Genomic DNA, 57,671 nt, shown 5'->3' with positions numbered 1-57,671 from the left:
CGGTTATACTATTTCAATGGCTCGAGAGTAATATGAAAAATGTATTTGTAGCAGGTCATCGGGGAATGGTGGGGTCTGCTTTGTGTCGTCAGTTACAGCATCAATCAGATATCAACTTGATCACCCGAAGCCGCACTGAGCTTGATTTGCTGAATCAGGCTCAGGTTTCTGATTTTTTTGCTGAAACGCAAATTGATGAAGTGTACTTAGCTGCTGCCAAAGTAGGGGGAATTTATGCAAACAATACCTATCCCGCCGATTTCATATACGAGAATCTGATGATTCAGTCTAATGTTATTAGTAATGCTCATATTCATGATGTACCTAAACTGCTTTTTCTGGGTTCTTCATGCATCTACCCCAAATATGCAGAGCAACCGATAACTGAGGAAGCTTTACTAAATGGTAATCTTGAACCTACCAATGAGCCCTATGCTGTGGCTAAAATTGCTGGTATCAAATTATGCGAAAGCTATCATCGACAATATGGCAGAGACTACCGGTCGGTAATGCCAACGAACCTGTATGGTTCCAACGATAATTTTCACCCCGAAAATTCTCATGTTGTTCCTGCGCTGCTGCATAAGTTTCACTTAGCTGCGCAACAAAAAAAACGCTCGGTAACATTATGGGGCAGTGGTAAAGCATATCGGGAGTTTATGTATGTCGAGGATATGGCCGCGGCTTGCTTGTTTGTAATGGGGATAAGTGACAAAGTATTTTATCAGTCGGTTACCCCACAGTGCAGCCATATCAATGTCGGCACCGGCATAGATTGCAGTATTCAGGAATTAGCAAATACTATTGCGCAAATAACAAAGTTTGATGGCGAGATAATATGGGATACCAGTAAACCCGATGGGGCGCCCCGAAAGCTTCTTAATGTAGCACGGCTTAAACAGCTAGGGTTTACTGCTTCTGAGACACTAGAAACCGGACTTACCAAAACCTATCAATGGTTTTTAGATAACGACCAACAATTACGCAGCTGAAAGCCTACCTATTTGGCGAAGATGTTAATCACAGCTTATCCATGTTTGTTGCCCACATTCTGATAACCCGTTGCAGGTCGGTGGCGGTAAAAGGTTTTGAGATGTAGTCAGACATGCCGGCAGCCACACATGCCTCGCGGTCGCCTTTCATAGCGTTGGCGGTTAACGCGACAATCGGTACATTGGTGTAGCGTTCGCCTGCATCGCCGTGGCGAATGCGGCGAGTGGCTTCAAAGCCATCCATTTCGGGCATGTGGCAGTCCATCAGTATCATATCGAACTGAAGTTTCATTTGATTTAGTGCGTTAATCGCCTCTTTACCATTGCTGGCGGTCATAACCTTATGCCCATTTAAATTTTCACGTGCAATTAACTGATTTATTTCGTTGTCTTCTACTAATAAAATTTTCGCCGCTGGAAGCTTTTCAGCGGGTTTCAGGTCATCTGCGTGGTTATTGTCTGTCAGCTCTTGATAGGCTTTCGCCAGCTGAATAGTGAAGTTGAAAGTACTGCCCTGACCCTTTTCGCTGTTTACCGTAATATCGCCCCCGCACAGCTGACAAAGCTGACGGGTAATGGCCAGCCCTAAGCCGGTGCCACCAAAACGACGGGTGGTGGTATTGTCTTCCTGGGTGAAGACTTCAAAAATATTGTTAATTTTATCTTTGGCGATACCAATACCGCTATCGCGCACAACGCCCCGTAGTTGCCATTGATGACGCTGATCAACCAGTTCGACCAACACCGATACCGCGCCTTCTGAAGTAAATTTAACCGCGTTGCTTAACAAATTGCCCATGATTTGTCTTAACCGCACCGCATCCCCGGTGACATAGTTTGTCTCTTTCAGATTAAGCTGAACATTAAGCTCAATACCTTTATTGTTGCAGTTGATGTAGTACTGCTCGAAAATGGTTTCCATTAACAAGGAAAGATTAAACGGAACATGTTCAATATTAAGCTGACCGGCCTCAATTTTTGAAAAGTCGAGAATATCATTAACAATATGTTGCAGGTTATGCATGCTTTGCAGCGCCAAAGACAGATATTTACGCTGCTTTTGGTCAAGCTTTGATGCGTCAAGCAATTGCAGGGTGCCTGAGATACCATGAAGTGGGGTGCGAACTTCGTGGCTCATACTGGCTAAGAAGCTAGACTTCAGGCGGGCAGATTCTTCGGCTTTAGCCTTAGCCTCTTCAAGGTATTCCCGGGTTTTTTCCTGTTCGGTGACATCCTGGAAAAACACCACATAGTGAGTCACCACGGTGTCTACCCGGACTGGAGTCATGGCCAGACGCCCATAAAAAGTTTGGCCATTTTTTTTGTACAGTAAAAGGGTTTCTTCAAAAGGCTGGCCTACTTTTACCTTTTCAAACATTCGCTTTAAAGTAGGGCGTTCTGTTTTAGGCCCTACCAGTATAGTAGCCGGTTCACCCAATGCTTCTGAGGCCTCAAAACCACTTAACTTACTAAAGTACTCATTTACGTACACAATTGGCATTTGAGTGCGGGTAATATCGGCAATCGCAATAGAAACGGTTGCGCTTTCCATTGCATGGGTCATTAACCGGTTGCGGCTTTCTAAGTCGCGCTGGTGGCTAACATCATTACCCACCAAAATGGTTCCAATCACTTCTTTTTTATCATTTACAAAGGGTAACAGCGCCCATTTAATTGTAATTTTTCTGGGCACGGCAACATCGGTATAAGTGGCATCCAGCGTTTTACTGGTTTGAGCTAAGTAACCACTGATGCGCTGTAATTCAGTCGCACCCAAATTAAACTGTTCAGCAACCCGCGCATAGCGCTGATTACAGGTCACCATTGTATTGTGGTTATCAAGCACCACCAATAGCTCTTCAAGCGAGTCAATAACATTGGCAAATTGCTTATTAGACAAGGTGATGGTCATTAAATTAGCAGCCAAATTGTCAAATGCCGAACGAATTTGAGCCAGTTCGGCAGGCTCATCTTTTGGTGAGCCTGAATGAATGACCGTGGTTTGCTGCATACGAACCAAAATAGACTTATATAGCGCGTCAAGGGTATTGGCGGTAAGACGCGCAGCCCGGTTAACACTGTGCAAACTAACCGCCAACGTTGCAATAATGCTAAGCAACAGCACGGCAATAAGCCACAATACTGCCCCATAGGCTTGGGGAATCGGCGACAGGCTGTAAAGCGTCAAATTTTGCCACTGACTTGAATGCACGGTTGAGTAGGGGTATTGGTCTGGTAAAAAGACACTTAGTGGCGCAACCTCATCAGGTTGCGTGCTGTAAAGAACCTTATTGCCGGGGCCGACGATAATTTGGGTGGCGCTGTTCTCTCGCTTATTTAAAAGCTGGCCTATATCTTTTACGTAAAATACCAAAGCACCTTCTATTGACGCGCTGATATGTACCGGTACGGCCATCACCATGCCATATTCGTACATCTGCCAAAACTGCTGACCTTGTTGAAGGGTAGGCGCATGCCAAAGAGTGTTTATTTCTGGTGGGACCGTATTTTGCCAGTTTTTACTGATAATGGGTTGACCCGAAAAATCGAATAATGCCAGGCTTACATCGGTGGCGCGCGACAGTCTTAATGTTCTGAAAAAAAGCGGCAGGTAATTATCTCGCTGCTCTAAGTCTATAAAGCTGTTAACTACCAAATCGTTACCGGCAATGCTTTCTAATAATAACAGGGTATCGCGAACACTGAAGTTAATATCAGTACGCAGGTTATCGATGTATTGCTGCTGACTGGACGACACTTGTTGATGTGCAAAGTACACCACGGCTGTGCAAATGAGCAGGCTGAAAGCAAAAATCGCCGCCAGCAGTTTTGGTAACAATATCCTTTGTAGAGTACTTGCCAGCGAGGGTCTTGCAGACATCTTTACCTCATTATAGGAATTAGATTTCCGTTGGCGTTAAAGCGCGCCATAAAATAATCATCTGCCCACAAGGCATCGTGCCGTTTGCGGGTAAACGCTGGGTGATACACTTTTACTGTACCCTGGGTTTTTGGCAAATTTTCCATGGCCTGGCGAATATCGGCTATCTGAATGCTATCGGCCTGTTTAACCGCTTGGGCCAGTAATAACACTAAATCGTATGCATGAGCCACGCCCACCACGGCCGGTACTGCGTCAGGCGCCGCTTTACCATAAGCTGCCTGATAGTCTTTATAGAGTCTAGCAGCTGCCGGGTTGTTCTGGTAAAGAAAACTAAAAGTCTGGATAACCGATATATCAAGCTCGGATAAAATCTTTGGCCCCACAGTGGTAACAAAGTTACCACTAGCAATGCCCCAATGCGAAATAACAGGCATTTTGCCGCCCATGGTGCGGTGCAAGGCTTTGCTGACCACCGCGCCTTCTGGTGCGTTGGCAACCATAATAACAGCGTCTACCCCAGCAGCATCAATGCTGATTGCTGCGTCGTCAAAATCTTTTTGTTGCCAGTTTATCCAGGTGACTTTCTCAACTGAAATATCGTTGGCCTGAGCTGCGTTTTTGATTGACTCCAGGTTAGAGCGACCCCAGCCTGTGCGCTCTAATGCTAATGCCACACGTTTGAAACCCCGCGCCTTTGCGTGCTTAATTAATACCGACGCAGCTTCGCTGTCGCGTATTGAAATACGAAAAACATTACCAGGTTCAAAGTTGTTGTCTACCACTGCGGTCCCTGCAGCCCAGGGGCCAAGGTACAACAAATTGTGTTTGTGTAACAATGGCAGCTCAGCAATAGCGACTGGAGTATGAATGCCACCCACTATCGCCAATAAGTCTTTTGTTTGTGCTAACTGACGGATATTTGCCACGCCCCGGGCCGGATTACCCCGGTGGTCTTTATGAATAATGCGCAAAGGCCGTCCCAACACCCCCCCTTCCTGGTTTATTCTTGCCACCGCCAAAGCTACGCCTCGGGCAATTGCGTTGCCACCCTCTACCGCGACTGTGCTAAAATCTGCATCTATAGCGATAAACAACGGCTCTTCATCTGGCTCGGTCGCAAATGCAGTACCTACAAATAATAAAATAAACAGCAAAATACAGTTTAACGTTCGCACTCGCACAACCATTAAATTTTCATTAAATCTTAATCAATGTATCAATCGTAGAGCTTTTCTGTTGTTTATCAATTAGACAAACGGCGATGTTAGGTAATACAAGGCTGTAAGTAGCGCATAAGTAAGCCGTTTAAAAAGGGAATAAAGGCGGCAAAACGAACGAAAAATACACTCATGCGGTATAAATCGTGTTTAGCCCCGCGTTGCCTGATGCGTTGCACCAGGTTCCTGGCCTTTATCGCTACACACTTAATCAGTCAGTAATCATAAGGAGTCTTATCGCGGTATGAATAAACAGCCACCCTCATTCATAGATGTCGAAGCGTCTGGGTTCGGTTCGGCCAGCTACCCTATAGAAGTTGGAGTAAAGCGTGCAGACGGCGCTCGCTTTTGTCGGCTTATTTATCCTTTAGAAGACTGGACTCACTGGGACGCTCAGGCCGAAAGTCTGCACGGTATCAGTCAGCAGGATTTGTATGAGCATGGTTATCCTATTCGACAGGTTTGCAACGAGCTTAACCAATTTTTGGAAGGGCAAACGGTGTATACCGACGGCTGGGTGGTTGATTACCCCTGGTTAATCAAGCTGTTTGATGCGGTACGTTTAACGATGGCTTTTAAAGTAACCGCGTTAGATTATATATTGAACGAACAACAGATGGAAAACTGGCATCTAACCAAAGAGTCATTGCAACACCGTTTTGACGGCCAGCGCCACCGGGCCAGCGCCGATGCTGAATTAATTCAATTGACATTTTTGCACTCTCAAGCGCAAGGTAGGTCAAAACACATCTTGGATTAGTACTATGCAACAGTTACAACAGCGGGTGGGCATTATTGGCGGTATGAGCTGGCAGTCTACGGCGTTGTATTATGCGCTGCTAAACAAACAGATACATGCCCGACTAGGCAGCTTGCATAGCGCTGATGTGCTTCTTCATAGTGTCGATTTTCAGCACATCAGCAGTTTACAACATAATCAGCAATGGGGAGATCTGGCCGACTTAATGGTGCACAGCGCCCAGGCACTCGAAAATGCCGGAGCAACAGCCATCGCAATAGCCACCAACACCATGCACAAGGTGGCACCCCAGGTAGCACAAGCTATTTCTATCCCATTGCTAAATGTCATCAATGCCACCGCAGATCATTGTCGGGCCGACAAGCTCCAGCATGTGGCCTTGTTGGGTACGCGTTTTACCATGCAGGATGACTTTTACCGTGACGGCTTAAATAATTACGGGCTTAAGGTGTCCACACCTGACCCTGATGCTCAGGACCTCATTCATCGCATTATTTATGATGAACTGTGTCAGGGAGTGGTGACCGATACCGCGCAGCAGCAGTTTTTGGCGATTATGAAAGATATGTCAGAGCAGGGCGTGCAGGGGTTTATTCTGGGATGTACTGAAATTGGGCTGTTGATCAATTCGCATATTACCCGGCATACATTAGTTGATACGACCGAAGTACATACCCGCCAGATAGTCAATCATTTGTTAGGGCATTAAAAGTAATACTGCACACCTAATAATACACTGTTGATGTCTTGTTCGGCCACTTCGCGGTATTCGTATTCGACCGCCATATTGAACCGCTGGTACTCGCCAAGTTGCCAACCTACGCTGGCTGCCATGCCGGTAGCCGAGATATGATAAAGCTCAACCGGAAGACGCACAGCCTGTACGTTGCTGGTTTGAAACGCAGCAAACAAGCGTTGCGACCGATCGTACGGTAGGGTTCGGCTGGCGCTAAAGCGTAAGGTATCAGGCAGACCAAACGAGTGTAACTGAGAAGCCCAGGCCGGGTGATGCAAAAAAGCTTTGTCGTATTTGATATCAAACGACCATTTAGGCATAGCTTGTGAGCGATACAACCATAACTGATAATTTGATGCACTCAAAAGCTCGGCTGGGGCAGCGGTTGGTTTTGCAGATTCAAAATCATTGGCTAATGCAGACGCGCTGGTAATCGTATTAAACGTTGCGATAAGTACACAAATTAAAAATATACGCTTCATTTGGCCAGCATCCATAGTTGAAAAATCACACAAGCATCTGCGCGCTACCCTTTTTAATACTGATAAGTATAGGCAGGTCTTTTGCTCTTTGTCGTTTAATTGTGACAACGTAGTTATGTATTACAATATGTTTAAAGATTAAGTTTGCCTGACATGCCCTATTTTTTAGAGCGTGAATCTTGCTAAACCCATCTTTACAGTGCCTATTAAAACAAAAAAGCGCTGATAGCCCAAGCCGGACTATCAGCGCTTTTGTCAAAACCTGCTAATTATTGCGCTAAGTAGTTGCTATACCGACGCTTTTAGTGCTTCGGCCCGGTCGGTACGCTCCCATGGGAAATGTTCACGACCAAAGTGACCATAAGCCGCAGTTGCGCGGTAAATCGGACGCTCGAGATCCAGCATTTTAATCAGCCCATAGGGACGTAAGTCAAAATGTTCACGCACCAGTGCAACTAGAGCTTTTTCGTCTACTGTTGCTGTGCCAAAGGTTTCAATACTAATTGAGGTGGGTTCAGCCACGCCAATAGCATAGGAGATTTGAATCTCGCAGCGCCGTGCCAGACCGGCTGCCACAATGTTTTTGGCAACATACCGACCCGCATAGGCCGCAGAACGATCTACCTTAGACGGATCTTTACCCGAAAACGCACCGCCACCATGACGTGCCATGCCGCCATAAGTATCCACGATAATTTTACGGCCAGTAAGACCACAATCGCCCACCGGGCCACCAATGACAAAACGACCCGTCGGGTTAATGTGAAATTTTGTGTTGCCGGTTAACCATTGTTCAGGCAGTACCGGCTTGATAATTTCTTCCATCACCGCTTCACGGACCTGCTCGGTGGTAACACTGTCACAATGTTGGGTTGATAACACCACAGCATCAACGCCTACCGGCTTGTTGTTTTCGTATACAAACGTTACCTGACTTTTGGCGTCTGGGCGTAAAAAGTCAAGTTTACCCGATTTACGTATTTCGGCTTGTTTTTGTACCAAACGATGCGCGTAAGTGATTGGAGCCGGCATAAGGACGTCGGTCTCGTCACTGGCATAGCCAAACATCAGGCCCTGGTCTCCGGCGCCTTGTTCTTCAGGGCTGGTACGATCTACCCCCTGGTTAATATCCGGCGACTGCTTACCAATAGCGTTAAGCACCGCACACGAGTCAGCATCAAAACCCATGTCTGAATGAGTATAGCCAATCTCTTTAACGGTTTGCCGGGTTAACTCTTCGATATCAACCCAGGCTGAGGTGGTAATTTCGCCGCCAACCAGTACCATGCCGGTTTTAACGTAGGTTTCGCATGCCACCCGAGCTTTGGGATCCTGTTCCAAAATAGCATCCAGTACCGCATCAGAAATTTGATCGGCAATTTTGTCTGGATGACCTTCTGATACTGACTCGGATGTAAATAACTGCGTAGCCATAAATTCTCCGTTAGGTTTTGACCTCAATAAAGGGGTAATTGTACTGGATATACTTAAAAACACCAGTCTTTACATCTGGACGTCTAAAAGTCTATTTGTTACGTTTGGTTGACAGCAAGCGCGTTACTGTCAGCCAAAATGATAAACAGATGGTGACATTTTTTTACAGGGGCGTCTGCTATTCCAGTAAAACACATTGCAGTAGTGGGGCGCTTAGGTAAGAATAGTTGCTATTTTCACGTATAACAGACCAAACCCTACGTGTAAGCGTAAAACAACCATGCTTGCGTATACCCTTGGCTGTAGAAACACAATAACCAGGAGACATCATGCCCACTCGTCGTGAACTTGCCAATGCTGTCCGTGCTTTAAGCATGGATGCAGTTCAAAAAGCCAAATCGGGCCACCCGGGTGCGCCCATGGGAATGGCCGACATTGCTCAGGTACTGTGGTGCGATTTTTTATCGCACAACCCGACTAACCCCGACTGGGCTAACCGCGACCGCTTTGTTCTGTCAAACGGCCACGGCTCAATGCTGCTTTATTCGTTATTGCACCTTACCGGTTATGACCTGCCCATTGAAGAGCTGAAAAATTTTCGTCAGCTGCATTCAAAAACCCCGGGTCATCCCGAATACGGTTATGCCCCCGGCGTAGAAACGACCACCGGCCCGTTGGGTCAGGGTGTCAGTAACGCGGTAGGTATGGCACTGGCCGAAAAAGTAATGGCCGCACAGTTTAACAAGCCAGATCACGAGATTGTTGATCACCACACCTATGCCTTTTTGGGGGACGGTTGTTTAATGGAAGGTATCTCGCACGAGGTATGTTCATTAGCGGGTACGCTGGGTCTGGGTAAACTGATTGCGTTTTACGATGACAATGGCATCTCGATTGACGGTGAAGTAGAAGGCTGGTTTACCGACGACACCGCGGCTCGCTTCAAAGCTTACGGCTGGCAGGTAATCGAACATGTCGACGGTCACGATGCCGATGAGGTTCGCAAAGCCATTGAAGAAGGTCGTAGCAATACGTCTGCACCTACCTTAATTATTTGTAAAACCATTATTGGTTTTGGTTCGCCTAACAAGCAAGGGTCTGAGTCTTCTCATGGCGCGGCGCTAGGCGAAGATGAAATTGAAGCCACTCGCGAAGAACTTGGCTGGACCGCTGCCCCCTTTGAAATTCCGGCAGACGTTGCAGCAGAATGGACCGCTAAAGATAAAGGCCAACAGGCGCAACAAGCGTGGGAAGACAAATTTGCCCAGTACCAAAAGGCATTTCCTGAAGAAGCGGCAGAGTTTTCGCGCCGTATTAAAGGTGATTTGCCCGGCAACTTTGTTGAAAAAGCCGACGAGTACATTGCTAAATTACAAGCCAATCCAGAAAAACTGGCTACCCGTAAAGCCTCGCAAAATGCATTAAATGCGTATGGTCCGCTATTACCAGAAATGGTTGGCGGTTCAGCCGACCTTGCAGGCTCTAACCTGACCATCTGGGAAGGCAGTAAAGGGGTAATAAATGACGATGCCAGCGGCAACTATATTTATTACGGCGTACGCGAATTTGGTATGTCAGGTATTATGAATGGCATGGTGCTACACGGTGGTTTAAAAGCCTACGGTGCCACCTTCCTGATGTTTATGGAATATGCCCGTAATGCGGTACGCATGGCTGCATTGATGAAAGCCCCCTCTATTTTTGTGTACACCCACGATTCGATTGGTTTAGGTGAAGATGGTCCTACGCATCAACCGGTAGAACAGCTGGTGGCCTTGCGTTCAACACCTAACCTGGATAACTGGCGTCCGTGCGATCAGGTTGAGTCGGCGGTAGCCTGGAAACAAGCGATTGTGCGTAATGATGGTCCTACCTCGCTTATTTTTACCCGTCAGGGTGTTGCCCAGCAAGAGCGCAGCAAAGACCAGGTCGCGGCTATTGAAAAAGGCGGTTATATTTTAAAAGATTGTGACGGCACACCTGATGTTATTTTAATTGGCACAGGTTCAGAGGTTCAGCTTGCGGTTGAAGCCGCCGAGCAGCTTGCCGGGCAGGGTACCAAGGCGCGTGTGGTTTCTATGCCTTGCACTGATGTGTTTGATCGTCAAAGCAGCGAGTATCGTGACAGCGTATTACCCTTGGCGGTAACTCGCCGCGTAGCGGTAGAGGCGTTGTCTAAAGACAGCTGGTACAAGTATGTTGGCTTTACCGGCGCCGTTGTAGGCATGGACACCTTTGGGGAGTCAGGCCCGGCAGACGATCTGTTTAAACATTTTAATATTACCACCGAGGCGGTTGTCGAGGCAGCTAAATCACTGCTTTAAACGCTAAATACAGGCGGTAAATATGGTCAGAGTTGCCATTAACGGCTTTGGTCGAATTGGCCGCAATGTGCTTCGCGCCCTGTACGAGACAGGGCGCAATCAGCATATCCGCGTTGTCGCCATTAACGAAATAGCCAAGCCACAGGGCATTGCCCATTTATTAAAATACGATACCGCCCATGGGCGGTTTCCCTTTGAGGTGACACTAAAAGACCGTCACCTTGAAGTGGCGGGCGATAATATTCAACTGTTTGCCCAACACGATATAACAGGTTTGCCCTGGCGCGAGCTTGGGGTAGATATTGTGCTTGAATGTACCGGAGTGCATCAGGATCGCGCCGCCGGACAAGCTCACCTGGATGCCGGTGCGGGTAAGGTGCTGTATTCTCAGCCAGGCAGTCACGATTTAGACAATACCGTTATCTTTGGCTGTAACGAAGAAACTCTCAAGCCTCATCATCAACTGGTGTCTAACGGCTCGTGTACCACCAATTGTATTGTGCCGGTTATTCAGATACTAGATGAAGCTTTTGGCGTACAAAGTGGCACCATCACTACTATCCATTCTTCAATGCACGATCAAATGGTGATTGATGCGTATCATGACGACCTGCGCCGCACCCGCGCCGCCAGTCATTCAATAATACCGGTTGATACCCGCCTGGCTCGGGGTATTGAACGTATTTTGCCAAAGTTTGCGGGTAAGTTTGAGGCCATTGCGGTGCGTGTGCCTACTATCAATGTCACCGCCATGGACTTAAGTGTGACCCTGGCCGAAAAAGTATGCATAAATAAGGTCAACACCGTATTGAAAAAAGCCCGGGAAGGGCGGCTATCGGGTATTGTTGATTACACCGAAGAGCCTCTGGTATCGATTGATTTTAATCATGATCCTCATTCAAGTATTGTAGATGGCACCCAGACCCGGGTCAGTCACAATCAATTGGTGAAAACATTAATCTGGTGTGACAACGAGTGGGGGTTTGCCAATCGCATGATTGACACCGCCCAGGCGATGTATCATGCCGGACAAGCTAAATAAACCGTATACGTATGGCAGTATTGCGCTACACACAGTTCATTATTAGGGAGACGCTATGACAATTCCAACTATGCAAGATTTTTCGTTAGACGGCCAGCGGGTATTGATTCGCCAGGATTTGAACGTACCGGTTAAAAACGGCAAAGTAACGTCAGACGCCCGTATTAAAGCGTCAATTCCTACCCTTAAAACGGCGCTTGAAAAGGGCGCTGCGGTAATGGTGATGTCGCACCTGGGACGACCCACCGAAGGTCAGCCAGAAGACGAGTATTCTTTGCAGCCCGTGGTTGATTATCTTAACGATGCGCTGTCGGTAAAGGTGCGTCTGGTTAAAGATTATCTGGACGGCGTTGACGTTAAGCCGGGCGAGCTGGTTATTTTAGAAAATGTTCGCTTTAATACAGGCGAGAAAAAAGACGACGAAACCCTGGCCAAACAGTATGCTGCTTTATGCGACATTTTTGTAATGGATGCGTTTGGTACTGCTCACCGGGCGCAGGCGTCTACCCATGGCGTAGCCAAATTTGCTCCTAAAGCGTGTGCCGGCCCGTTATTAGCCGCCGAACTTGATGCATTAGGCAAAGCACTGGATAACCCTGCGCGCCCCATGGTGGCTATTGTGGGTGGCTCAAAAGTATCTACCAAACTTACGGTACTTAAATCACTGGCTGAAAAAGTAGACCAGCTAATTGTCGGTGGGGGTATTGCCAATACGTTTATTGCGGCTCAGGGGCATAATGTGGGCAATTCTTTGGTTGAAATGGATCTTGTCGATGACGCCAAGGCATTAATTAGCGGTGCGCAGGCAAACGGTGGGGATATTCCGGTACCTACTGATGTGGTGGTAGGCAAGGAGTTTTCAGAGTCAGCCGAAGCTACCCTTAAAGCGGTAGACAAAATAGATGCAGATGACATGGTTTTTGATATTGGTCCCGAGTCCACAAAAGCGCTGGCGTCAATTTTAAAAAATGCCGGTACTATTGTATGGAACGGGCCGGTAGGCGTATTCGAATTTGACCAGTTTGAAGCAGGCACTAAAGGCATTGCTGAGGCTATTGCCAACAGTGATGCATTCTCAATTGCTGGTGGTGGTGATACATTAGCAGCGGTAGATAAATACGGTATTGCTGATAAAGTATCGTATATTTCAACCGGCGGTGGCGCGTTTCTTGAATTTCTTGAAGGCAAAACGTTACCGGCAGTTGCCGTGCTGGAACAAAAAAAACAATAATCCAGCAGCAACGCTATACAGTTTCAGATTAGCTGTTTAGACAACCGGTGTACCTTTCAGGTGCACCGGACAATAAATATAAACCCTACACCTGCCGTCACTGGCAGTAACAAAAAGGAATGTTGCTCATGACATCACAAGCTCAAAACGCGATGTTGGAAAAAGTAAAAACCGCGGATGGTTTTATCGCTGCATTAGATCAAAGTGGTGGTAGTACTCCTAAAGCTCTGCGTTTATACGGCGTAGAAGAGTCGCAGTATAGCAACGACGATGAAATGTTTTCTTTGGTCCACGAAATGCGTACCCGCATTATAACTTGCACCCCCTTTAATGGTGAAAGAGTGTTAGGTGCTATTTTGTTTGAAAATACACTGGACCGTGAAATTGAAGGCAAGCCCAGCGCCCGCTATCTGTGGGAAGACAAGCAAGTTGTGCCCTTTTTAAAAGTCGACAAAGGGTTAAATGATGAGGCCGACGGCGTGCAAACGATGAAGCCTATGCCTGAGTTGGATGCACTGCTTGAAAAAGCCAACCGTCAAAATGTATTTGGCACCAAAATGCGCTCGGTTATTAAACTGGCTAATGAAGCCGGTATAAAGTCAGTGGTTGAGCAGCAGTTTGAAGTTGGCCGCCAAATATTGTCAGCGGGCCTGGTTCCTATTATCGAACCTGAAGTAGACATCAACAGCACTGAAAAAGCACAAGCCGAGACGTTACTTAAAGCGGCTATTGTTAACGAGCTGGATAAACTCAGTGACGACCAGCAGGTTATGCTCAAACTTACCCTGCCTGAAGAAGATAACTTTTACACTGAATTGGTAAAACACCCAAAAGTATTAAAAGTGGTCGCGTTATCGGGAGGCTACAGTCGCGAGCAGGCCAATGAAAAACTGCGTTGCAATTCTGGCATGATCGCCAGTTTTTCACGTGCACTGACCGAAGGCATTAATGCAGCACAAAGCAACAAAGACTTCGATAGTGTGATAGATGAAACGATAGAATCAATTTATCAGGCCTCCAAAGCCTGATAGCCTTTCAGGGCCGCCGCACCGGCGGCCTTTTTATTATTACTTTTCTGCCGTTAGGTTTGCCATGCTATACGCAGGTAAACATTCGGATGTACCGATTTTGACGTCACCCTATACAATTGCTAACTTATTAAGTAAGGCTGACCGTTTTTAGCGGCAACCTATTTTATTACAAACATTCCGGGTTTAATTTTAATCCGACCGTGGTGATAAGTGCATATAAACGAACTACTCTTCTTGCAGGTGGCGGTGCTGGGCGTAATTGCTACAGTCGGCATGATGTTCACTTATGCCTTGCCCGCTCCCTCATTAAAACGAAACCATAAATCCAGTACAGGTTTGTTTGCCCGTTTATTCCTGTTCTTTTTATGGTTAAGTTACGGGTTTTCTAATCTGCTGTACGTTGAAACCACCCTGTTTTATGGATTGGGCCAGAATCTATGCGCCACGTTGGCCGCCTACATGGTCTATCTAACGGTATTAAAACGCTTCGGGCGTCCTTTGCCCACCCCCCATCGTTTATTTATTTTAGTGCACCTGGTTACGTTAGAAACCTTAACGGTACTGGTACACAATGCCGGCGATAATTTCTTTCTTTGCCAAATGTTATTTTTAATCAGCACACTGATACCCATATTCGCAGCAGCGCTTAAAATGAGGCAACTGATGGACCAGCGCAGCGTAGGCGATAAGGTACTGTTTTGTATTTTAAGCGGGGCAGTGGCGGTTCTGGTATTGGGTGGGCCGCTTTATATGTTTGTTATTTCAGTAACGTCGCAGTACAAAAGCTTTATAACCTTTGGGTTAGCGGTTATTGCCATGATTATCTTTATGCTAGGCTTTGTTATCTCGTTTATGCACTCTTTGGTTATTCGCTTGCGTAAGCAAATTTACCGAGACCCACTGACGGCCTGCAAAAATCGTAATTACTTTTATGATGTTGCGCCGGCTTTGGTTAAACGTGCCGAATCGCAAGATTTGCAAGTGTGTATGCTGGTCTGTGACATTGACCACTTTAAACAAATTAATGACAAACACGGACATTTGGCAGGCGACAAAGCCCTGAACCATTTTAGTCAGTTATTGCGCAGTCAGCTGTGCGGCGATGATGTGCTTATTCGGATGGGGGGCGAAGAATTTTTGATATTGCTGATAGGTTACGACATCGATAAAGCCGCTCACTGGGCTAATGCGTTGTGCCGCTATGTAGCCGCACATCCGCTAAATTACAAAGCCCACGATATTCAGCTTACCGCGTCGTTTGGTTTGCTGGCCATGCCGCCTAAGGCCGATTTGTTTGAAATTATTGGCGAGGCAGACCAGGCGTTATATCAGGCCAAAAATCAGGGTAGAAACCAGGTCGTAATGTTTCAGTCGGACACTACTCAAACACTAGCTGCATGTCCATTGCTTTCCAGTAACGCTGCTCCTGCATCAGGTCAGCATGTAGAATTGGCCGGTGTTCCAGCCAGTCTGCAGGAAAAGTAAGCACAAGTTTGGCTCTTTTTGCCTGAACAATAAACTTTGGTAAAAAACCTTCCTGACGCTTTTTATTTAACAATACTCCCAGTCGCAATAACCCTACAAGTCTGCGTACACTGTTTTGGTCGTAAAGATGAAACGCCGGAATTTGATTAGGCTTTATTTTCTTTCGGTGAAAACGCACCAGTGAAGCCAGTAAGCCCTGTTGTTCCTGGGTGAAGCCTGGCATTTCAACATTGCCAAGAATGTAGGCTGAATGACGCTGTACGCCTCTTGAGTTAATCTGTAGGCCAACTTCATGCAATGTAGCAGCCCAACCTAATAAATTACGAAAATCATGGTCTTTGAGCTTCCATGGTTTAGTGCACTGATCGTACAAATACCGGCAGGTATTTAATACCAGGTTAGCCTGCGTAATATCAACATCGTAGCGGGTTGCCAGACTTGACGCTGTGCGACTTTTAATATCGGCATTGTGTAGCTCATCTTCCATCTGATACAGCACACCTTCACGCAGCGCTGCCGGTGAGTAAACCAGCCCATCAATTTTTAAAGACCGAAAGATACCAATTAATATTGCCAGTCCGCCCGCAATTACGTGGCGTCGGTCCTCACTAATTTCAGGCATTATTAACTTGTCTATGTGCCCGGCAGTAATAAATTGTTTTTTCAGATTTTTTAAGCACTTAAGGGTGATGGGTACGGTGTGGCCATTATTGCGCTCGCGCTGAGCCAGGTTAAATAAGGTTTTAATGGTGCCTGAAGTACCCAGACACTGTGCCCAGCCTAGTTTGCGATAGCGCTGTACAATATCTTCAAGATCTTGTCCGACACTGGTTATGGCTTTATCAAATGCCTTACTGGTAAGCTCGCCGGTGGCAAAAAATCGCTCGGTATAACTAACGCAACCCATTTGCTGACTACTACACACCAATGGTGTAAAGCCGTCGCCAATAATAAATTCGGTTGAACCGCCGCCAATATCAACCACAAGACGGCGCCCCTCGGTGTGATTGGTATGGGCTACGCCTGAATAAATAAGCCGGGCTTCTTCGTGACCGGGTATTATCTCGATAGGATAAGGCATAATTTCACGGGCAGCTTCGATAAAATCGCCTGCATTTTTAGCCTTTCGAAGTGTATGTGTGGCGACAATACGTACCGAGTCGGGAGCAAAACCGGCCAGACTTTGCGCAACAATACGCAAAGTATCCAGACCCCGGTTTATGGCTTCTTCAGAAAGCATATTATGCTCATCAAGACCTGCCGCCATACGTACTTTTTGTTTTACCCGGTGCAGTATTTGTACTGAGCCAGCATTGATGCGGGCCACCACAAGGTGAAAGCTATTGGAGCCAATATCCAGCGCGGCTACCTTGGCGGTCTCACGGCTAGCGACACTGCCTAATGCGGATTCTTGTTGAGTCATTGGGGTTATTCGTTCTCTAGCTGGTTAAGGTAGTCGTATATTTCAATCTGTGAGCGTAACTTTTTACGGTTACCACGACGCACATATCGATTGGTTTGTTCTTTATCTATGACTCTGGCCTTCAAGGTATCGCAAAACTGAATTTCGGTCATTTCAACAATACGCTGTTGTAAGCGTTTGTCGTAAATAGGGCAGCCAACTTCAATTCGGTTATCCATGTTACGGGTCATCCAGTCAGCTGACGAAATAAACACTTTCCGATCGCCGCCACCTTCAAAAATCATAACCCGCGGATGTTCCAGAAACCGATCGACAATAGAAATTATTTCAATGTTATCGCTAATGCCGGGCAAACCCGGAACCAGCGAGCACATACCCCGGACAATGCCGCGAATCTTTATGCCCGCCTGGCCGGCCCGGTACAAATCGTCAATCAGCTCTTTGTCGACCAGGTTATTAATTTTAAAGGTGATACCGGCAGTGTGCCCTTCTTTAAGATGCTGAATTTCTTTACGAATAAGCGACTGAATTTTGGTTCGGGCATTCAAAGGCGAGATTTGCAGATGCTGAAATTTATACCGGCGATAGGGGTACTGAATCAGGTCAAATACTGCCACGGCCTCTTCTGCCAGTTCCTGATTACGGGTAAATAGACTGTAGTCAGTATAAATTTTTGCGGTTTTTTCATTAAAGTTACCGGTACCAAAGTGGGCATAATGCACCAGCGATCCTCGTTCTTCACGAGTAACCAAACACAGTTTACTGTGAATTTTTAAGGTAGGAACGCCCAGCACCACGCGAATGCCCGCGTCGGTCATGCGCTTTGACCATTCAATATTGGCTTCTTCGTCAAACCGGGCGCGAATCTCGACCACCACGGTCACTTTTTTCCCGTTATCGACTGCGTCAATCAGCGAGTTAACAATTCTTGAATTACTGGCCACCCGATAAATATTAATACGGATAGTTTTTACACTGGGGTCAAAGGCGGCCTGGCGTACAAACTCAGTAAAATGCAAAAACCGGTGATAAGGGTAATACAGCAAAATATCATGCGCTGTAATGGCATCAAAAACGGTATTGAACTTAGAAAATTCTTTGGTATCGATCGCTGGCAGGGCGGCGTGTTCAAGATAATCACGACCTACATTCGGAAAACCAATGAAATCTTTAAAATTACGAAAATGGCCAGCCGCGTGCATGGTATCCAAAGAGGTGATTTTCAGCCGCTTGCGCAAGTCATGCACCATATCAATAGGCATACTATTGTCATAAATTACCCGAACGGGTTCGGCAATCAGGCGCTGCTTCATGCTTTCAGACATTTTTTCGACGTAACTTTCATCAATTTCATCATTGATAGAATATTCAGCGTCACGGGTCATTTTAAATGAAAACGCCTCTAAAGAGTCGTACTTCACAAAGCCCCGGAATATCTCTTCTAAACACAGCTGAATGATGTCATCCAACAAAATAATATGTTTTTTCTTACGACTTTTTTGCGGAGGAATTTGTACAAAGCGCGACATTTCTTGCGAAGGCACCTGCAATGCCGCATAGCGGGTGTTTTTGTCTTTACGTCGAATCGCGACATACAAATACACCGCAGACCCATTCAAGCGACTCAGTAGGTCGGTTTTCTTGTCGATCAGTACCGGGGCAATATGACGCAGTATTTTATTGACAAAAAAGTTACGGGCCCAGGCTATCTGGTAATCGGTAAGCTCGTTTTTGCGTAATATAAAAATATTATAGCGTGCCAGTGCCTTAACCACATCACGGTGAATCTGGTCAAACTTGTTAGACAATGACACCACTTTTTTCTGAATTTGCTCCATCAGCTCAATTTTACTGCGCGCTTCATCTTCCACCCCATCGTTTTGCGCGATAGTGATGAGTCGTTTTACATCGGCGGCGTGCACCCGGTAAAATTCGTCAAGATTGTTAGAGTAAATGCCTAAAAAGCGTATACGCTCAACCACAGGCGTATTTTTGTCAGCGGCCTCCTGCAAAACGCGTTCGTTAAACGCTAGCCAGCTTAACTCTTTGGGATAATAAAGCGCGTTGGGTTCCATAGGTGTCTTTGTTCACAGTTAAACCAATAAAGAGGCAGCGTGCCGCTACACAAGCACGCCGGTGACACTACCGCAGATATATTAACTTTGCGTGTTAATGTCGACTACCAGATCGTTGGCCAGGTTTTCCAGTGCGCTTTGTAAAGCATCCTGATTAAACGCTTCAGGTACCGCTAATCGGGCCCGGGCCTTAAACATCATTGAGCCCCAGTTAGCCGCACTCTCAACCGTTGAGTCAAAAGATACAATATTTAAATTAAACTGGTTCAAAGTGGCGGTCAGTTCTTGCACAATGCCGGGTTTGTCATTACCCATAACTTCGACGGTTAGCGTGTTACCCAATGCTTTTGAACTATCCGGAGAAGACACCGCCTTCACTTCGAGGTCGGGTAAGCCATTTAGTGCAGCAACAAGCTCGTCGTGTTGGTTTTGAGGTACCTGCACCTCAACAAAGCCGGTAAACATACCAGCCATGTGCGCAAAGCTACTACCCTGCCAATTACCGCCATGCTGGTATACTGCCTTGGCAAGCGTATCTACAATGCCGGTTTTGTCTTTGCCCATTATAGTAATAATTACTGGTTGCATAGGTGCTCCGGTGTTTGGTTGTGACTGAAATTTAACAGACCAGGTGAAAGATGGCGCGCCGCGCTCTGCCAGAATTCACTTGATAATAACTCATAAAATACCACATCATTAGCGCCTAACCAGCCCAATTTTGAGCGTAACCTGTTGTCAGACAAGTATGAATCTTAAAATTTCCAGCAGAACCCGGCAACGTCAACGCAAAGACCATCGCATGAAGGTCCTGGTGACGGCATTTGGCGCACTGGTATTATTGACCCTTATCGTGCTGGTAACACAACTGCTGAGTCAGGCGGCGCCGTTGTTATTTACGCCTGCGGTCACACTGCAAAGTCAGCATCCGGTTAGTGCTACGGCGCAGTTAGTGGCGGTTGACGATATGCTAGAACGTGAGTCTGCAGTATTGATATGGCCCGGCTGTCGGTTACAGCAGGTAAGCTTGGCACATCAGGCGTTATCACAAAAACAGCGAAGTTCTGTGCCCACAAATATCAGCCCGTTAAACCCAGCTAATACCCCCCGGTCGCCCGCGGCAACACCGACGCTATGTCACAGGCAGGCAAAAACGGTTGAGCATTTAAATAACACATTTGTGGTGGCAGTAACGTCCAGGGCTGAGGTAACGTTGTATAACGTGACAGCATCTAAGGGGATAACTTCTACCGGGGCTGCTATTGATAAAACCGCTTCTTCAGATGTTGACCCGGCACCATTAGCACAACCCCCTTTGTTGCAGGCTTCATTACCTGTGGGCCAATGGCAGCAGGTTAAGACCTGGCGTGCGGCAATAGGTCGCAACTGGCTGGTTTTACAACTACAACAGCCCGACAGCACGACCGTACACTGGATAAACCGTCAAAACCCGGCTGAGGTTTTCAGCTCAACATTCACGCCATCACAATCGGTGTTAACACTACCCGATACTGGTTTACAGTTAGTTACCACCGGCTCCGGTTTGGTTATGCAAAACTACCAGGGGCAAGAACAAGGCGAGGCCCCCCTTGAAGAAAGTATCAGCTGGTGGCAGAGTTTACCCAAAGATCGTACGGTTCTTATTGCTAATAATTCAGGCAAAATAACCCGTTGGGTATTGCAAAATCACAATGGCAAAATGATTTATCAGCCTACCTATTCATTTGCCCTGAACCCTTCAGAGCAACCTTTGGCGGTGGCAGCGCATCCTACCGCTAATGCTTTGGTTTTATCCACCAATAGTAAGCGTTTACTTATCATAAATCGTGTCACGGGTGAGATAGTTACCCAGTCTTACAGCGAGCAATTGATCACTGGCTTACGCTGGTATGCTACGCGTTTATATGCTTTTAACTCCCGACATCTCGACATTTATCAAACCCGTAATTTATCGGGCATCACCACGTGGGCCTCGCTATTTGAACCTCAGCAATACGAAGGGTATTTATCACCACAACAGACCTGGCAAAGTTCCACCGCCACCGATTTTCAGGAGCAAAAGTTCAGCCTTACGCCACTGCTGATGGGCAGCATTAAAGCTTCGTTTCTTGCTTTAATAATTGCTATCCCTATGGCCATCAGTGCTGCTATTTACACGGGGTATTTTGCCCACGCAACGTTACGCGCCTGGGTAAAGCCGGCCATAGAGATGCTAGAGGCAATACCCTCAGTGGTTATTGGTTTTATAGCCGCAATTTGGCTTACACCAATGGCGACTCATCTGTTAGTGGGTGTGGTCTTTTTTATTCTCGCCCTGCCTTTAATCTTAGTGGCAACCTTGTTACTAAAAGCCGTTGTGGCAAGGCGTTGGGCCTATATAAACAGAAGCGTAGAATTATTACTGGCGGCGATAACCTTACTGGTATTAGGCGCGGTGTGTTTTATGGTGGCCCCAGAGGTGCTGCATTTTTTAAGCGACGGTCAGGGGGCGCAGGCATTTTTTGCAGACACGCAAAGCCCTATCGGAAAAACCTCATTGGTGGTAGCCATTGCCCTGGGGCTGGCAGTGAGCCCAGGTATTTATTCTCTGGCTGAAGATGCCATACACAGTGTGCCGAGTGACTTAAAGCGCGCATCGTTTGCGTTAGGCGCGACACCCTTACAGACCTTGTACAGGGTAGTATTGCATGTGGCGATGCCCGGTGTATTAGCCGCAATTATGCTGGGTTTTGGTCGGGCATTTGGTGAAACAATGATAGTTCTGATGGTAACAGGTAACACGCCCATCGCTTCATGGAGTCTGTTTGAGGGTCTGCGCGCGCTCACCGCAAATCTGGCTATTGAGCTGCCCGAAGCTGAAGTAGGCAGTGCGCATTATCAAATACTGTTTCTTACAGCCTGCCTGTTGTTTGGTTTTACTTTTATAATAAATACGGTCGCAGAGCTATTGCGCCAGCGTCTACGCAGGTCACATTATCATGGATAAACGCTGGTTTTACCCATGGCGCAACGCTGCTCAACGCCAAACTCTGGTCATAAGTTTGTGTGCGTTTTTTACGGCAGGTTTACTGCTAGGGCTTGTCGGTATTATATTACTTATTTTTGCGCGTGGGGGTGGTTATTTTTGGCCTGAAGATATTTATGAGTTTGGCTTACCCATCGACAACAAACCCGAGGTACGCGTTTTTGGCGAATTTCAGGGATCTCAGGGGCTCGCCTCACTGGGTGACAAAAGTGCCAGGTATTGGCTGGTGTATTCACACTCAAATCCGCCTTACAAAAGACGGGCACTGGTAGCCGCCCACCGGGTACAAAATGCAGATATTGCCCGCCACGCAGCCCGGGTTTTACTGCACGATGGGCGCACATTTCTGGCAAAACCGGTATTTTTAAATAAACACGACGAACGTGGCCGGGTACTAGATAAATTGCCTGCGTATCAACAACAAGTGCAACGCCTGACTGATCAGATAGAGACCATTCGCGACATACACCTTGGGCCCCTGCACCGTAAGATAAGCACGCTTACCCTAAAAGATAGTCAAACAAATTCCGGTGAATTACTTGCGGGTAAAAGAGCGTTTGAACGTTGGCAGAGCAAAGTTATACAACTTGAGGCTACCCGAGGGCAGTATACGCTCACACTCGAATTTGCCGACACCAACACCATAACGGTTCCGCTTAATCAGCTTAAGCAATTGGTGTACCCAGGGCAGCTGAATCAAGTCGAGAAGCTGTGGCTGACATTAGGCAATATCTGGCAATTTTTAAGTCAGCCACCCCAACAGGCGAATACCGCAGGGGGCATTTTCCCGGCTTTATTTGGTACCGTGCTGATGGTGTTCTTGATGACCCTGATAGTCACTCCGTTCGGAGTATTAGCGGCGGTTTATCTAAGCGAATACGCCCCACGAAACGCTGTGACTACCGCCATTCGCGTTGCCGTGGCCAATATGGCCGGTGTGCCGTCAATAGTGTATGGCGTGTTTGGGCTGGGGTTCTTTATTTATGGTATAGGGGGGCAATTGGACGAATGGCTGTTTGGTGATAGTTTACCCGCACCTACGTTGGGCACCCCTGGGCTTTTCTGGGCGTCACTAACTATGGCGTTGCTAACCTTACCCGTGGTTATTGTTGCCACTGAAGAAGGTTTACGCAACGTGCCCGCCGAGATTAAAGCCGGTAGTTATGCTTTAGGTGCGACCAAAGCTGAAACCATGTGGCACACTGTGTTGCCGATGGCTTCTCCGGGCATTATGACAGGGGTTATTTTAGCCATTGCCCGGGCAGCCGGAGAAGTGGCGCCGCTTATGCTGGTAGGGGCCGTAAAGTTTGCTCCCAATTTACCTGTTGATAGTGAGTTTCCGTTTTTACATCTTGAACGCCAGTTTATGCATCTTGGGGTGCTTATTTATGATGGTGCGTTTCATAGCCAGACCCAAACAAGTGGAGCATCGATGATGTTCGCCGCCTGTTTGTTATTACTGCTGGTAGTATTTATTCTTAATATTATTGCGGTAGTGCTGCGCAACAAGCTGAGAAAACGTTATCAAAAAGAAACATAAAAGAGGCGCAAATGCTGACACTGTTTGAGCGCGAAACGTTAAATTTAGCCACACTGAATGATGAACAGACAGCAATCAGGGTTGAACAGCTTAATCTGGCTTTTGATAAAAAGTCGGTGCTAAGTGAAATTAGCATGCGGATACCGGCTAATCGTATTGTGGCGTTAATAGGCCAAAGCGGCTGTGGAAAGTCGACACTTATCAGCTGCTTTAATCGTATGAACGACTTTTATCCTCAGTGTCGGTACGAAGGCAAAATTATTATTGATGGTCGCAATATTAATCACCGCAACGAAAACGTGGCGCAGTTACGCGCCCGGGTGGGGATGGTTTTTCAAAAGCCTAATCCGTTTCCTATGAGCATATTTGACAATATTTGTTACGGTCTGCGTTTACAGGGCGTGACGCAGCGCCGTCAACTTGATGAGGCAGTAGAACAGGCTTTAAAAGACGCCGCTCTGTGGAACGAAGTAAAAGACCGGTTATTTGACCCCGCCAGTGTTTTATCGGGTGGGCAGCAGCAACGCTTAGTTATTGCCCGGGCATTGGCATTGAAACCTGAAATTTTGCTGCTTGATGAGCCTACCTCGGCGTTGGATCCTTTAACTACATTGCATATCGAAGAGCTAATGGCACAGCTCAAAAAGCGTTGTACCATTGTTATTGTGACTCACAATATGCAGCAGGCCGCGCGTGTGTCTGACTATACCGCCTTTTTACACCAGGGACGCCTGATTGAATACAGCGACAGTGATACCTTGTTTACTACTCCACGCAAAAAGCAAACCGAAGATTATATTACTGGCCGGTATGGTTAAAGTTATAGCAAGAATACGTCTTATTAGAGGTGATCATGCAACAAGTTGCATTTAATACTCATATTTCCGGAAAATTTAATACCGAGCTGGAAAACCTGCGCAATTCAGTGCTAACCATGGGGGGAGCAGTTGAGCAACAACTCATCGATACCATAAAGGCAATTCGCTACAATATGCCGGGCCTGGCAGAAAAAGTAATGTTAAATGACGCGGCAATTAATTCTATGGAAATGCAGATTGACCAGGAATGTTTGCGAATTATTGCCAAACGTCACCCTACGGCGTCTGATCTGAGGCTAGTAATGACCATTTCAAAAACCATCACCGATATTGAGCGCATGGGCGATGAAATTGAGCGTATTTCCAGGCTGGTGACCAAGCAGCAGTTGCCGTCTTCAGAAACCGTAAAAAGCAGTATGCTGCTTATTTGCGAACAGGTCGCGCAAATGATGCGCGGTACCTTTGATGCTTTTGCACGCCAGGATGAACAGTCGGCCCTTGAGGTGTATGAGCAAGATGATTTGATTGACAATGAATACAACAAATTGCTGAGTTACATTGTCGGAGAGATAGAAAAAAACACTGAGTCGATGCGTGACTGGCTAGAAATTTTGTGGGCATTACGGTCAATTGAACGGGTAGGCGATCGATGCAAAAACATCTGCGAATACGTGGTGGGGCTTGCCAGGGGAGAAGATGCCCGACATTCGACGTTAGAAAACATGGTCAAAAGATTAAAAAACTTTTCGTAACTTTTCGCCTAACCGTCATAAAACTGAAATATTAACCGCTAAGATCATCAACCTGCTTTGAATTTTTCTAAAATTTAGAAGATCATTAAGTTTGGACTATGGCAACTGCATTGATTACGTTATCATGCGCGCAGACTAAAAAGATCAGTACAATTATTGACCTATGCGAAAAACAGAATTTACTTTGTCACCGAGCACTAATGTCCAGTTAAACGGGCGCTCTATATTCTTAACAAGCCTGACGTTGTCTGGCCAGTTCAGTAAGTAACTCAGGAGCAGATACCTGTGGAATTATTGCAAAATTACGGTACTACACTCATTATTCTGGCCGGTGTTGTAGGCTTTATTATGGCGTGGGGCATTGGCGCGAACGACGTAGCTAATGCCATGGGGACCTCGGTAGGTTCTAAAGCACTAACAATCAAACAAGCAATTTTTATTGCCATGATCTTTGAATTCGCCGGCGCCTATCTGGCGGGAGGCGAGGTTACCGCTACCATCCGTAAAGGAATTATTGATTCCAGCTTCTTCATCGACAAGCCCGATTATCTGGTGTTAGGCATGATTGCCTCGCTATTTGCTGCAGGTGTGTGGCTGGCGCTGGCATCCTGGCTAGGCTGGCCGGTTTCTACCACCCATTCTATTGTGGGCGCGATTGTAGGCTTTACTGCCACAGGCGTAAGCATGGACGCGGTATCGTGGGGCAAGGTAGGAGGTATTGTTGGCAGTTGGGTGGTGACCCCCGCTTTGTCAGGTCTTATTGCTTACCTGATTTTCATGAGCGCACAAAAACTTATCTTTAATACCAACCAGCCACTGCAAAATGCAAAACGTTATGTGCCTATTTACATGGGCATGGCGGGCTTTGTAATGTCGCTGGTTACCATTAAAAAAGGTTTGAAACACGTCGGGTTAGAACTGTCTGCAACCAATGGCTATCTGATGGCTATTGCCATTGCTGTTTTGCTTGGCCTGGTAGGTAAAGTCATGATTAAACGTTTGAAGTACAGCGAGTCAGAAGACGCTGATTTGCAGGCTGCGAATGTAGAAAAAGTCTTTGCCATTCTAATGGTAGTCACCGCCTGTTGTATGGCATTTGCCCACGGCTCTAACGACGTGGCCAATGCAATCGGGCCTTTGGCCGCGGTGGTTAGTGTGGTTAGTTCTGGTGGTGAAATCAACGCCAATTCGCAGTTGTCACCCTGGATTCTGCCGTTAGGTGGTCTGGGTATTGTAGCTGGTCTGGCATTGTTTGGTCACCGGGTTATCAAAACCATTGGGCAAGGTATTACTCACTTAACGCCCAGCCGGGGCTTTGCCGCTGAGTTGGCAGCGGCCTGTACTGTAGTTATTGCTTCAGGAACAGGTTTGCCTATCTCAACGACGCAAACTCTGGTAGGCGCTGTATTAGGTGTAGGCTTAGCCCGCGGAATTTCCGCCTTAAACCTTGGTATTGTGCGTAATATTGTGGTTTCGTGGGTGATAACCCTGCCCGCGGGTGCCATTTTGTCGGTTATCTTCTTCTATTCGTTAAAAGGTATTTTTAACGTCGCCTGATAACCCGCTCAATATAACCAACCTCAAAACCCCTGATATTTTGGTATCAGGGGTTTTTATGCGTTTAGCGCTTGCTCTTTGGGTTGTTGTCTCTGATTCTACCCGAGTAAACTCTTAGCTGCCCGCCCACCTAAGTTGCCGAAGGCTGTCAACATGCTTGTGGCGAGGTTGTGTAGATATTTAATACGCTAAAGGGGGAATTATTATAAAAATAATATTACTAAAGCTTATCTTGCTTTCGGTGGGATAAGCTTAAAAGTAAAATATATAAGCGTTAGCGATAGTTCGGTATCAAAATAGTAGGATGTTAGTAAGTAAGCACTTAATGAGCAGACAAGCAATCAAGGGTAATGAGTAACCCGCCCTGAGGCTTCTTACTTGCACTTCAGGGCAGCAGGCAACCAAGCTTAATCGGCGTTAGCTTCCACCGGCGATACAGGCGAAACAAAGCCTTCGGGCTTAATCCCGATAACCGAACAAGTAAGCTTTTGTAATGTTTCTTCGGCGGTGCCGCCCATAATAAACCCGGGGACCCCCAAGCGGGCGACCGTACCCATGACCACCGCTTTTGCTCCGACCGCGGTGGCGGTGGTAGCAATTTCACGACGCGGATAGCCATGCACAAGATGTGTCTGGCGGCGCAATTTCTTCATAGTGCCTTTTTTAAATTGTTCTTTTAACTCGGCCTTTACTGCTGTTATCAAGCGCTCCAGTTCGGCTTCACGTTCTTGATAGATATTGTTTAAATCATTCTCAAGTGCGTTTTCATCTACCGAGATAAACCCACCACGCAAAATATTGTCTGGCACTGCATCAAACACATGCACTATGCGCAGTTGGGCTGACTCCATTAAAGCGACATGAGCAGCATATCGTAATATATCCATGTTTAATGCCCGGCGAACCGATACTTCGTGTGCAGGATAGTGGTAGTTGAGATCGAGCGCTGCCACAATGGTATCGTATTGCGCTTTGTCGTTGCGCGGGACCACCCACACCGGGCAGGGGCATTTACGCAATAACTGCATGTCATCTGCACCACACAGGCGATCTTTATCATCTGCATCAGACAATTTTATGACTAAATCTATCTTGTTAGCCATAATGTACTGAATGATTTCAATCGACGACTGGCCAACTGTCACTTTGCCTTTAACCGGATATTGCTTAGACCACTGCGCGATCTGTTTATCAAGCCAGATCTTAGCCGCATTCTCCATAGAGTTGTGGGTTTCAAGATAAGCAAATGACTGCATCACCATATTTGCATTGGGCGGCAGCGCATCAAGCTTTAGCATAACGGTCAACTGTGCATCATGATATTTTGCGACCTGTATGGCATGCTTCACAATTTTATCATGGTGATGAGCATCACTAAGAATACAAAGAATATTTTTACTGTTTCCGGTCATTGCTGCCTCACCTGGACTCTATCAGTAACAGGCGTTCTGCGGTCCTGTTATCAAGCGAAAATGTTGGTTTGCTTACCATAATTATAGAAGTATTGCGTAAAGATGTGGCAACAAAACTAAGAAGCTTTTATGACAGCCTACGCTCTAACCTGTTGACCATTATAATAAACCAGAGTTCGCACAATTATACCGGTTATTTAGCGATTTGCGTTTTTGCTTCTATGATTCTTATGCTAGATTAAAATTCCCTGTTTTAATCAAAAAGATTACTGTATGAAATGGCCAAACCTTAAACATCTTCATTATCTGGTCACTCTGCACCAGGAACAACATTTTCACCGGGCGGCAAACCGGTGCAATGTCAGCCAGTCTACCTTAAGTACCGCTATTCAAAACCTTGAAGAACATTTTGGGAGCCAGTTACTTGAACGTGAGCATAAAACATTTGTTTTTACTTCGTTAGGTCTGGATGTGGTCGAGCGTAGTAAGCTTATTTTACAAGAGGCCGGCGAACTGGTTGAGTACGCTCAAAACGCGGGTGACTGGCAGCGAGGCAAGCTAAAGCTGGGCGTAATACCTACCATAGCGCCATTTTTATTTGAAGGCTTAATCGGAGCGTTCAGTACATTTTTGCCCGACATTAGTCTTGAGCTACAAGAAGACACCACCGACAATCTAATGCGCCAGCTTACCGACGGGCAACTCGATTTACTGGTATTGGCACTGCCTATGGATACTCCTGGCTGCAAGCAAATGATACTGGGGCACGATCCATTTCATTTGGTCGCTCACCATGAGCTGGCCCATAACCTGCCAGAACCTTTGGATTTGTCCTCATTGCCGAAAAAAAGTATTTTTCTGTTGCAGCAAGAACACTGCATGACCGGTCATGCCGTAAGTGCCTGTAATCTGCAACATCAGGAACAGGTCAGTAGTTTAGCGGCCAGCAGCTTGTACACACTGGTACAACTTGCAAACAGCAAACTGGGTTATACATTTTTACCCGAGTTGGCTTTAAACCAAAAGATATTGCAGTCAACCGAGCTTACGGCTATGCCGGCAGAAGATAAAGCTTATCGGGAAATTGGACTTGTATGGCGTTCAGGTACCACACGGATGAGGCTGTTTCGACGCATTGCGGAAGTTCTCGCGCCGCTGCTTCCGGTTCCTACCTTACGTTAATAAATCGCAGCTTGAAGACACTGGCCTGCATGATGGCGCAGGCCAGTTATCTAGAGTAATAATTTTCCTAATAGACGTGATTACCCGACAACCCACCCGTAATGGTTTTAATAATAATTTTTAAATCAAACCACACAGACCAGCGGTGCATATAATCAAGATCAAACTCGACCCGTTTGGCCATTTTATTCACGGTTTCGGTCTCGCCGCGCAAACCATTAACCTGTGCCCAGCCGGTAATACCCGGTCTAATCTTATGCCGCAACATATAGCCAGTGATAAGTTTACGGTATTGTTCATTGTGCGCCACCGCATGAGGGCGAGGTCCTACAATGGACATACGGCCTTGCAGCACATTAATAAACTGTGGCAGCTCATCGAGTGAAGTACGGCGTAAAAACGCACCCAAAGGGGTTACTCTGGGGTCATTTTTTGTAGCCTGTTTCACTTCACTGCCGTTATCCTGGGTCGACATTGAGCGAAATTTATAGACCGTAATTTCTTTGCCATCAAGCCCATAGCGTTTTTGTTTAAAAATGGCCGGACCCGATGATGTCATTTTGATGGCTGCGGCAATACACAGCATTGGAATGGCAATAATAGCCAGAATAATACTGCTAACCACAACATCTTCAATACGTTTAAGCACATCGTTTGAGCCTTGAAACGGCGTGTCGTAAATACTTAATGCCTGTACATTGCCCACCGACTGCCAGCGTGAATTCAACAAAGAGTACATAAAGAAGTTTGGAATCAAATAAACATTAGCGGTGGTATCGCTGCACTTTTCCAATATGGCTTTAATGCGGTTTTCGGCTGCTGTAGGCAGGGCAATATAAATGTAGTCAACCTGATGCAGACGCGCCATTTCAATTGCATCGTCAATGCTGCCACAAATATCGTGCTGTTGCTCACCCAGTAAACGCTCGGCAGGGCGATCGTCATACATGCCTTTAAAGTGAATGCCCAGATGCTCGTTTTGTTTCATCTGCGCAGCCATGTTATAGCCTGTGTCAGTGGCACCGACAATAATGGCCGAACGCGAGTTCATACCGTTGCTGCGTACCTTAAACAAAAACTGACGCATAATAGCGCGCCATATCGTGAGACTAACAAACGAGGCTGCAAACCAGAACATCACCATAGACGGCGACAGGGTAACACTGTGCGAAAACATAAAGCCTAAGGTCATAGTGACAAAGAAGCTTAGCAACCAGGTTAACACTGTATTTTTCAGCATTGAACTGGTGGGGCTACTACGCCATGACCGGTACAAATCCATCGCTTCTGCTGCCATCTGAAATGACACCACATTGATAAATAGCAATATCATGCCGGTAGTGGTGATGGTTAAATCGTAATAAAACAGCGCCGCATAAAAGCATACTGTGATAAGACAAAGATCTATCAAACGATATAGGGTCGAAAAGCTGCTTTGATAATGCCCGGTGATTCCACTTCTGGTTTCGTCCCGTGTCGGACTGTTGCTATTTAGCGCCTGACTTTGCAGCAAATTAAATTTCATTTCATTCACTCCAGCTAAGTGGGAAATCAGGAAAATAAACGGCTCTACTGAATTCACGCATTTAGAAAAAAAGAAATACAGTTATGTTGCGAGATTCAATGCATAAATTGAACCATATATTTCAACTAAGGCTTTCTCTAACGTTTTTGGCTCATTCAAACATGCAAGTATAGGGCCTGAGTCAGGCAGGGCTAAGCCTGCCGCGATCTATTATCGCGATTGAAATGACCTACTGTCAGCCTTTAAAGCAGGCTAAACGCTGATTCAATAGCGGGTTATCAACATGGCCTCGTCATCAAGATCGCACTTTAGGTCTGTGAATCGGTAAAAAATTCCCCAGGCGTACCTGGCACGCTCTTAGCATACGGCCTTCACCTAGCCTTTGCCCCAATAGTATAGGCTGACTATTACAGAAATTGGCGTCAAACAGGTAAATAGCTCGCTAAGCAAAAAATGTTTATCAGGCATAGCAGTAGACGCAGCCGGTGCTAACTACCTTACGCCACTCAAATTTTTTGTTCTTTTTATTTAATTTCGCAGGAGAGATCATGATTAACAGGACTTCCAGTATCGTAGCCTTGTCTTTAGTCGCGTCGGGGGTAGCCCAGGCTCAGCAGGCCGGACGATACGAATTCGGGAGTGCAGACCTGATCCCTGTGCTGAATACGGAATTTCTTCACATTGATAATGTCACCTACGCTAATGCGGGGACGCCCAGCATCAGTAGCTGGGTAGGGGTTGTATCGCCTTCGGTTAAAGCTGTTACCCAGGTGGCGGGGAATGAAATAGAGCTGGGCTACCGGCTAGAGCGTGGTGAGTATTTTTCCAGTGAACAGGATAATTACACCGACCACTTTATTCATGCCGACGGCGATTTTGTGATAAATGATCGCAACCGGTTTTCGGCTCGCGCTAATTTTGAAGATGGGCATGACGAAAGGGGGCGCGTCTATTCTAATGGCTTTGGGCAAGCATTAAGCGAGCCAGACACCTTTAAAAATACCCAGGTTGCGGGTATCTATTCTTATGGTGTGGCCTCGGGTAAAGGAAAAGTGGATGTTAGCGCGGGCTATGAAGTCATGGACTACGACGATCGTCTGCAGGTGTCCGATTTTCGAGACAGTGCATTTTTAACCTTTCGCGACCGCGATTATCTTCGGTATGGCGCTGCATTGTATTACAAGATTGCCCCTAGCACTAAGCTGGTGCTGGATGCCGTTCGCCAGAATATTACGTATGACAAAGCGGCCAATTCTCAAAGTTCGCTCGATTCAATTGAAAACAAAGTACTGGCTGGGGTTACCTGGGCATCAAACCAATATACCCGCAGTTATGCCAAGGTAGGGTACAAGCAGAAAAAGTTTGATGCTGCTTCGCGCGAAGACTTTGCGGGCGTAGCCTGGGAAGTGGGTATGACCTATCAACCCCTGTCTTACTCGACGTTAAAAGTGGCGACTAGCGCAGATACCCGCGAAACCAATGGCCTTGCAGACTATATTCGAAATCGTTCGTATCAGGTTGCCTGGACTCATGACTGGGTAGAGCGACTGTCTACCACCGCTAAAGTTGCCTATGTCACCGACGATTATATAGGCCAGGCGGCCGACCTGCGCGAAGATGACACTACACGATTTAGTCTGGGCATGGATTATCAGTTTCGGCGCTGGCTGACCCTGGGTGTGTTTTACCAAATCAACGAAAGAAACAGTAACCGTGACGACGTGGTTTTTGACCGTAATGTAGCAGGCATCACGGCTAAGGTTACCCTGTAATGAAAAAAAACCTACGATTGATACTGGGAATATTATCCGCGGTGTGGGTACTTGGTGTGTCTGCGCAGCAAGGTAACCCCAGCATGAGTCAGTACCGGCTAGGAGTAGGTGACGAAATTCTGATTGAGGTTTTTGGCCAAAGCAATTTGTCTATGCAGTCGCGCCTGCCCGATGTAGGAACCATCAATTATCCTTTTTTAGGTGAGCTTAAACTAGTAGGGCTGACAGTCTCTGAGGTAGAAAAAACGATTTATCAGGGGCTTAAGGGTGACTATTTAGTGAATCCTTCGGTGGCAGTGTCAATTGTAGAGTATCGACCGTTTTTTATTGACGGCGAAGTCAAAGATCCCGGCGGTTACCCCTATCAGCCGGGATTAACCGTAAATAAGGCGGCAGCATTGGCGGGCGGTTATACCGAACGGGCGGCGCGTTCTGATGTTCAAATTATCCGGGAAAAAAATGGCCGGCAAACATCACTGGAAGTCGAGGTAGGTCAGATGATTCAGCCCGGCGACATTATCACTATTCCTCAACGCTTCTTCTAACGAAGCCCTGAGAGTTTTTTTCGCTCTATTTCGAAGGAAAAGCTATGTCTAATAAAATGAGGGACTCGTTGCAGGCCAACATTCTTGACGATGAGACCATTGATTTTGCACATTATTGGCAGGTGTTCAAACGCTATGCCGGAAGAATTATTGTGCTGGCGGTACTATCTACCATTTTAGTCGCGCTTATTGTCATGAAAATGAAGCCAATTTATTCGGCCACGGCCAGCCTGCTGATTGAGTCGCAGCCCGCTAACATCATGTCAATTGAAGAGGTGTATAAGTCGGATACGTCGCGCAAAGACTATATGCAAACGCAATATGAGATTATCCAGTCGCGCCAGGTTATCGCCCGGGCGGTAGATGAGTTAGACTTATCTAACGATCCTGATTTTTTACCTCGCACCTCAGGCGGCTTTGCCGCAGTAAAAAAAGCAAAACAATGGGTTAGATCTAAGCTTACCTTTTTACCAAAAAATGAAAAAGTTGAGTTAACTGCCACGCAAAAGGCAGAAAAGCGCCGGCAAGCGGCTATTAACAAATTAAAAAACTCCATTTCAGTGAAACTGGTGAACAATACTCAGGTTATTGAAATAACTGCAGTAAGTGGTTCGGCGCAGCTTGCCGCACGTATTGCCAACACCATGGGCGATGTGTACGTAGAAAATTACCTTCAGGCAAAAGTGGATATGACCACTAAAGCTACGTCATTTTTGAATGAAAGCATGGAAGGCCTGAAAGACAAACTTGAAAAAGCTGAGCGCAAACTGACCAATTTTTACGAAGATAACCAGCTGGTGAATTTAAGCAACGGGGTTGTGGGGTTGGCCGCTGAAGAGCTTGAAGAATACAGTGACCAGTTGTTAAAAGCTCAGACCACGTTAAAACAAAACCGGGCTATATACCAGCAAACCCAACGCAATGGTACCGACTACGGTGCCTTGGCACGGCTGCCCGAAGTGCTGAACCATGCCAGTATTCAAAGTGTTCGCCGCCAGGAAGCCGAAGCACAAGGTCGGGTGTCTGAGCTAAGTAAAGTCTTTGGACCTAAGCATCCCAAAATGGTAGCCGCCAATGCCGAGCTAAGCTCGGTACGTGAAACCCTGCAAACTCAGATACGCGATCTAATTTCCAGTATTACTACCGAATATCGCGCCTCGCAGGAACGGGTCGCCAACCTTCAGGAAGATGTGAGCCAGGCAAAATCGGAATACCGCAAATTATCGAGTCTGGAGAACCAGCGCCGGGCACTGCAACGCGAGGTAGATATTAACCAGCAGCTTTACAGCAGCATGTTTACCCGCTTAAAAGAAACCAGTGAGATGGGCGGTTTTAAATCGGCGAATGCCCGCATTCTAGATCCAGCATTTGCACCTAATAATCCTTCAGCGCCTAACCGGTCACTGCTGATTGGTGCTGCTTTTGTCGTAAGCTTTGGCTTTGGGGTTCTGTTAGCCTTTGTACTTGAAGCCCTGAACAGTGGTGTACGCTCGGTTGAGGATGTTGAAAGAAAATTAGGTCAGCGGATGCTGGGGTTAATTCCGGTTATTCCTAAAAAACGGAAAAAACAGATGCCACTGCGTGCCTTTTTTGACAGCAAGTACCATCAGTTTTCAGAAGCGGTTCGTACGCTTCGAACCAGCTTGTCGTTAATAAATCTGGAAAGAACCAACCAGGCTATTTTAGTTACATCAAGTGTCCCCAAAGAAGGTAAGTCGACCGTATCAACCAACCTTGCTTTTGCTTTGGGACAATTAGATAAAACCATTCTGGTCGATGCCGATTTGCGTCGGCCATCAATTGGCAAGCGCTTTAATGTTCCTAACTATCAGCCGGGTCTGTCGAATCTGACCATGAAGACCCATTCGCTGGATGAATGTCTGGTCCATGATGAACAATCGGGTATTGATTTGATTTGCGCAGGCAGTATCCCGTCTAACCCGCAGGAACTCCTTGCCGGTGAAGGATTTAATGCACTTATCACCTACCTGAAGAAACATTATACTTATGTGGTGGTAGACACGGCACCTACTCAAGCGGTTAGCGATGCCATGGTAGTTTCAAAAGCGTGCGACTCGGTGATTTATGTTGTGCGCGCTGACAGCACCAGTGAAAAAATGATCCAAAATGGGTTAAGCCGCTTTTTACAAGTGGGTCACCGGGTTGATGGTGTAGTACTGAATCAGGTAGACCTGCGTCGCTCTGATGTTTCTCAGCGATATGGTGGTTTCTACGATCAATACGGTTACAATGCCGACTCTTAAAATAAGAAAGGATTTGCTTTGATAGATGTTCACAGTCATATAATTCCCGGTATTGACGATGGCGCCCGGTCAATGGAAATGGCCCTGGATATGGCGCGACAAAGCGCAGACTGTGGCGTCACTCATTTAGTTTGCACCCCCCACATGCACTGGGGAACCTTTGATAATACCGCAGAGATTATTGAACAGGGATTTGTGCAGCTGCAACAGGCGGTGAACGAGGCCAAAATTGATCTGAGTCTGTCGTGGGCAGGAGAGATTCGCATTAATGAAATGGTACCGGCCTGGTTTAAGCAAAATAAGCTGCCCTACCTGGGCCAAAAAAATGGTAAAAATGTATTATTGTTAGAAATGCCCCACAGTAACATGCCCGCCGGGTTAGACCAGTTATTTCGGTGGCTTATAAATGCTGGGGTACAGCCGCTTATTCCACATCCAGAACGCAACCGGGATGTGTGGAAACGGCCTGAAAAAATACAATGGCTGCGTAATCAGGGGTGCTGGTTACAGGTAACCGCTGGTGCGTTTACCGGACGCTTCGGTGAGCAGGTTCAAGACATCGCGTGGTCTATGCTGGCGAATAACCAGATTGACGTGGTGGCCTCTGACACCCATGACATTCAAAGACGTCCTAACGATATGGGCGATGCGTTTGAGCTGATCAGTAAAAAGGTGTCTAAAGAACAGGCTGAAAAACTGTTTATTCACAATCCTGCCAGTATCGTTGGAATTGCTGTTTAGGTTGATGGGTGGACAATGTCGGTGTTGATACGGCCATCATCGGTGCCGGGTGCCTGTCGATAAAGTGCCAGGCCCAACCATGACTAAAAAAACAGTGGCGCCATTTCCTTTTTCGGCTAGTTGAGCGTACTGAAACAAAACTAGCAAGCAGTAGAATTACAAGGATATTTTATGCAGCAAGCATCATTGAATGTCGCCTTTATGATTAACTCTTTAGAAGGCGGCGGAGCAGAGCGGGTGATGTGTAATCTGCTGTCGGCGATGGAGTCGTATTTTACGTCGAACCAGCTTTGTGTTTACCTGATTTTGCTGGACGATTTGCCCGAAGCTCATACCTGCCCGGCTTACGTAAATAAGGTCACATTAAACACGCACGGCTCGCTGTTAAAAGGATATAGAAGCGCTCGCCAAATGCTGGAAGCGATTAAACCTCAGTTTTGTTTTAGCTTTTTAACCCGCAGTAATATGGTAAATATCGCGCTGGCGCGTAGTTTCGGTTATCAAGCCATAATCAGCGAGCGCGTAAATACCAGTAGTCACTTTGCCGGTGGTTTTAAAGATACCGTGAGTAAATTGATGGTAAAAATGTCTTATCGTTTTGCCGATAATGTGGTGGCGGTGTCTCAGGGTGTAAAAGCCGATCTGCAGCAAAACTTTGGGGTGCCCGAAGCTCGCCTGCAGGTTATTCATAATCCTTATGATATTGCGCAATTAAAACAATTGGCCGACAAACCTGTGGATGATTTACCACCCCGATCTTATATTATTGGTACCGGCCGTTTGGTAAAAAACAAAAATTTTAGTCTGTTGCTTAACGCTTTTGCCCAAAGCGAGCTTACTGACGACCTGCTTATTTTAGGTCAGGGCGATGAGCAAGCGTCTTTAGTGGCGTTGGCCAGGCAATTGGGTATTGCAGAGCGGGTACACTTTAGCGGTTTTCGCAGCAACCCCTATCCTTATTTAAAGCATGCCCGTTTTTTTGTATCTACCTCTAATGCCGAAGGTTTCCCCAATGCGATTGTAGAAGCTATGTGTCTGGGTAAGCCTGTGGCAGCCACTAATTGTGAGTCGGGACCGGCAGAGATTTTGTCGGGTGAGTATCCGTTCAACGTAGATGAGTTTGAGGCTTCAATGTACGGCTGTTTGTGTCAGGTAAATCAGATTAACGGCGTCGTCCAGGCCCTTAATTTTTTAAATAATGAAAGCAACCTTGATTATTACGCCGGGCAAAGCCGCCTGCGAGCACAAGATTTTAGCTATGCAGTTTTTCGCGAAAAAATTATTCAAACTATAAAAGGGCGCCATCGTCAGTCAGAGGAAATGAACAATGTTCATTCTGGTTAAAATTGTTTTTGCGCTACTTAGCGCGTTTTTGGTATACCGAGCTGTATCGGGTCGCTGCAATAAATACCTGGCGTTCGTTATTATTGCTATCTGGCTGCGTTTTTTCTTATCGGCGTTTCATCAAATCACTTATACCCCGCTAGTGGCGGGGTTTTCTATAAATGCATTAAGCTCAATAGGTATTGCTGGCTGTGGCCTGTTGTTATTACCGCGAACGCTATGGTCACTGCGTTCGTTAGCATTACTGTATGCATTTTTTGTCAGCATAATCATCAGCGGTATGTTAAACGGTAATTTGCTGGGACTGGTGAATGTACTGGTAAAATGGTGCTTTTTTCTGTCATTGGCGGGCGCCCTGCTTATGTCTATACGTAAGGTAGGCAAAGATGAGGTGTTACGCAAAATGCTGGTGGCGTTCTTTTTACCGGTCAGCTTACAAATTATGTCGATACTGTTAGGTGAAGCAAAGGCTACTGAAGCTGACGGTTCTACCAGCTATATTGGCGGCTACAACCATGAAGCTGCTTTTTCGATGATTATGGCCAGCTTTATTCTGGTAGTAGGCTTACTGGCGCCGGGCTATATAAGGTTTCGGTCGCTGCTGTTTGTTACTGGCTGTGTATTGCTGGTACTGGCGAACTACCGAACCTCGGTACTGGCTATTTTGCCGATGGCGATTATCTTTGCCTATTCCACGCTGGAAGCGCGGGTCACGCCACGGTACAAACCGGTTTTTTTAATTGCTTCGGCCTTCGCAACCGCACTATTATTTTTATTGATGTCTTACACCATGCAAGACCGGTTTGCCGATGTTTTTGTATTTCTTACGAGTCTGGATGACCTGATCAAAGCGCCGGTGTATTACACCGAAGCAGAAAAAGATATTTTTTCAGCCCGGGTTTATATCTGGAGTCAGTATATTTTTGCTTTTAGTGAAGGGCCCTGGGTTAATCTTATTGTTGGCTGGGGGCCTGAATCGTGGAGCGGCCGCTTTCCAAAATACGCGCATAACACCTATGTATCGTTTCTTTTTGAATACGGTTTTCTTGGACTAGGCTTGTTTTTACTCGCCGTGAGTCGTTTTTTGTGGCAATCACTGCGGATTATAAACCGTCGTTTTGCTCTGATGCTATTTGCTTCTATGGTGGGGTTTCTCATCATGTGCTTTGCTACCATGCCACTTTGGAACATTGAAGGCTTGATTCTCTATGCAATTTTAGTCGGCCATACGATAGCCCCGGTACGATTGCTGCATGACAATTCTCATCATGCGCCTGAATTCATTTCGAAACAGGTTCGCTAACCAAGTTATCGCCGCGCCTTGTACAGGCCTTTTGGAGAGAATTATGAAACTTTGTGCCGTTGGTTTACGGGGTATTCCCGATGTAATGGGCGGTATTGAATCTCATTGCCAGCAACTGTATCCGAGGTTGGTGAAAGCGGGTATGGACGTTACTGTGATATGTCGCTCGCCGTATGTGGATAAAACCCGTCAGCAGTTTCAGGGCGTACAATTACGCTCAGTATGGACCCTTAAACACAAATTCTTCGAAACCTTTATGCACACGTTTCTGGCAATATTTTATGCCCGGTTTGTGGTTAAACCTGATGTGCTGCACATTCATGGTATTGGCCCTGCGTTATTTACACCGCTGGCTAAATTGCTGGGAATGCAGGTTATGGTGACCCATCATGGCGCCGACTATGATCGACAAAAATGGAATCAGTTTGCTAAAAAGATATTAAGATTTGGCGAGTCGATGGCCATGAAATTTGCAGACCGTGCAATTGTAGTAGGACGCACGCTTACCGGGCGTTTGAAAGCCAGCAATCTGAAGCGGGCTAATAATATTTCGTTTGTGCCCAACGGTGCGCTTACTGGCGTTGATACGTCGTTAAGTGCAGACAAATTACCCAGCGAACTAAACCTTGAGCCAGGCAATTATATTCTGGCAGTCGGGCGCTTAGTACCAGAAAAAGGGTTTCATGACCTGGTTGAGGCTTTTTCTAAAAGTGACTCCAATTTAAAGCTGGTAATCGTTGGCAGCGCTGACCATGAAGATGAGTATTCGCAATCTTTAAAGAACAAAGCGTCGGATACCATTATTTTCGCCGGGCGCCGTAGCGGTGATGAATTAAATGCCCTGTACAAATTTGCCCGGGTATTTTGCTTGCCGTCTTATCATGAGGGTCTGCCTATAGTGGCATTAGAGGCCATTGCAGCAGGTACCGATGTTCTTATTAGTGATATTACTCCTAATACGGATATTGGCTTACCACAAGACTGCTACTTCAAAGTTGGTGATACTGACCAGCTGGCCAATAAGCTAACCCAGGTCGAAGCATTAGCATTGCGAGTAAACAAAGAGACATTTTTAAATATGTTTAACTGGGACAGTATTTCGGTCGACACTTATCATATTGCCAATGATCTGGCGATAAGACCCACTATTACAGGGCCTACCGCGCACTGATGTCAGGCTCTGATACTTCACGCTTATTCTTATACCCTATTGAACACAGTAATGGGTTTATTAGCCGAACCAAAGGCGTATTTAGCCAGTTGGGTTACTCGATTGCGCCGTTGAAGCAGCTGTTTCGGATAGGTAATATTACCCGGCGCAAACACAATGCGGTAGTGCTTAACTGGTATGAAGATCAGCCGTACCGGCGCGGGCTTCACGGTATAAAGCGCTGGGTGTTTATTGCTGGTTTTTTTATCAGCCTGATAACCATGCGGCTTTTCAGCGCCAATATTATATGGCTGCGTCATAACTTTAAGCCCCATAATGCCAGTGGACCAACATTCCTGTTTAACTGCATAACCGGGTTGATGCAAAGGGTAAGTCATCGAACAGTAACCCTTGAAGTAACAGATGCTATCGAAGCCAGTCTGGTTAAGCATCCGCTTTATCAAAGTGACGACCAACTGGCTGAATTTTTTCAGCAGACTGTTAATCGGCCACGCATAATCGATTATCTATATTTTGGGGCAATTAAGCCCTACAAGCGGCTGGATGCGTTGCTAGAAGTCTGGCCACCTGCGCAGCGTCTGCGCATAATGGGGTATTGCTCGCAGGCCGATTATACCCAAAAAATTCAGCAGATAATTGCTCAGCGCGGGCTGTCTGTTGAATGGGAAAATGCGTTTGTTGAGCAGTCTTTATTAGAAGAGGCGGTAGCCAATACCCGTTTTGTTATTATTCCTCATGATGACGGTGCAATGATATCGTCAGGCACATTTTATATGGCACTGAGCCTGGGCGCTAACGTGCTGTGTTTTGACTCGCACTTCGCCCGAACAAAAGCTAAAGAGTTCTCGTTTGTTCAAATTTTAGATAAACAGGACTTAGGTTCGCAGTTAGCGCAGCTTAACTACACCAGCGCCGGGTTAGTGGTCGAGCAAGCAGTCAGGCACTATGGCGACCGGGCGGTAAAAGAGTCGTGGCGGGATGTTTTGGAGAAACCCGTTTAATGGCCTGAAAAGTAGGGCCCACGACCCACCACAAACTGTTAGGCAGCAGTTTGTGGTCATTACCGTGCCAAATTGCTTATTTTTTGAGCAGCGCTTCTCAGATGGATGCCAGTTCGTACTAATGCCTCGTAGCTATTCCTTTGTACGCTAGTTCTTCGGGCGTCAGTTCTTTATACATTATTAAGGCGTAGTTTGCATTGTCACAACCTGCTGGTAAATAGCCTGGTCTATGGCGCACAACTGCTCAATTTTTTTCATCGCCGCAGCATCTTGAGTCACCTGTGAAGAAGCCTGTTGATTAGGGCTTTTATTGTTACTGGCAATGGCTATTTTAGTATTAAAGGTACGGTTAAAACTGGCTTGCCACTGCGCCATATTATCCAGCGTACCAATCACCGAGAACTGTCTTAGATTTGCAACAGCACTTTCTATAACCTGCTCTTTATTCGCAAGAATATCCTGAGAGTTTGTGAAGCCTGAAAAATACCTGGCGTAGGTAAGCGCTGAATTTACCCCCTTTGGAGAGTCGAGGTAAGTGTGTATATCGTCATCATGCTTTTGCCACTGTGAAGGTTTGAACTTATTGTAAACAAACTCAGAGATAAAACGATCGGTGGGGTCTCGCAAAATCGTTAAGAAGTGCCAGTCAGTGTAATACTTACGTGTTACCTCAGGCCGCGCTATACAATGACCGTTGGTATAGCGCATGTACCGGTCGTTTAAATGCGTGATAAGCTGGCTTTCACGTGCGCTCATCATCTCGATACCTAATAGCTCCTGACTTAAACGACTGCTGGTTAAATCGATATGGCCGGTAAAGCGCGTGGCTTTTAAAAAAGCGGGGTAAACTGCCCTGTAAATTGCCTTAGACAAAGACACACCAGCGCACTTAGGAACATGGCAAAAAAAGATTCTGGGATAGCGAGTCAAATACTTCTGTGACTGCTGTTTCAACATTTCTTGCATGATTCTTGCTCCTGGAGGTTCATTGTGAAAGAGTTTATTAAATAATTAAACACGCTTTTGATATCTATTAACCGTTGCAGGGACATTATGAGCTATACAGTCAGTGTTGTGATCACAACCTATAACCGTCCCAATGAGCTTGATGAAGCTTTAGAGGGCGTGTTCGCTCAAATTGTTAAGCCACTGGAAGTTATGGTAATTAACGATGCATCATCCTTGCCATATGATGAGGTTATAAACAAATACAGTCACTATGAAAATTTCAGTTATCACTATTTAGAGCAATCGGCCGGAGCAAATAAGGCCAGAAATACAGGGGTCGATAAGGCTCGTGGTGACATTATTGCCTTTTTAGATGATGATGATATTTGGATGCCTGACTATTTGTTAGAGCATATTGCTGCTTACGAAGAGGGCGCTGATGCGGTGGTAAGCGGGTATCAGAACCTGGGCAAAGAAAGCGAAGTTTTTGTGCAAACCACTACGCAGGTTGAAGCCGACATTTTAAAAACCGGTAATCAGTACTGTGGAATGAGTGGGTTTAGCATAAAACAAGAATTAGCATTAAAAGAACGCTTTGATGAGTCGCTGCCCAACGGACAAGACTGGGACATGTATGTTCGACTGATTCAGCAAGGCTACAAAATTGCGAATATACCCAAAGCCATTTTTATGTATCGGTTTATGAATATGGACGGCATTGGCGCTAAAGTGGCAAACATGACGCCCGATGAGGCCGTGGTAAGACTACGCTCGGCCGACAAACATCGTGTGTTTTTGGGCGAAGACAATTACCGAAAACGAGTGGCTGCGCAACTGTTGGTTTATTTGCCACTTAAAAAACAAAAAGTTAAGTGGGTGTTTATGTCGATGCGATTGGCCGGATTTAAATGGACTGTTTCGCATATCGCCCAGGTGACGGCAAAAAAGCTGCGTAGCCGTCAGGCATAAGGAGATTGCATATGGCGCTGTATGAAGACCAGTTTGATGAACAACACGACTTTTCGCACCAGACCGATACCAGAAAAACATTAATTGTTGCTTCTACGGTGCGCTCAGGTAGCCACATGTTGGGGCATATTTTACATCAAACCGGCGGATTTGGTTTTCCGCTTGAGTATGGTAATAAGCAAAACTTGAAACAATGGAAACAGCGTTTAGGTCACACTTCTACTTCACAGTGTATGAAAGCGCTGATGCAGCGCCGTACTTCGCCCAACGGGGTATTCGGTATAAAGGTGCATTATTCGCACTTGCCTGAATTTGGTGGATTTGCCAACTTATGCAAACTGTTTCCCAACCCACATTTTATTTTGCTTACCCGAGAAGACCTTATGGCTCAGGCCGTGTCGCTGTCGATAGCGCGGCAAACGGGTTCGTGGATTGCTAAACACCAGGACTCTACCGTTGAACCTCAATACAACTTTAACGATATTGATGAAGGGTTACGCCGAATTATATTTGAAAATAGCTCATGGCGTTACACGCTGGCCGCGTCAGGGGCTAAATATATGGAGCTTAATTTTAGCGAGGTAAAAACCAATACGGCAAATACCGTATTGCGTATTGCCGATTTTATAGAACAGGATATTGATGCCACTCGAATCCCTATTACGCCGGTAACGCAAAAGCAAAGTAACGAGTTAAACCAGCAATGGCTATCACGCTTTACCCACCAGTTTGACCCCACCCACGAATTAATGCGCTACAACCAGCAAAGTATCTGGCGAAAGCTAATGAAAAAGCTAGGTAAATGATAGTGCGGGCTCAGTGGTGCCAACATTTTATTGAATGCAATAACCTCAGGAATGTCTTTCATGTTTTATAAATGGGCCGAGAAGCAAAAATTGGCAAAAGAAAAGTCACTGATTTTTTGGTGGCAGTCGAAAAAAGATCCCCGGCCTAATATTGGCGACTATGTTGCCTATGATTTAGTAAATCGTATTCTTGCCAACAAAGGTAAACAGATTACCGATAAGCATTCGCACCATAACAAACTGGTGAGCGTGGGGTCGGTGCTGCATTTTGCTAACACCAATGATTGTATCTGGGGCACCGGCCTGAATAAAAAAATGGACGATAAGGTCAATAAATTCAGGTCGCTGGATGTAAGAGCGGTAAGAGGTCCGTTGACTCGTGATTATCTTTTAAAGCGCGATATTGACGTTCCTCAGATTTACGGCGACCCAGCACTGTTGCTGCCTTATTTTTATCCCCGGGCTTTAATGGAAAATACGGTAAAAAAAGATTACATCGTTATTAATCATATGAACGACGATATGCAAAAATATCAGGGGCACGAAGATAAGCTGGTGACACCGATGCAATATCCGGGGTCGTTTATCGAGCAAATTATCAATAGCAAACGGGTTATCTCCAGCTCGTTACATGGCGTAATTATTGCTGAAGCATATGGGGTACCGGCGGTATTTTTTGACTCGGGTAGCGGCGAGTCAATGTTTAAATACGAAGATTATTACCAGGGCACAGGGCGCACCGATATTCCTAAAGCCAGCAGCATTAATGAGGCGCTGAGCAAAACAATTGCACCCTTGCCAGACTTTACACCGATTGCCAATAAGCTGTATCAGGCTTTTCCATTTGATTTGTGGGAAACACAGAAAAAATAAACACCCAACACAATTAGATTTTCAGATAAGGGGTTGTCACTGACAACCCCTTATCTGTTTTATCAGGAGGAGACGGTTTTTTTCACAGCACGCTGTGTTTTTAATTCGCCAATTACCTCGAATGTCTGTGATTTGAAAAACAACAGCAAAATTGCGCCATAAATACTTGCTCCTGTTGCGACCAGAGCAATCAGTTCAAGGTAGATATTATCAATTCCATAAGCCTGCGTGCGCTCGATAAACAGTACCACCGCATACATAATGATAGAAGCCAGTGAAAACATCCAGGTGTTACGCAGGGCATCAGTTACGCCAATACCCAGATGGCGTTTTACCAAAGCAAATTTCAAAAACAAACTGATATAGTTAGCAACTACCAAGGCGCTAATTACCGCAAACAAGCCCCAGGGCACGGCGGCTAACGGCAAAGCAAAATTAACGGCTAAATTGATAAGGTTTAAGTTAAACGCTTGTCGCGGTAAACCTCTGGAGATAAGCAGATTAGGCAGATAGTAAGCCATAACCTGAGTCGGGGCCATAACGGCCATGATAGACAATAAGTAAGCGCTGGTTACCCATTTATCTCCGAACACGACATCAATGAAAGGGTGTGCTATTGCCCCCACACCAAAATAGACCGGCGAAACAAACAGTGCGGTAATACCCACAACCCGGCTAAACACGCCGCTAAGCCGGGGCGTGTCGACTCGCGATAAGCCAGCTAATGCAATACGGTTTAAAGGCTGAAAGGTCAGATTGTTAATCACCGAAAACCCCTGGCGAGCTACAGAAGCATAGGCAAAGGTAGCAGCCCCCAGAAAAGCAGCGATAATGATATTAGAGGTTTTTTGCGAAAAGAAATTCACAAAAGACATCGCAATAAGAGGTTTGGCGAACGTAATAATTTCGGCCAGATGCTCGGTATCAGAGATTTTTTGGGGTCGAAAGTCAGAACGCCAGCAGGTTAACAGCGTTGAGATTAGCGCCTGTACAATTTTTCCGTAAATAATGGCCCACGCTCCAAAACCCTGAAGCGCCGTAACAACCGATACAATTCCGCCTACAAATATGCCCGCTACCTCGTAGACGGCCAGTTTTTTGTTTTCAAAATTACGTTCAAGCTTGGCTTTGTGTACCAGCCTGAAGCCATTAGCAATGGGCACTACAGCAAGCGCGGCAATCAACTGAGCAGCAAGTTCTGAATAGGTATAGTAAGCAATGGGGACGGCAACCACAAAGATTAGCACCGCAATGGCAGCCGATACCCCCATTAATACCCAAAACGACAAACTGGCAAACTTGTTGTCCCAATCGTCTCGCTGAATCAGGTTCTGACTGATGCCTACGGTGATAAATAAGTTACAGAACTCGACGACCATCAGGCACACTGCCACCAGACCAAATTCTTCAACACCCAGAATTCTGGCCATAATGGCGTAGACTACGAAATTGACAACCTGGGCAAAGCCATTTGCCGATAAGTTGAAAAAAGCGCCCGTAATCGATTTTGCTTTTAGTGACATGAACTACCGCATAAGGTTATTAGAAAAGAACAGACCGGGTTCACGTTAAGCAAAAAACCTGCCTATTGCACTATTCCATAAATAAAATCTTCACCATCAGCTGTTAACTGGCTAAAATTATTTATATGAAAGGCTGGCGCTACCGGAAGTCGGGTTTGTTGGCCGTTGCTGAGAATTTGCCGTGCTTTTTCAACATTGACTAACTCAGCAAACGCATAAGGTATAGTAATTGAACCCATTACTTTAGGCTCGGCCCGTTTAAGGTTTATCAGGTAGTTATTTACAAACGTACTCCCGTCAAAATCTTCCTGGTCAAGCAGATTATACCCTACTGCGTTGTTGTCGTGTTTAGTGATAACCACATTATTTTGAGCATGAGTAAGCAGCGTACTGTCTTGTTGAAATCGTGACGCGGTAAAGCCATTCCGATTTACCGCGATTAAGTTATGAAACAGATAAGACTTGCCAAACGCGCCGGTGAGCAAGCCGCCCAGCTTAATAGCAGCCCATTGCTTTCCCGTAGTGTCGCCCAGGTCGTGAATATAGTTATTAAACACAAAACTTGGCCCCACCCGGGTAGGGATAGCGCTGACCCCGGTGTAGGTATGAGAAATATCATTGTTATAGACCAATACATTGTATTGCCCACCATCAATCTCAATACCATCATCGTTGCTGTAGGCAAGTGTATTGTCATAAATGGCTGAATCGCGCACAAAACCGCCCAGCGCAGAGGCATTTTTCCGTCCTTCAATAACATCGTTAAAACGGTGCTCAGGTTTTCCGGTAAACGTATTATTACGGATAATTACCTGCCCTTTGTACTGCGGATCTGGGTGGTTCGCGTGAGCGAAAAATGCATTCGGTCCTTTAGGATGGCCGCTACGCCAATCATTCGCCATGGGGCGCGGGTCGTGAATGGTGCAGTTTTCGATAGTAATCACACCACTTTGGCGTAAATAAATAGCCGAGTCGTAATTAATTGGCGCGGCGTCTTCAAGTTCAAACGCGACTCCATTTTTCATAACATTAGGTGCGCGCCCCCAATTAGCAATATCGCATTGATTAATCCAGATATGATGCGCCTTATTGGCGTAAATACTGTGAGTACGGCCCCCGCGAACGGTGATGTTCTCAAAATAAATATAACTGTTGTCGCCAATATTAATGGCATGTTTTTCGGGATCGTCTGCGCGAATAATGGTATCCGGGTCGCCGACGATCTTGACCCAGCCATTTTTGTCGCCCTCAATGCCAAGGGCTTCTAAATCTAATGTGCCGCCCTGGTAAATGTCTGACAGGTGATACACTTTGTCAGGATTGATGGGGGGCGTATCAGCTTTGGTGGTAAATATTTTTTTAAACTGGTTTTGCTGTTTGTCTGGTAAGTCGATGGTCAATTGCAGCTCATAGCGAGTGGCGGCTGATAAGTACACTAGGGGGCCGGTATGTACGCCAGTTACTGGCTCGTAAACCAAAGAACGCGCTGCTTGCCACGTGTTACTGCTATTTGCAGCATTGTCACCGGCAATACGAAACTTCACTGACACTTCGGCTTCTTTAGGTAAGTGCTGCACAGTAACACTGGCTGACTCTATCAGCGGTTGTACAAAAATTGTATCGCGGGTCATTGAGTCAGGATATAGCGGCTTCGTTAATACCCCGGTAGACGCTGCCCATTTGGTCAGCTTTTTAGAATCAAAGGCCTGTTGCTGTGCTAGCTGACGATACAATGCGTAGCGGTCAAGTGGAAACAACAACATGGCCGAGCGCACGACTGAACGGGTCTGATAGCGTGAGTCTTCAGCCACTTGTTTAACCGCTTCGGTAAGGCTGTTTTTGGCGTACACCGCCATTAAAATTGCAGCAGCCTCGTCAAACTCAGAGGGGTTGAGCTTTTTTAGCATGTGCTTATATTGACCGTTTTTCTTAAGTTCGGCTACCACACGCTTTGTGTCTGCGAGCGCGCGCTCGCCTTGCTTATCCATTGCATCAAACGCGGCTTTGCCGGGCTGGCCGGCGATCAGGCTTTCACGGGTAAGCTCAGAATAATCAGGCTGTGCCGCTGCTTTTGCGCCACCAATCAGAAAAACAAATGCGCACAAAATGCTGAAGATAACGGTTTTTTGCATGTAACAAGGCTCCTTCAAAGAAACAACAGCGCCACAGTGACAACAACAGAAGTGGTCTTGTAGCGCCAATCAAACATTGCGCGACCACCACTTTGTATCGATACCATAAGTTATATAAAGGGTATCGATAATTATGTTTGTCACTATAAAATGTTGAGCAGTTAGCTCAATAGCCTGTTAAGCAAGTTACATGCACAGTAAAAGTAATGGATATAATTACCCATAGAACAGGGCACCCACCACATTAGCTTTTAAAACTGATGTTTTACCGAGGCGCCTAAATCGGCAGCCCACGCCAGATCGTTACGAGCGATAGTATGGACTGCGCTGCATTGCAGGCTATACAAAGCGCTGTAAGCACTGGACGAAGGCAGGCGAAGATGATGTAGCAGCGCATAAAGAAACAACGAGCAACGATTTGCAGAGTCATTACAATGAACATAAATACTGGCACCACTGGCCAGTAATTTTTGAGTTTCATTTAAATACTGTTGCAACATAGCCACATCTGCGGCTTTTGAAGGCCGGCTTATCTCTATTGGCATCCAGCGCCATTGTATGTTGCTTTTATTCAGAAGCTTTTCAAGCGCTTTACTATCTTCCGTAGAGGTTTGTAAGGATACAATATGACTGACCTGAGCCTGTTCTAAACCAGGCAGGTCTTGTTGTTGAGGACGAGGCCCCAGCGTGATCCGGCCAACACTGGTATTAAACCAGCTAAGCGCAGCTGGAACGGTACAACTTGAATCAGACTCAGTCATGGTTCTCCGCGATGACTCACATTACAAAATAATAAATAGACAAATAATGACAGAGACAACCGCCAAGAACAAACAAATGCCATATTGCGTGGGTGTATTTTACCTTTTTTGCGACGTAAAACAGAACCCCTATACTAAAACAAAGTCCGCCACCTACAAGCAGCCACAGGCCGGGCCCCGGCATCGCAATATATAATGGGTAAATAACGCCCAGTGCAATCCATCCCATTAATAAATAGGTTGCTACCGACACTTTGGGAAACCGATGCTGAGCCACCAGTTTAAAGGCTACTCCGCCTAACGCCAGCACCCAGATTAGCGCAGTCATAAAGATGCCCAGCCAGTCACCAATAGTGACTATTAATAATGGCGTGTAGGTACCTGCTATCAATAGATAAATAGCGCTGTGGTCAAAGAGTTTCAGCAACCCTTTAGTACGTTGATGGTGAATAGCGTGATACAGCGTAGAGCTTAAGAACATTAAGATTAAGGTAGAGCCGTAAACGGCGGCTACTGACATTGCCAGTGGATCTTGCGCCTTTAACAACATAAAGATGAGCCCGGCCACCGCCGCCACAAACCCTATGCCGTGACTAATCGTATTCATCCACTCTTCAGCCAGCGAATAAGCCTGAGATTTAACAGAGGTCATCAAAAGGGCCCTTTTGCGGCAAACATGAAAGTAGATTGCATTCTAGCGTACAAGTGTACACTCAAAAAGGAAGGTCAATCAATATTAAGCGTAAAGCCAACGCTGCCAGCCAAAGACTGTAGCGGCGCTAATGCGCTATCTGGCAGGGCCAAAATAAGATGTACATGTTGGTCGTAATTTACACTTGACACTTTACCGCCATGTTCGTGGGTAAAGTGGCGTAAAAACTGCTCGTGTTTAAAGTCGGTAGTTACACAACACTTTGTTAAAACAACATGTTCAGCAATAGGTAGGCTTTCTAATGTGGTTTGTGCGCTGCCAGAATAGGCTCTGACTAATCCCCCGGCTCCCAGTTTAATACCGCCGAAATAGCGTACCACCACCACCATTACATCTCCCACCTGATTATGCTGTAACACATTCAGTATGGGCTTTCCTGCGGTACCAGAGGGTTCGCCATCGTCGGCCATGGCAACACTTTTCGGTTGGTTTGGGTCTCCGAATAAATACGCCCAACAGTGATGACGAGCATCAGGATAAGCAGCTTTAGTTTGTTCAAGAAACGCTTTGGCCTGCTCCCGGTCACTGACTTTTTGAGCGATACCAATAAACGCGCTTTTTTTGATCTCCAGGCGGGTCTGATGCCAGCCTGTAGGAATAAAATAGGACATAGCCAAAGATTATACCCGGGTCACGACCTGGTTGCTATGTATCGGTATAGCAAATTTATACTTAGGTGTGCGTGATTACACGTCTTTGCATACACGAAGTCTAAAGCATGGTCTATGCTTTAGGTTTATCCACTATAGATACTGATTTAAGAAGTATGCGAATAGCCACCTACACCGGAAATAGCCTGATAATTGGCGCTGTGCTTATGCTGGGCTCTTTTTTTATTTCTTATGAGCTAATACAAAAAGAACGGCAAGTTTCCTTCGTAGGGCCGGTACGTGAATTTGTAGAACTTAAAAACGAACGTTTTGAAAATCTGAATTATGAACTCATGTCTATTGAAAGCTTTTTTTTATCCTCTACCGGGGTGGATGAAAAAGAGTTTGGCAGTTTTATCGAGCCTATATTCGAGCAAAGTATTATTGTGAATACAATTTTGTACTATAACGCTCAGGCTGCAACTTTACAGCTTAAACAGCCTACCTACTGGCACTCTTTTAACGGCGAGTTACCTGTAGAATTACATGATTTAGAAGAAAATCTTTCGTCTATTAATCCTCAGCACATGCGCACATCTGAGGCCATCACCTCTCCCATTATCACAGGTAAGCAAGATACGGTGATCCCGGTAATTTATAAAATGCAAAACAACGAAGGAGTGGTTGTTTTGTTAATAGACTTTAAGCGCGCTATGCGCAGCATTCTTAATCATGAAGTGTCTAAAGAGTTTTTTGTCTATAACGAAGAAGAGAAGGTTATCTTCAAAAACATTGAGGAAAGCACATTAGGTTCTCAATATTTTGAAGAAGATCTGTTCTTTTTTGATGATTACTGGAAAGTCAGAATCAACGATAAAAACAGTTTCAGATACTACCTGTACTATCTGATTCCAATGTTTACTCTGCTATTTTCGATATTTTTGTTTTATCTGTTTCGCTATTCGGTCCGTCTCAATAAGGCGAACAAAGAAACCGATGAAGCCATAACCAAGCTGCAGTTTGCCCAGGAAAAAATCATCGAATCGGAAAAAATAAGCGCGATGGGCGGGCTGGTTGCCGGCATCTCGCATGAAGTTAACACCCCTGTAGGCATCAGTATCACCAGTGCATCGCATCAGCGCGACCTGCTTGATGAGTTAAAACAAGATTTTGAAAATGGCGTACTGGACTCGGAAAAGTTTGAAGACTTTCTATCTGCCAGTTATGACATGGTTGATATGACCTTAAAAAATATGCAGCGGGCTTCAAAACTGGTCGCCAGCTTTAAACGGGTCGCGGTTATCAACGCAGACGAAGCCGCCGATATTGAACACATAAATTTGAATACGCTAATTGATGACTTCATTGCAGATTATGCGCTGCATAATTCTGCGCAGATAATACAGTTTAGTACTCGTTTTCCTGAAACTTCATGGGTAAATACTTATCCTGCAGTAATCACCCAAATATTGTCTCATTTAACTTCGAACACGCTTTTGCACGCTTTTAAACCAGGTCAACGCCAATGTGACGTGTTAATTGCGATACGGGCATACAAAGATGGCTATGCCGTTCGCTTTAGCGACAACGGCGTAGGGGTTCCGCAACACGAGCTACGTAAAATAACAGAGCCATTTTTTACCACAAAACGAGGCGCGGGTAACGCCGGTTTGGGGTTGCCGGTGGTTTACAATCTGGTCAAAAGCAAACTAAAAAGTGACTTTAACCACGGCAGTGTTGAAGGTCAGGGGTTGTGGGTGTCTTTTACCGTGCAGAATTTAGAAAAGGAGTAAAATGTGGGAGCGAATCCGTTATTTGCAAAGAAAACCGGGGTAATAGCACCCAAAGCAGAGCCTCAGCCTGAAGTGGCACTGGGCTATAAAGTGTTGATTGTTGATGATGAAACCGAAGTACATCGGGTAACCGACCTGACCCTCAAACGGTTTCGGTTTGATGGCAAAAAAATTCAGTTTCTTCACGCTTATTCAGCTAAAGAAGCCATGGAAGTGTTTCAGCAAGAGCCTGATATCGCACTGGCATTGGTTGATGTGGTGATGGAGAACGATCATGCAGGGCTGGACCTGGTGCACTGGGTACGGACTGATTTAAAAAATCATTTGTGCCGGCTGGTGCTACGTACAGGTCAGCCGGGCCAGGCGCCAGAGCATGAGGTCATCGAAAAGTACGACATAAACGACTACAAAGAAAAAACAGAACTCACCAGTCAAAAATTAAAAACACTGATGTACGCGGGTCTGCGCTCCTATCGTGATATTTATACCATTGAAGAACACCGCAAAGGTTTAAAGCAAGTTATTGAAAGCACCGGCAACATGCTGAAAACCAATTCAATGAAGGTTTTTGCTACGGCCGTATTAAGCGAGATTATGAATTTATTACAGCTTGAGTCGAGTGCCGTATATTGCTCAACTCACGTGGGCCCTGAAGATGATGAATCGAAAAGCAGAATATTGGCCGCCACCGGCGATTTGGTCGAAAATCTGGATAACGCAGATATGTCGCGCCTGCCTGAAAAAGTCAGGCAACAATTTGAGCGTGCCTTAGCCGAAAAAAGCTCGTTTTATTCGAGCGAAGGTTATGTGTTTTATACCCGGACAGACGGTGGGCACGAAAACCTGCTGTATATCGACTTATGCGAAGACCTTAGTGCGGCGCAGCGCGAATTTCTAGAAATATACTGTGTCAATGTTGCTTTAGCGTATGAAAATTTGCAGATGAGTGAAGAAATTTTCGAAACTCAGCGAGAGTTGGTTTACCTGTTAGGCGACGCGGTTGAGATGCGCAGCAAAGAAACCGGTGCTCATGTGAAGCGCGTCTCTTTAGTATCTTACAAGCTGGCACAATTGTACGGGTTGAATGAAAACGAATGCCTTACTGTAAAACGAGGCGCGCCACTGCATGATTTAGGCAAAGTAGCGATACCCGACAGTATTTTGCACAAGCCGGCTAAACTTGACAAAGAAGAGTGGCAACTGATGCAGGAACACGCGCAGGTTGGCTACGATATTCTCAAAAAATCCAAAAAACCGATATTAAAAGCAGCAGCTCAAATTAGCTTAACACATCACGAGAAATGGGACGGGTCGGGGTATCCACAGGGGCTCAAGGGTGAAGAAATTCCGGTGGCGGGACGGATTACCGCACTTGCTGATGTATTTGATGCTCTGGGTTCGAAGCGCGCTTACAAAGATGCCTGGGACAAAGACAATATTAAACAGTTGCTTACCGAGCAGCGCGGTAAACATTTCGAACCAAAGTTAATAGATTTGCTGTTAGAGAACTTTGATGAGTTTTGGCATATCCGGGAATGCTTTCCAGACAGCAAAGCGTGATTGTTGCCCTAATAGCAAACAAGGAGTAAATATGGATTGTGCACTGGAAGCTCAGTTTATCGACAACGGAGATAGCTGGTCGCTGTTGCAAATGTACTTCAAGCATTCGACAACATTAGCCCCTATGCAGGCGTTGACATTGTGGTGCCAGTTTAATGATAACGATTTTGTGCAGGTTACCAATGATGAGGCAACTTTTAATACAGTACCTGCTGACGAAGCCCTTTCCTGGATAGACACCCCATGTTCATATCGTTGGTGTGCCCCTGAACACCTTCCCACCGCTATGCGCAGCCTGCACAGCGGCGGCTGCCTGGTTGGGGCCAAAAAAACGGAACATGCTACGTGTATTCTTATCGGTTTTACTGACTCCAATGATGCGCAATATCATGCCTCTACAGAAGCCGCATTCGAACACTATTTAACCCATCTGTACCGGGCTAGCTGTATTGGTCAGATGGGTACACAACAAAAATACATTGATAACTTACAAAAGCAGCTGTCTAAAAACGAATCTATGTCTGCACTAGGTGAGATGGTAGGCGCAGTAACCCATGAAATTAACAATCCTATGGGGGTGGCGATTACCGGACTGTCGCATCTGAAATGTGAAGTAAAACGGTTGGTGAAAGATTTTGAAGAAGGTGCTTTGACCGAGGTTTCATTTGGTGAGTTTGTTGAAGAATGCACTGACTGCTGTCACTTGCTTGAGTTTAATTTAGAGCGGGCTGTCACTTTATTAAAAGGCTTCAAAAATACCGCGGTAGACCAGTGTGCTTCTCAGCAATGTATGTTTGACGTAGGTGAAAATATCCGCAACTTAATGTTGAGCATATCGCCTGAAATTAAAAGACAAGGCATTGATTTAGAGATTTCGCTTCCTGAAAACCCTGTTTATATAAATGGTTACCCGGGGGCGGTATCTCAAATCATTACCAATTTAAGCTTTAATGCAATGCGTCATGCCTTTGAACATACTACACATCCTCGTATTTGCATGAGCGGAAAACTCGACCCCCGACTGGCTACATTTACGCTTATATTTGAAGACAATGGCAGCGGTATCCCCCGCGAAATTCAGGATGCTATTTTTACTGCCTACTTTACGACGAAAACAGGATGCGGTGGCAGCGGATTAGGTATGTCAATTGCCAAAGAGCTGGCTGAAGTTAAACTGGGTGGAACTCTGGTGTTAGACCCCGACTTTACCTCTGGAGCGCGATTTATAATGTGTGTGCCTATTGCCAGCCAATAGGCCGTAGTTTAATAAACACAGGTTAAATAAATCCAAAGTAAACAAAATACGATAAGAATAAAAAAGGCAGAACGTTATCCGTTCTGCCTTTTTTGGGCCTGTCGCTTTTGCGATTAGATGTCCAGAGTTGTAGCTCCTCCCAGCAAATTAAGACTGACCAGGTCACCCGATACTATGTTCGCTTCGGCGCCGCTATTGGTCCCAGAGGTAGTGGTTGACTCTGATACGGATACAAAATTACCCGCTTCATCAATAATTGCGATTGTAGCAGATACTGGCCCAGCGCTAAGGTCGGCGATTGGGCCTGAGCTCCATGAACCGTCGGCCAATATGGTGGTATTAATGTTCAGCGTAGTTTCAATACCCAGTATATTGGCAGTTACGGTAATATCCAGGCTACGACCTGCCTCGCTAGGGTCGGTAAAACCAGTAACCACAGGTGACAGTAAGGTTGGCATAGATGTTATTTCAAGCGCCGGGGCAATAGTATCAATTGTTGCATCAGTAACTGCATTAATAGTATTGCCTGCAGCATCAGATACGCTAGCTTCTATGGCCAGAAGACCTTGCGCAACGGATACCGGTATATCCAGGACAAAATCGCCGACATCATTAGCCAGAACACTAAGTGTCTGGACAATATTGTCTGCGTCAGTGACCACAATTTCTACCAGCCCGTTGACCTCATCGGTAGTACCACTGATAGTTGGCGTGGCGTCGTTTATCAAACCTATCGCATCAAGCGTGAGAGTAGGAATGGTTATATCAATAAGGCCGGTGACATTGGCAGCTGAAATATTGCCAGCGTCATCCGCTACCGTGGCTGTAACCGTTAGCTGGCCTTCTGCAACGGCAGCCGGAACCACACTAAAGGCCCCTGATGTATCTACCTGGGCACTGAGGACCTGGCTTTGGCCAAGAGCATCTGTAACTGTTAAAGAAACCATCGCCCCAATTTCGTCGCTGTTGCCGGTGATCATCGGAGTATTGCTATCAAGCTGGTTCAGCTCTACGGCCAGGCTAGGCGGTGTCAGGTCGATAATGGCGTTTAAACTATTTAACGTAACATTGCCTGAACCATCTTCAATAGTCACCTCTATTGCAATTTCACCTTCAGCCAGGGCGGCCGGTGTAACCACAAAGTTCCCATCAATATCGGTAACTGCTGACAAACTTTGGCTATTGCCTGCCCGATCGGTAATGGTAACGGTGACCAGAGCATCACTCGTATCACTGCTACCCGAGATTAGCGGAGTTGGACTGTTTAATGCTAAATCATTCAGGGTAAGAGTAGGGGCGATAATATCAATCAAGCCATCTACTGATGCTGTGGCGATGTTTCCTGCCGAGTCTACCACCTGAGCAGAGACAGTAATATTACCCTGCGGTAGCGGTGGCGGCGTTACACTGAAGGTACCGTCGCTTTGCACAGTGGCGGTCAACACATGTTTACCCCCCTGAGCATCGGTTACCGTAATATTAACTGTAGCCCCAATCTCGTCACTCATACCCGATATTAAAGGAGTTGTATTAGCCAGCTCTACAGCATCCAATGATAAGGCCGGTGGTTGTAAATCCACCCGTCCTGTAATCAGAGCATCACTGGTAGAACCGTCCGTTACCTGAGCATGAACTGTAAAAGTACCTTCAACCAGTGGGTTAGGAACAACTACTGAAAACTCGCCATTGGCATTCACCGATGCATATAGTGTTTGAGTAGTACCCAACAGGTCAGTAACTGTAATGGTAACAGTGAATCCGACACCAACACTGGTGGTACCCTCAATAAGAGGTGTGGTGTCGCCGGTGTCGCCAATAACCTCAAGATTTATCAACGGAGCAGAAGTATTTACGTTACCGCTATTGTCCGATACCGTAGTTTGATTTCCTGCAATATCCTGCCCCTTGGCTACTACGGTGTAATTACCATCGGCAATGGGCAAAGGAACATCAGCGCTGAAGCTACCATCCCGGGCTACCGTAGCATCAAAATTTTGAGTACTGCCGGCGCTATCGGTTACCTGCAATGAAATAATGCTGTTTTCGGCTAAATCGGTAGTACCGGCAATAGTCGGTGTGTTGTCACCTGTGGTGCCTTGCGCGGTAAGTTGAAGTACCGGCGGGGTAGTATCTAATATACCGGTTTGCGACGTAGTAGCGGTGTTACCTGCGGCGTCGGTGGTCGAGGCAGAAACGGTATAATCACCTTCGGCAAGCGCCGTGACCGGGCTAACCGTAAAGTTTCCATTAATATCCACCGTGGCACTCAGGCTCTCGGTGTTACCGGCGCTGTCGGTCACGGTAATCGCCACCGTGCTGCCTTGGGCGGCATCGGTATTACCGCTGATCTGTGGGGTGGTATCGTTGCCAGTACCTAATACATCCAACACTAACGTTGGCGCGGAGGTATCAATATTGCCGGTTTGCGACGTAGTGGCCGTGTTACCTGCAGCATCGGTGGTCGAGGCAGAAACGGTATAATCACCTTCGGCAAGCGCGGTGACTGGGCTGACCGTAAAGTTTCCATTAATATCCACTGTGGCGCTCAGGTTTTCAGTGTTACCGGCGCTGTCGGTCACGGTAATCGCGACTGTGCTGCCTTCGGCTGCATCAGTGTTACCGCTGATCTGCGGCGTGGTGTCGTTACCGGTACCTAATGCATCTAGTGCCAGGGTTGGGGCCGA

Annotated in this window: 45 protein-coding genes (1 of these 45 running past the window's edge); 29 read left to right on the top strand and 16 right to left on the bottom strand. The window is 46.2% G+C overall.

Annotation, left to right across the window (positions count from 1 at the left end; translation table 11 throughout):
* A protein-coding gene (gmd, locus tag JK130_RS00225; protein WP_218352192.1) for a GDP-mannose 4,6-dehydratase crosses the window boundary here: on the top strand, positions 1-31 show its 3' end. The gene continues 1,082 nt to the left of window position 1, outside the view; 31 of the gene's 1,113 nt are visible here — the last part of the coding sequence; the start codon falls outside the window, past its left edge; it ends in the stop codon at positions 29-31.
* Position 32: 1 nt separating this feature from the next.
* Positions 33-992, top strand: a complete 960-nt coding sequence (fcl, locus tag JK130_RS00220) for a GDP-L-fucose synthase (protein ID WP_218352191.1) — start codon at positions 33-35, stop codon at positions 990-992.
* A 28-nt stretch (positions 993-1,020) separates the two neighbouring features.
* On the opposite strand, the gene JK130_RS00215 is transcribed toward fcl, so the two are convergent.
* Entirely contained in the window at positions 1,021-3,873 is a 2,853-nt protein-coding gene (locus tag JK130_RS00215) for a hybrid sensor histidine kinase/response regulator (protein ID WP_218352190.1), read from the bottom strand.
* 2 nt (positions 3,874-3,875) lie between these two features.
* A complete protein-coding gene (locus JK130_RS00210; protein ID WP_343210964.1) occupies positions 3,876-5,051 on the bottom strand; it encodes an ABC transporter substrate-binding protein in 1,176 nt (391 codons plus the stop codon).
* Positions 5,052-5,337: 286 nt separating this feature from the next.
* Here JK130_RS00210 and JK130_RS00205 point away from each other — a divergent pair, with 286 nt between their 5' ends.
* On the top strand, positions 5,338-5,853 hold the full coding sequence (locus JK130_RS00205) for a 3'-5' exonuclease (protein ID WP_218352189.1): 516 nt from the start codon (positions 5,338-5,340) through the stop codon (positions 5,851-5,853).
* Between the two features lie 4 nt (positions 5,854-5,857).
* On the top strand, positions 5,858-6,562 hold the full coding sequence (locus JK130_RS00200) for an aspartate/glutamate racemase family protein (RefSeq protein ID WP_218352188.1): 705 nt from the start codon (positions 5,858-5,860) through the stop codon (positions 6,560-6,562).
* Here JK130_RS00200 and JK130_RS00195 read toward each other — a convergent pair.
* Both JK130_RS00195 and metK read right to left on the bottom strand, forming a co-directional pair.
* Positions 6,559-7,071 (bottom strand): hypothetical protein, encoded by a 513-nt coding sequence (locus JK130_RS00195; protein WP_218352187.1) that lies wholly within the window; start codon positions 7,069-7,071, stop codon positions 6,559-6,561. The two genes, JK130_RS00200 and JK130_RS00195, sit on opposite strands and share 4 nt — an antisense overlap.
* A gap of 288 nt (positions 7,072-7,359) precedes the next feature.
* Positions 7,360-8,505 (bottom strand): methionine adenosyltransferase, encoded by a 1,146-nt coding sequence (gene metK, locus JK130_RS00190; RefSeq protein ID WP_218352186.1) that lies wholly within the window; start codon positions 8,503-8,505, stop codon positions 7,360-7,362.
* A 329-nt stretch (positions 8,506-8,834) separates the two neighbouring features.
* Between metK and tkt the strand changes: the two genes are divergently transcribed.
* From tkt to JK130_RS16760, 5 genes are all read left to right on the top strand, one after another.
* A complete protein-coding gene (gene tkt / locus JK130_RS00185; protein ID WP_218352185.1) occupies positions 8,835-10,829 on the top strand; it encodes a transketolase in 1,995 nt (664 codons plus the stop codon).
* Positions 10,830-10,851: 22 nt separating this feature from the next.
* Entirely contained in the window at positions 10,852-11,871 is a 1,020-nt protein-coding gene (gene epd, locus JK130_RS00180) for an erythrose-4-phosphate dehydrogenase (protein ID WP_218352184.1), read from the top strand.
* A gap of 55 nt (positions 11,872-11,926) precedes the next feature.
* Positions 11,927-13,102 carry a phosphoglycerate kinase gene (locus tag JK130_RS00175; protein WP_218352183.1) on the top strand — a complete coding sequence of 392 codons (1,176 nt, stop codon included), beginning with the start codon at positions 11,927-11,929 and terminating at the stop codon, positions 13,100-13,102.
* A 128-nt stretch (positions 13,103-13,230) separates the two neighbouring features.
* Positions 13,231-14,130, top strand: coding sequence for a fructose bisphosphate aldolase (locus JK130_RS00170; RefSeq protein WP_218352182.1), 900 nt, complete (start codon positions 13,231-13,233; stop codon positions 14,128-14,130).
* A 213-nt stretch (positions 14,131-14,343) separates the two neighbouring features.
* Positions 14,344-15,618, top strand: coding sequence for a GGDEF domain-containing protein (locus JK130_RS16760; protein WP_218352181.1), 1,275 nt, complete (start codon positions 14,344-14,346; stop codon positions 15,616-15,618).
* On the opposite strand, the gene ppx is transcribed toward JK130_RS16760, so the two are convergent.
* The 3 genes from ppx to JK130_RS00150 all read right to left on the bottom strand — a co-directional run bounded on the left by ppx (position 15,512) and on the right by JK130_RS00150 (position 19,704).
* Positions 15,512-17,041 carry an exopolyphosphatase gene (gene ppx, locus JK130_RS00160; RefSeq protein WP_218352180.1) on the bottom strand — a complete coding sequence of 510 codons (1,530 nt, stop codon included), beginning with the start codon at positions 17,039-17,041 and terminating at the stop codon, positions 15,512-15,514. The genes JK130_RS16760 and ppx overlap by 107 nt on opposite strands.
* Positions 17,042-17,046: 5 nt before the next feature.
* Positions 17,047-19,116, bottom strand: coding sequence for a polyphosphate kinase 1 (gene ppk1, locus JK130_RS00155; protein WP_218352179.1), 2,070 nt, complete (start codon positions 19,114-19,116; stop codon positions 17,047-17,049).
* 81 nt (positions 19,117-19,197) lie between these two features.
* A complete protein-coding gene (locus JK130_RS00150) occupies positions 19,198-19,704 on the bottom strand; it encodes a glycine cleavage system transcriptional repressor (protein ID WP_218352178.1) in 507 nt (168 codons plus the stop codon).
* A gap of 157 nt (positions 19,705-19,861) precedes the next feature.
* On the opposite strand from JK130_RS00150, the gene JK130_RS00145 reads away from it, so the two are divergent.
* The 5 genes from JK130_RS00145 (at position 19,862) to JK130_RS00125 (ending at position 26,805) form a co-directional block, all read left to right on the top strand.
* Positions 19,862-22,099, top strand: a complete 2,238-nt coding sequence (locus JK130_RS00145; protein ID WP_218352177.1) for an ABC transporter permease subunit — start codon at positions 19,862-19,864, stop codon at positions 22,097-22,099.
* A complete protein-coding gene (gene pstA / locus JK130_RS00140) occupies positions 22,092-23,678 on the top strand; it encodes a phosphate ABC transporter permease PstA (protein WP_218352176.1) in 1,587 nt (528 codons plus the stop codon). The genes JK130_RS00145 and pstA overlap by 8 nt, the downstream gene beginning before the upstream one ends.
* Before the next feature lie 11 nt (positions 23,679-23,689).
* Complete coding sequence (gene pstB / locus JK130_RS00135; RefSeq protein WP_218352175.1) at positions 23,690-24,496, top strand: phosphate ABC transporter ATP-binding protein PstB; 807 nt, start codon at positions 23,690-23,692, stop codon at positions 24,494-24,496.
* Positions 24,497-24,531: 35 nt separating this feature from the next.
* Positions 24,532-25,248, top strand: coding sequence for a phosphate signaling complex protein PhoU (gene phoU / locus JK130_RS00130; protein WP_218352174.1), 717 nt, complete (start codon positions 24,532-24,534; stop codon positions 25,246-25,248).
* A 285-nt stretch (positions 25,249-25,533) separates the two neighbouring features.
* The gene (locus JK130_RS00125; protein WP_218352173.1) at positions 25,534-26,805 is read left to right on the top strand and encodes an inorganic phosphate transporter; all 1,272 of its coding nucleotides are present in this window, start codon (positions 25,534-25,536) and stop codon (positions 26,803-26,805) included.
* Positions 26,806-27,212: 407 nt separating this feature from the next.
* Here JK130_RS00125 and JK130_RS00120 read toward each other — a convergent pair whose 3' ends face one another.
* Complete coding sequence (locus JK130_RS00120; RefSeq protein WP_218352172.1) at positions 27,213-28,217, bottom strand: universal stress protein; 1,005 nt, start codon at positions 28,215-28,217, stop codon at positions 27,213-27,215.
* A 273-nt stretch (positions 28,218-28,490) separates the two neighbouring features.
* Here JK130_RS00120 and JK130_RS00115 point away from each other — a divergent pair, with 273 nt between their 5' ends.
* A complete protein-coding gene (locus JK130_RS00115) occupies positions 28,491-29,399 on the top strand; it encodes a hydrogen peroxide-inducible genes activator (RefSeq protein WP_218352171.1) in 909 nt (302 codons plus the stop codon).
* 67 nt (positions 29,400-29,466) lie between these two features.
* Here JK130_RS00115 and JK130_RS00110 read toward each other — a convergent pair whose 3' ends face one another.
* Positions 29,467-30,924, bottom strand: coding sequence for an undecaprenyl-phosphate glucose phosphotransferase (locus JK130_RS00110; RefSeq protein WP_218352170.1), 1,458 nt, complete (start codon positions 30,922-30,924; stop codon positions 29,467-29,469).
* Between the two features lie 548 nt (positions 30,925-31,472).
* Between JK130_RS00110 and JK130_RS00105 the strand changes: the two genes are divergently transcribed.
* From JK130_RS00105 to JK130_RS00070, 8 genes are all read left to right on the top strand, one after another.
* On the top strand, positions 31,473-32,696 hold the full coding sequence (locus tag JK130_RS00105; RefSeq protein WP_218352169.1) for an outer membrane beta-barrel protein: 1,224 nt from the start codon (positions 31,473-31,475) through the stop codon (positions 32,694-32,696).
* Positions 32,696-33,241, top strand: coding sequence for a polysaccharide biosynthesis/export family protein (locus JK130_RS00100; protein ID WP_218352168.1), 546 nt, complete (start codon positions 32,696-32,698; stop codon positions 33,239-33,241). Before JK130_RS00105 ends, JK130_RS00100 begins: the two co-directional genes overlap by 1 nt.
* Before the next feature lie 44 nt (positions 33,242-33,285).
* Positions 33,286-35,505, top strand: a complete 2,220-nt coding sequence (locus JK130_RS00095; protein ID WP_218352167.1) for a GumC family protein — start codon at positions 33,286-33,288, stop codon at positions 35,503-35,505.
* 18 nt (positions 35,506-35,523) lie between these two features.
* On the top strand, positions 35,524-36,246 hold the full coding sequence (locus JK130_RS00090) for a tyrosine-protein phosphatase (RefSeq protein ID WP_218352166.1): 723 nt from the start codon (positions 35,524-35,526) through the stop codon (positions 36,244-36,246).
* 171 nt (positions 36,247-36,417) lie between these two features.
* A complete protein-coding gene (locus JK130_RS00085) occupies positions 36,418-37,590 on the top strand; it encodes a glycosyltransferase (RefSeq protein WP_218352165.1) in 1,173 nt (390 codons plus the stop codon).
* Complete coding sequence (locus JK130_RS00080) at positions 37,574-38,893, top strand: O-antigen ligase family protein (protein ID WP_218352164.1); 1,320 nt, start codon at positions 37,574-37,576, stop codon at positions 38,891-38,893. The genes JK130_RS00085 and JK130_RS00080 overlap by 17 nt, the downstream gene beginning before the upstream one ends.
* 43 nt (positions 38,894-38,936) lie before the next feature.
* Positions 38,937-40,064, top strand: coding sequence for a glycosyltransferase family 4 protein (locus JK130_RS00075; protein WP_218352163.1), 1,128 nt, complete (start codon positions 38,937-38,939; stop codon positions 40,062-40,064).
* A complete protein-coding gene (locus JK130_RS00070; RefSeq protein ID WP_218352162.1) occupies positions 40,064-41,065 on the top strand; it encodes a glycosyltransferase family protein in 1,002 nt (333 codons plus the stop codon). The genes JK130_RS00075 and JK130_RS00070 overlap by 1 nt, the downstream gene beginning before the upstream one ends.
* Positions 41,066-41,245: 180 nt before the next feature.
* Here JK130_RS00070 and JK130_RS00065 read toward each other — a convergent pair whose 3' ends face one another.
* Positions 41,246-42,031 (bottom strand): sulfotransferase family 2 domain-containing protein, encoded by a 786-nt coding sequence (locus tag JK130_RS00065; RefSeq protein ID WP_218352161.1) that lies wholly within the window; start codon positions 42,029-42,031, stop codon positions 41,246-41,248.
* Positions 42,032-42,118: 87 nt separating this feature from the next.
* On the opposite strand from JK130_RS00065, the gene JK130_RS00060 reads away from it, so the two are divergent.
* The 3 genes from JK130_RS00060 to JK130_RS00050 are packed head-to-tail and all read left to right on the top strand — an operon-like array spanning position 42,119 to position 44,661.
* Positions 42,119-42,982, top strand: coding sequence for a glycosyltransferase family 2 protein (locus JK130_RS00060; RefSeq protein WP_218352160.1), 864 nt, complete (start codon positions 42,119-42,121; stop codon positions 42,980-42,982).
* Between the two features lie 11 nt (positions 42,983-42,993).
* Positions 42,994-43,788 (top strand): Stf0 family sulfotransferase, encoded by a 795-nt coding sequence (locus JK130_RS00055; RefSeq protein WP_218352159.1) that lies wholly within the window; start codon positions 42,994-42,996, stop codon positions 43,786-43,788.
* 60 nt (positions 43,789-43,848) lie between these two features.
* Complete coding sequence (locus tag JK130_RS00050) at positions 43,849-44,661, top strand: polysaccharide pyruvyl transferase family protein (RefSeq protein WP_218352158.1); 813 nt, start codon at positions 43,849-43,851, stop codon at positions 44,659-44,661.
* Positions 44,662-44,723: 62 nt separating this feature from the next.
* On the opposite strand, the gene JK130_RS00045 is transcribed toward JK130_RS00050, so the two are convergent.
* The 5 genes from JK130_RS00045 to JK130_RS00025 form a co-directional block, all read right to left on the bottom strand.
* The gene (locus JK130_RS00045; protein ID WP_218352157.1) at positions 44,724-46,184 is read right to left on the bottom strand and encodes a lipopolysaccharide biosynthesis protein; all 1,461 of its coding nucleotides are present in this window, start codon (positions 46,182-46,184) and stop codon (positions 44,724-44,726) included.
* A gap of 62 nt (positions 46,185-46,246) precedes the next feature.
* Complete coding sequence (locus JK130_RS00040; RefSeq protein WP_218352156.1) at positions 46,247-48,316, bottom strand: right-handed parallel beta-helix repeat-containing protein; 2,070 nt, start codon at positions 48,314-48,316, stop codon at positions 46,247-46,249.
* Positions 48,317-48,567: 251 nt separating this feature from the next.
* Entirely contained in the window at positions 48,568-49,077 is a 510-nt protein-coding gene (locus JK130_RS00035) for a protein-tyrosine phosphatase family protein (protein ID WP_218352155.1), read from the bottom strand.
* Positions 49,078-49,093: 16 nt separating this feature from the next.
* Entirely contained in the window at positions 49,094-49,729 is a 636-nt protein-coding gene (gene trhA / locus JK130_RS00030; protein ID WP_218352154.1) for a PAQR family membrane homeostasis protein TrhA, read from the bottom strand.
* 74 nt (positions 49,730-49,803) lie between these two features.
* Positions 49,804-50,400 carry a YigZ family protein gene (locus JK130_RS00025; protein WP_218352153.1) on the bottom strand — a complete coding sequence of 199 codons (597 nt, stop codon included), beginning with the start codon at positions 50,398-50,400 and terminating at the stop codon, positions 49,804-49,806.
* A gap of 107 nt (positions 50,401-50,507) precedes the next feature.
* Between JK130_RS00025 and JK130_RS00020 the strand changes: the two genes are divergently transcribed.
* The 3 genes from JK130_RS00020 to JK130_RS00010 are packed head-to-tail and all read left to right on the top strand — an operon-like array spanning position 50,508 to position 54,987.
* On the top strand, positions 50,508-52,172 hold the full coding sequence (locus JK130_RS00020) for a sensor histidine kinase (protein WP_218352152.1): 1,665 nt from the start codon (positions 50,508-50,510) through the stop codon (positions 52,170-52,172).
* Positions 52,173-52,175: 3 nt separating this feature from the next.
* On the top strand, positions 52,176-53,732 hold the full coding sequence (locus JK130_RS00015; protein ID WP_343210963.1) for a DUF3369 domain-containing protein: 1,557 nt from the start codon (positions 52,176-52,178) through the stop codon (positions 53,730-53,732).
* A gap of 31 nt (positions 53,733-53,763) precedes the next feature.
* A complete protein-coding gene (locus tag JK130_RS00010) occupies positions 53,764-54,987 on the top strand; it encodes a sensor histidine kinase (RefSeq protein ID WP_218352151.1) in 1,224 nt (407 codons plus the stop codon).
* A gap of 113 nt (positions 54,988-55,100) precedes the next feature.
* Here JK130_RS00010 and JK130_RS00005 read toward each other — a convergent pair.
* Positions 55,101-57,671: beta strand repeat-containing protein (locus tag JK130_RS00005; RefSeq protein WP_218352150.1), on the bottom strand; the 2,571-nt coding region annotated here is incomplete at its 5' end.

This window comes from Alteromonas lipotrueiana, from assembly GCF_019249245.1.
Lineage (GTDB): Bacteria > Pseudomonadota > Gammaproteobacteria > Enterobacterales > Alteromonadaceae > Alteromonas > Alteromonas lipotrueiana.
Note: the sequence above shows the minus strand (reverse complement) of the source record. Positions and strands in the feature narration are given on the sequence as shown.

Excerpts from the sequence above, each read along its gene's own strand:
- fcl (WP_218352191.1), top strand. The coding sequence starts at position 33 with ATGAAAAATGTATTTGTAGCAGGTCATCGGGGAATGGTGGGGTCTGCT.
- JK130_RS00215 (WP_218352190.1), bottom strand. The coding sequence starts at position 3,873 with ATGTCTGCAAGACCCTCGCTGGCAAGTACTCTACAAAGGATATTGTTA.
- JK130_RS00205 (WP_218352189.1), top strand. The coding sequence starts at position 5,338 with ATGAATAAACAGCCACCCTCATTCATAGATGTCGAAGCGTCTGGGTTC.
- JK130_RS00200 (WP_218352188.1), top strand. The coding sequence starts at position 5,858 with ATGCAACAGTTACAACAGCGGGTGGGCATTATTGGCGGTATGAGCTGG.
- JK130_RS00195 (WP_218352187.1), bottom strand. The coding sequence starts at position 7,071 with ATGAAGCGTATATTTTTAATTTGTGTACTTATCGCAACGTTTAATACG.
- metK (WP_218352186.1), bottom strand. The coding sequence starts at position 8,505 with ATGGCTACGCAGTTATTTACATCCGAGTCAGTATCAGAAGGTCATCCA.
- tkt (WP_218352185.1), top strand. The coding sequence starts at position 8,835 with ATGCCCACTCGTCGTGAACTTGCCAATGCTGTCCGTGCTTTAAGCATG.
- epd (WP_218352184.1), top strand. The coding sequence starts at position 10,852 with ATGGTCAGAGTTGCCATTAACGGCTTTGGTCGAATTGGCCGCAATGTG.
- JK130_RS00175 (WP_218352183.1), top strand. The coding sequence starts at position 11,927 with ATGACAATTCCAACTATGCAAGATTTTTCGTTAGACGGCCAGCGGGTA.
- JK130_RS00170 (WP_218352182.1), top strand. The coding sequence starts at position 13,231 with ATGACATCACAAGCTCAAAACGCGATGTTGGAAAAAGTAAAAACCGCG.
- ppx (WP_218352180.1), bottom strand. The coding sequence starts at position 17,041 with ATGACTCAACAAGAATCCGCATTAGGCAGTGTCGCTAGCCGTGAGACC.
- ppk1 (WP_218352179.1), bottom strand. The coding sequence starts at position 19,116 with ATGGAACCCAACGCGCTTTATTATCCCAAAGAGTTAAGCTGGCTAGCG.
- JK130_RS00150 (WP_218352178.1), bottom strand. The coding sequence starts at position 19,704 with ATGCAACCAGTAATTATTACTATAATGGGCAAAGACAAAACCGGCATT.
- JK130_RS00145 (WP_218352177.1), top strand. The coding sequence starts at position 19,862 with ATGAATCTTAAAATTTCCAGCAGAACCCGGCAACGTCAACGCAAAGAC.
- pstA (WP_218352176.1), top strand. The coding sequence starts at position 22,092 with ATGGATAAACGCTGGTTTTACCCATGGCGCAACGCTGCTCAACGCCAA.
- pstB (WP_218352175.1), top strand. The coding sequence starts at position 23,690 with ATGCTGACACTGTTTGAGCGCGAAACGTTAAATTTAGCCACACTGAAT.
- phoU (WP_218352174.1), top strand. The coding sequence starts at position 24,532 with ATGCAACAAGTTGCATTTAATACTCATATTTCCGGAAAATTTAATACC.
- JK130_RS00120 (WP_218352172.1), bottom strand. The coding sequence starts at position 28,217 with ATGACCGGAAACAGTAAAAATATTCTTTGTATTCTTAGTGATGCTCAT.
- JK130_RS00115 (WP_218352171.1), top strand. The coding sequence starts at position 28,491 with ATGAAATGGCCAAACCTTAAACATCTTCATTATCTGGTCACTCTGCAC.
- JK130_RS00110 (WP_218352170.1), bottom strand. The coding sequence starts at position 30,924 with ATGAAATTTAATTTGCTGCAAAGTCAGGCGCTAAATAGCAACAGTCCG.
- JK130_RS00105 (WP_218352169.1), top strand. The coding sequence starts at position 31,473 with ATGATTAACAGGACTTCCAGTATCGTAGCCTTGTCTTTAGTCGCGTCG.
- JK130_RS00100 (WP_218352168.1), top strand. The coding sequence starts at position 32,696 with ATGAAAAAAAACCTACGATTGATACTGGGAATATTATCCGCGGTGTGG.
- JK130_RS00095 (WP_218352167.1), top strand. The coding sequence starts at position 33,286 with ATGTCTAATAAAATGAGGGACTCGTTGCAGGCCAACATTCTTGACGAT.
- JK130_RS00085 (WP_218352165.1), top strand. The coding sequence starts at position 36,418 with ATGCAGCAAGCATCATTGAATGTCGCCTTTATGATTAACTCTTTAGAA.
- JK130_RS00080 (WP_218352164.1), top strand. The coding sequence starts at position 37,574 with ATGTTCATTCTGGTTAAAATTGTTTTTGCGCTACTTAGCGCGTTTTTG.
- JK130_RS00075 (WP_218352163.1), top strand. The coding sequence starts at position 38,937 with ATGAAACTTTGTGCCGTTGGTTTACGGGGTATTCCCGATGTAATGGGC.
- JK130_RS00070 (WP_218352162.1), top strand. The coding sequence starts at position 40,064 with ATGTCAGGCTCTGATACTTCACGCTTATTCTTATACCCTATTGAACAC.
- JK130_RS00065 (WP_218352161.1), bottom strand. The coding sequence starts at position 42,031 with ATGCAAGAAATGTTGAAACAGCAGTCACAGAAGTATTTGACTCGCTAT.
- JK130_RS00060 (WP_218352160.1), top strand. The coding sequence starts at position 42,119 with ATGAGCTATACAGTCAGTGTTGTGATCACAACCTATAACCGTCCCAAT.
- JK130_RS00055 (WP_218352159.1), top strand. The coding sequence starts at position 42,994 with ATGGCGCTGTATGAAGACCAGTTTGATGAACAACACGACTTTTCGCAC.
- JK130_RS00050 (WP_218352158.1), top strand. The coding sequence starts at position 43,849 with ATGTTTTATAAATGGGCCGAGAAGCAAAAATTGGCAAAAGAAAAGTCA.
- JK130_RS00045 (WP_218352157.1), bottom strand. The coding sequence starts at position 46,184 with ATGTCACTAAAAGCAAAATCGATTACGGGCGCTTTTTTCAACTTATCG.
- JK130_RS00040 (WP_218352156.1), bottom strand. The coding sequence starts at position 48,316 with ATGCAAAAAACCGTTATCTTCAGCATTTTGTGCGCATTTGTTTTTCTG.
- JK130_RS00035 (WP_218352155.1), bottom strand. The coding sequence starts at position 49,077 with ATGACTGAGTCTGATTCAAGTTGTACCGTTCCAGCTGCGCTTAGCTGG.
- trhA (WP_218352154.1), bottom strand. The coding sequence starts at position 49,729 with ATGACCTCTGTTAAATCTCAGGCTTATTCGCTGGCTGAAGAGTGGATG.
- JK130_RS00025 (WP_218352153.1), bottom strand. The coding sequence starts at position 50,400 with ATGTCCTATTTTATTCCTACAGGCTGGCATCAGACCCGCCTGGAGATC.
- JK130_RS00020 (WP_218352152.1), top strand. The coding sequence starts at position 50,508 with ATGGTCTATGCTTTAGGTTTATCCACTATAGATACTGATTTAAGAAGT.
- JK130_RS00010 (WP_218352151.1), top strand. The coding sequence starts at position 53,764 with ATGGATTGTGCACTGGAAGCTCAGTTTATCGACAACGGAGATAGCTGG.